This is a genomic window from Bradyrhizobium sp. SZCCHNRI20481 (assembly GCF_032485055.1).
Classification (GTDB): Bacteria; Pseudomonadota; Alphaproteobacteria; order Rhizobiales; family Xanthobacteraceae; genus Bradyrhizobium.
The window spans coordinates 343,996-401,666 of record NZ_JAUEUE010000002.1 but is presented as its reverse complement, the minus strand read 5'-3'; the positions used below and the strand labels follow the sequence as shown (position 1 = coordinate 401,666).

The window sequence follows — 57,671 nt, the reverse complement described above, 5'->3', positions numbered from 1 at the left end:
CACCGATCATGTCTCGCTGATCGAGGAGATTGCACGCTGGGACAGCGAAGGTCGACGGCACCCCGAGGTGATCCTGTGTCCCCACGAGGTGGTCGCGGTGCACATGGCAATGGGCTATGCGAGCGCGACCGGCCGCGGCCAGGCCGTGTTCGTCCATGTCGATGCCGGCACGGCGAATGCGTGCATGGCGATTCAGAACGCCTTTCGCTACCGGCTGCCGGTGCTGCTGTTTGCAGGGCGGGCTCCGTTCGCGCTGCATGGCGAGCTGCCGGGAGGACGTGACACCTACGTCCACTTCGTGCAGGAGAGTTTCGATCAGGGCAGCATCGTGCGTCCTTATGTCAAATGGGAATACACGCTGCCGTCGGGCGTCGTCGTCAAGGAGGCGGTCGCCCGCGCTGCCGCGTTCATGCACAGCGATCCGCCCGGCCCGGTCTACATGATGCTGCCGCGCGAGACCCTCGCCGAGACCTGGGACGAGGCGGCGATGCCGGCTTGCCCGCCCGCGCGCCATGGCAGCGTCAAGGCGGGAGGGATCGAGCCGGAGCGCGCGCGTGCCATCGCGGACGCGCTGATGAAGGCGGAGAATCCGATCGCGCTGACCGCTTATCTCGGACGCAGCGCCGAGGCCGTCTCTGTGCTGGAGCGGCTGGCGCTGGTCTGCGGAATCCGTGTCGCGGAGTTCAACCCCGTCACGATGAACATCTGCCAGGACTCCCCTTGCTTTGCCGGCTCCGACCCGGCCGCGCTGGTCGCCGGCGCCGATCTCGGGCTGCTCATCGACATCGACGTGCCATTCATTCCGCAGATGCTGAAGGCCGCCGATCGGCTGCACTGGATCCAGATCGATATCGACGCCCTGAAGGCGGACATCCCGATGTGGGGATTTGCCACCGACCTCCGTATTCAGGGCGATTCGGCCGTCATTCTTCGTCAGGTGCTGGAGATCATCGTTGCCCGTGGCGACGACGCCTATCTCACGAGAGTGCGCGACCGGATCGCGAGCTGGCAGCCGGCACGCGAGGCCGCGCAGGCGAAACGGATATCCGCGGCTGCACAGAAGGGCCGGATCGGAGCGATCAACCCGGCCTATTTGTTTGCGCGGTTGCAGGCGCTGCTGTCGGAGGACGACATCGTCCTCAACGAGGCGGTCCGCAACGCGCCAATCCTGCAACAGCAGCTTCGCCGCACCAAGCCGATGACCTATGTGGGCCTGGCCGGCGGCGGCCTCGGCTTCAGCGGCGGCATGGCGCTCGGACTCAAGCTCGCCAATCCCTCAGCGCGCGTGGTGCAGATCGTCGGCGACGGCGCCTATCATTTCGCCGCGCCGGACTCCGTCTACGCCTTATCGCAGCAGTGCCAGCTCCCGATCCTGACCGTGATCCTCGACAACAACGGATGGCAGGCGGTGAAGGCATCGGTGCAGCGCGTCTATCCGGACGGCGCCGCACAGCGCACGGGCTCCTTCCTCTCTAGGCTCAGCACCGGGCGCCAGGGCGAGCAGCGTCGTCTCGCCGACATCGCCTGCGCATTCGGCGCCCATGGCGAGCGGGTCGACGATCCCGACAAGCTCGATGCGGCGATCGAGCGCTGCCTCGCCGCCCTCGGTGACGGCCGAGCTGCCGTGCTGCACGTCGACATCACGCCCTTGTAGCCCGATGGATAGGCGCAGCGATGCATGTCATCCTGCACGAGAGGCAAACGACGTCGCGCGAGGCTCACGCCACGCGGGGCACGCCGTGATAGCGCTCGACCACGATGTCGCGCTTGGTGGCATCGACGCGCACGGTCATGTCGTAGTGGCCCTCGTGCAGCTCCTTGGCCAGCACTTCGGCGTTGCGATGCAGCCAGGAGATGCCGGCGCCGTCGGCCGCATCGATGGTGAGATCGAGCGTCGTCCGCGCCGCCGCGAGCCGGTCCTCGATCGTCTGCAGGAGCGCGTCGACGCCCTCCCCGGTCTGGGCCGAGACCAGCAGGCACGGGCGCTCCGGTGGCCGCCGTGCGGCGATGTTGGCGAGGTTCTCGCGCGCCGCCTCGTCGAGGCGATCGATCTTGTTCCAGACCTCGATGATGGTGTCGGTGGCCTCGGGATCGATGCCGAGCTGGCTGAGCACCAGCTCGACATCGTGCTGCTGCGCCTCGGCATCCTCGTGCGACATGTCGCGGACGTGCAGGATCACGTCGGCCTCCAGCACCTCCTCGAGCGTGGCGCGGAAGGCGGCGACGAGCTGCGTCGGCAGGTTGGAGATGAAGCCCACGGTGTCCGACAGCATCGCCTTGCCGCCATGCGGCAGCGTGATCGCGCGCAAGGTCGGATCGAGCGTCGCGAACAGCATGTCGGCGGCCTGGACGTCGGCGCGCGTCAGGCGATTGAACAGCGTCGACTTGCCGGCATTGGTGTAGCCGACCAGCGCCACGACGCGATACGGCACGCGTTGGCGGCCGGCGCGATGCAGCCGCCGCGTCGCCTGGACCTTCTTCAGCTCGTTCTCGAGCCGCGTGATGCGGTCGCCGATCAGCCGGCGGTCCGCCTCGATCTGGGTCTCGCCGGGACCGCCCATGAAGCCGAAACCGCCGCGCTGGCGCTCGAGATGGGTCCAGGACCGCACCAGACGGCTGCGCTGATAGTTGAGATGCGCGAGCTCGACCTGCAGCGCACCCTCCTTCGTCTTGGCGCGGCGGCCGAAGATCTCCAGGATCAAGCCGGTGCGGTCGAGCACCTTGGTGTTCCAGGCCTTCTCGAGGTTTCGCTGCTGGATCGGCGAGAGCGCGCAATCCATCACCACCAGCTCGACGCCATGGCCGGCGATCACGCCGGCAATCTCTTCGACCTTGCCCTTGCCAAGATAGGTCGCGGGGCGGATCTGCCCGATCGGCGCGAGAATGGCCTCGGCCACGGTCAGGTCGATAGCCCGCGCGAGGCCCGCCGCCTCGTCGATCCGCGCCTCGAAATCACGCATGTCGGATTGGCCTGCTTGCGCGCCATCGTCGCCGCGGCGCGCTCGCAAGTAGGGGCCGACCACGATGACGAGCCCGGTCCCCTTATTGTCATCCGGCCTCGACAGGCCGATGGTCCCTTCGCGATCGCGGGGTTCCAATCAGGTCACTCTCACGTCAGGTCACACTCACGCAGACGCGTCCTCGCCGCCTTCGAACAACTGGATCGGCGCGCCTGGCATGATGGTGGAGATCGCATGCTTGTAGACGAGCTGCGAGTGACCGTCGCGCCGGAGCAGCAGGCAGAAATTGTCGAACCATGTGACAATCCCCTGCAGCTTCACGCCATTGACCAGGAAGATCGTGAGCGGCGTCTTGGTTTTGCGGACATGGTTTAGAAAGGTGTCTTGTAGGTTTTGTGCGCGGTCTGCCGCCATTGTTATTGTCTCGCAGTCTTGTGCTTTTTCTTATTGAACCTTCGATGTCCCGATCGCAGGCCCCGGATTCATCGAGGTGGCCCATGGTCCATTGAGATCCCCCTCGAGGGACCACGGGATGCCGGATTAGAAGACAGGCGAGCATATTAGGCAAGCCGCTTGCAAGGAAGCCGGTTCCAAAAGAGCCGGATTCATCCGTAAAATTCCGGAAATGGACGAATTTTCCAATGTAAATTCGTCCAGTCGGCAGGTTTGGCCGAGCTGGAGCCTCAGCCGACGCCGAGCGCCTTCAGCTTGCGATGCAGGGCCGACCGCTCCATGCCCACGAACTCGGCCGTGCGCGAGATGTTGCCCGAGAAGCGGCTGATCTGGGCGATCAGATAGTCGCGCTCGAACACCTCGCGTGCCTCGCGCAGCGGCAGGCCCATGATGTGCTCGCCATTGTTGCTGGTCGGCATCGCCGGCACCATCGATCCCACATCCGGCGGCAGCATGTCGGCGGTGATGATCACCTCCGGTCCACCGGCGGCCAGAATCATGACACGCTCGACATTGTTGCGAAGCTGACGGACGTTGCCGGGCCACACATGCGACTGCAGCACTGCCATGGCGTCCTGGCCGATCTGGCGCTTTGGCAGGCCGGTCGTGGCCGAAATCTGCTCCATGAAATAGTCGATCAGCTCGGGAATGTCCTCGCGGCGCTCCGACAGCGGCGGAACCCGGATCGGCACCACCGACAGCCGGTGATAGAGGTCCTCGCGGAAACGCCCGGCGGCAATCTCCTCCTCGAGATTCCGTGCGGTCGAGGAGATGATGCGCACGTCGACGTGCACCTTGGTGGTCCCGCCCGCGCGCTGGAACGTCTGATCGACCAGCACGCGCAAGATCTTGTTCTGCGTCTCGCGCGGCATGTCGGCGATCTCGTCGACGAACAGCGTGCCGCCATGGGCCTCCTCGAGCGCGCCGGTCTTGCGCGACTGCTCGCCGTTCGACTGCTCGATGCCGAACAGCTCCTCCTCCATCCGCTCCGGCGTGATCGCGGCGGCGTTGATGACGACGAACGGGCCTTCGGAGCGCGGCGACTGAGCGTGCAGCGAACGCGCGGCAAGCTCCTTGCCCGAGCCCGGCGGGCCGACGATCAGGATGCGGCTGTTGGCCTTGGCGGCGCGCTCGATGGTCTGGCGCAACTGGTTCATCGATGGCGAGCGGCCGGTCATGCTGCTCGCGGTCGGCGCCAGCTGCTTGAGCTCACGAACCTCGCGCTTCAGCCGGGAATTCTCCAGCGCACGCGTGGCAACCAGAATCAGCCGGTCGGACTTGAACGGCTTCTCGATGAAGTCATAGGCGCCGCGCTTGATCGCGGCGACCGCCGTTTCGATGTTGCCGTGGCCGGAGATCATCACGACCGGAAGGTCGGGATGGTCCTTCTTGATCTGCTCGAGGAGCTGCAGACCGTCGAGCTTGGAGCCCTGCAGCCAGATGTCCAGGAACACCAGGTTGGGACGGCGGCTCGTGATCTCCGCGAGCGCCGAATCGCTGTCGCGCGCGGTTCGCGTCGTGAAGCCTTCGTCATCCAGGATGCCGGCGACCAGCTCCCGGATATCGGCTTCATCGTCGACAATCAGAATATCACTCGCCATGGGTCACGCCTGTCTCGTCAGCTGCCGGTTGCGGCTTGGATTTTTGGTTCATCATTGGTCGTTTGAACTGTGTCAGCGGTTTCGCCGCCGGCCTCGGTCTTCTGCGCATTGTCAGACGCCCCCGCCTGCTCCTTCGCGCCCGTCTTCGCGGCCTGGCCGGAGACGGCAAAGCGCAGTCGCATCCAGGCGCCGCGCTGGCCGGGACGAAAATCGGACGCGTCCTTCAGCTCGAGCTTGCCGCCATGGTCTTCCAGCACGCGGCCGACGATGGCGAGCCCGAGGCCGGTGCCCTTGGCGCGCGTCGTGACATAGGGCTCGAGCAGCCGCTGCCGCGCCACCTTCGGCAGACCGATGCCGTTGTCGATGACGTCGATCAGCACGTCCTCACCCTCGCGCGAGGCGACGACATCGATTCGGCCTTTGCCGAGCTCCGCCTCGGGCACCACCTCGATCGCCTCGGTGGCGTTCTTGATGATGTTGGTCAGCGCCTGCGAGATCAGGCGGCGGTCGAACTGCGCGCGCAACGGGTCCTGCTTGATCTCGGTCTCGATGTCGATCTCGGGATGCGCGACCTTCATCAGGAACACGGCCTGCCGCACGGTGTCGGCGACGTCCTCGCCTTCCATCACCGGCTTCGGCATCCGCGCGAATCGCGAGAACTCGTCGACCATTCGCCTGATGTCGTCGACCTGCCGCACGATCGTCTCGGTACATTGCTCAAATACCGCCTTGTCCTCGGTGATGACCTTGCCGAATTTGCGGCGGATGCGCTCAGCCGAGAGTTGAATCGGCGTCAGCGGATTCTTGATCTCGTGCGCGATGCGGCGCGCGACGTCGCCCCAGGCGGACGTGCGCTGCGCCGAGACCAGCTCGGTGATGTCGTCCAGCGTGATGATGTAGCTGTCGCGCGCCTGGTTGGTCTGCTCGGCGGTGACGCGAACCGACAGATTGCGCTCGTGGCCGTCGCGCTGGATCGTGATCTGCCCCTGCACCAGCCGCTGCTTGCCCTCGCGCGCCGTCTTCATCATGTCGTCGAGCTCGGGCAGCACGTCGGAGAGCGGATGATCCAGCACCTCCTGCTCGGCATGTCCGATCAGCTTCTCGGCCGAGCGGTTGAGGATGCCGACGCTGCCCGAGGCATCGACGCCGATGATGCCGGCGGAGGCCGACGACAGCACCGCCTCGATGAAGCGGCGGCGGCTGTCGATCAATTCGCTGGCGCTGACCAGCTCGTCGCGCTGCGTGCGCAGCTCCTGCGTCATCTTGTTGAAGGTCTGGCCGAGCTGGGCGAGATCGCCCTCCGAGCGATGCACCGGGACCTGGACGTTGAGATCGCCGGTCGAGACGGTGTTGGCGGCATTCATCAATTGCCGGATCGGCGCCACCAGCCAGTTGGCGAAGTTCAGCCCGATCAGCACCGAGGCCATCAGGATGGTCAGCGCGATCACCGCGAACATCAGCGCGAAGGCGATCTGGATGCCGAAGCGCCGCGCCTCGACCTGGGCGTATTCGGCGACCGACAGCTCGGTCTGCTTGAGCTGCTCGACGACCTGCGGATCGAGCGGACGCGCGACGTAGAGGAAGGTGTCGTTGAACGCGCGCAGCCGGATCACCGCGGCGACGTAGTTCGATTCCGGCAGGACCGCGATCTCGGGCTCCTCCTCCCGGACATTGTTGAGGAACTCGGGCGCTGGCGGCGAATAGGCCAGTTGCACCCCACCGGTCTCGGCCCAGACGATCGGATTGGTGTTCTTGTCGATGATCATCGCGCCCGGCAGGTTGCGTGAGGCGGCGCTGGTGGTGAGCAGCTCGCGGAAGCTGGCGCGGTCCTGGTCGAACAGCGGCCGCGCGCGTGCGATGTCGGTCGCCATGCCGATGATGTCACCGCGGATGAATTGCGCGTGCTCCTGCATGTAGGCGCGCGCGATGGTCAGCGAGTTCTGGATCGCGACCTTGGCCGGTCCGGAGAACAGCCGGTCGAGGCCGCGATCGATGGTGACGTTGGCCGCCACGGCGACCAGCACCGCCGGCAATACCGCGATCACCGAGAACAGGCTGACGATCTGCACGTGCAGCCGCGCCGCCGCCCGGCCGCGCCGGCGGGCCTGCACCACCTGCCAGACCTCGCGGATGATGATCCCGACCAGGACCAGGATCGTTCCGGCGTCGATCAGGTAGAAGGTCTTGACGACGTCGGTCGTCGGCTCGACCGGGGTCAACCCGACCAGCACGATGAAGGTGAGGAAGGCCGACAGCAGCGCGAGCGCCACCGCCACCGGCGCCAGCCAGGTGCGCCAGGTCCAGCGCCGGCCGTCGGTGGACGACGAATCGAAGGGGGTGGCCGAGGTCTCTGCGCTGGTCATTCCGGCAAGGTGGGTGATGCTGAACGCGGCATGTCCGGGAATCGGACTGATGCATTCCTACCACGCTGTTGCCAAATTGCGACAAATCCGCGGCGCCGGAGCGCGTCGCGGATTTGTCTACATTAATTCTCACCTGAGGCGGGCCTGAGCCCGTCGGAAAGGTATCAAATCACCATCAAGCGCCGCTGCGGTACACCTGAATGTCGAGGTCGCGAATCTTCTTCCGCAGCGTGTTGCGGTTGAGGCCGAGCAGATCGGCCGCGCGGATCTGGTTGCCGCGGGTCGCCGCCAGCGCTGCCGTCAGCAGCGGAATCTCGATCTCCTTGAGAATGCGGTGGTACAGCCCCGGCGGCGGCACGCCGTTGGGAAACCCCTGGAAGTGCGACGACAGATAGGCCTCCACGGCGCCACCGAGATTGTCGATCGAGGTCGGCGTGTTCGAGCCGGTGGTCACCGCCGGCGGCGCCAGCTCGCCATCGATCACCGAGGCAGTGATCACGTCCTGCGGATACAGCGCGGCCAAACGCCGGGCGAGATTCTCCAGCTCGCGGACGTTGCCCGGCCAGCGGTGCTGCTTGAGCCGCTCCAGCGCCGCAGCATCGAGCTTCTTCGGCGGCAGCCCGTCCTTCTCGGCCAGCGCGAAGAAGTGGCGGACGAGGTCCGGCAGGTCCTCGATGCGCTCGCGCAGCGGCGGCAGCCGCAGCGGCACGACGTTGAGGCGGAAGAACAGATCCTCGCGGAACAGCCCCTGCTGGATCAGGATGCGCAGGTCCTTGTTGGAGGCGGCGACGATGCGCACGTCGGTCTTGATCGGGGTGCGGCCGCCGACGGTGGTGTACTCGCCCTGCTGCAGCACGCGTAAGAGCCGCGTCTGCGCCTCCATCGGCATGTCGCCGATCTCGTCCAGGAACAGCGTGCCGCCCTCGGCCTGCTCGAAACGGCCGGACGCTCGGGTGTTGGCGCCAGTGAAGGCGCCGCGCTCGTGCCCGAACAGTTCCGACTCGATCAGGTCGCGTGGGATCGCCGCCATGTTGACCGCGACGAACGGGCCGTTCCGCCGTTTGCCGTAATCGTGCAGCGCGCGCGCCACCAGCTCCTTGCCGGTGCCGCTCTCGCCGGAGATCATCACCGTGAGGTCGGTCTGCATCAGTCGCGCCAGCACGCGGTAGATGTCCTGCATCGCCGGCGAGCGGCCGACCAGAGGGATCGATTCGAATTCGCCGTCGTCGGGCTGGCTCGCCGCACGCTCCTTCGGCTCGGCCAAGGCACGGCCGACGATCGCGATCAGCTCCTTCAGGTCGAACGGCTTCGGCAGATACTCATAGGCGCCGCGCTCCGACGCCTTGATGGCGGTCATGAAGGTGTTCTGCGCGCTCATCACGATGACCGGCAGGTTGGGCCGCATCTTCTTGATCCGCGGCAGCAGGTCGAACGCGTTCTCGTCCGGCATCACCACGTCGGTGATGACGAGATCGCCCTCGCCCTGGCTCACCCAGCGCCACAGCGTCGCGGCGTTGCCGGTCAGCCGCACCTCATAGCCGGCGCGTGACAGCGCCTGGTTCAGGACCGTGCGGATGGCCGTATCGTCGTCGGCAACGAGAATGCTACCTGCAGGCATAGGTGGTCCTCAATTTGATCCCTGTGAGGCATGCAACGGCGTCCCCGAAACGTCATCGCGATGGCCGTGGTCTGGTTGTCTGGTTGCGCTGTACATCGGCATCAGCACCCGGAAGGTCGTCTTGCGCGGCTGCGACTCGCACTCGATGATCCCGCCATGGTCGCCGACGATCTTCGCGACCAATGCAAGTCCGAGGCCGCTTCCGGTCGGCTTGGTGGTCACGAACGGATCGAACAGGTTGGGCATCAGGTCTTCCGGCACGCCCGGGCCGTTGTCCCTGACGCAGAACTCCAGCGGCAGCGACACCCGCGATTTCTTGCCGGGCACCGACAGGCGCACGCCCGGGCGGAAGGCCGTGGTGAGCTGGATCTCGGCATCCGAGCCGAGATCGACGACCGCTTCCGCGGCATTCTTGACCAGGTTCAGGAACACCTGGATCAGTTGATCCTGGTTGGCGAGCACCGGCGGCAGCGACGGATCGTAATCCTCGACGAAGCGGATGTTGCGGGCAAAGCCCGACTGCGCCAGCCGCTTCACGTGATCGAGCACGGAATGGATGTTCACGGGCCCGCGCGCCACCGGGCGGTCGTCGCCGAACACCTCCATGCGGTCGACCAAAGTGACGATGCGGTCGGCCTCGTCGCAGATCAGCCGGGTCAGCATGCGGTCCTCGGAGGAGGCCTGCTGCTCCAAAAGCTGCGCGGCGCCACGGATGCCCGACAGCGGGTTCTTGATCTCGTGCGCCAGCATCGCGGCCAGCGCGATCACCGAGCGCGCAGCGCTGCGATGCGTGAGCTGGCGGTCCATCTTGTCGGCGATGGTGCGCTCCTGCAGCATCACCACGATATGGCCGGGGCGCTCCGGCAGCGGCGCGACGTGCAGGTCGACGAGCCGATCGGCGCCGGTGCGCGGCGTGCCCAGATCGACCTTGTATTCATTGACCGGCGCGCTGGTGGTGCGGACCTGGTCGATCAGCGCCAGCAAGGGGCTGCCGAACGGCACCAGCTTCTTCAGCGACTGCCGCTGCAAAAACTGCGTCGAGGAATCGAAGAAGGATTCCGCCGCCATGTTGGCGTCCACGATCATGCCATCCGGGCCGATGACGAGGACCGGATTCGGCAAAGCGTTGAGGATGGCGTCGCCATCCGACGGAAGTCGCTTGCGCTGTTCTGCGGCTGAGCTCATGCGGCTGCACTCCAGGCAAAATCGTCGAAAGCCTCACGCAGCGCCCGATGCACCTGGGATGGCTGCTCGGACGTCAGGATCTTTTCGCGCCATGCCTTCCGTTTTTCGGCCGGCGCCTGGGCGTGCTGGGCGGCGACGTCGAGCCCCCAGCTGAGATGCTTGCGGGCGTGGCGCAGGCCGACACGCGCGCCATAGTGACGGCAGATCTCGTCATAGAGCGCTGTGAGAAGACTGAGCTGCTGCGCCAGCTCCGGCGCGCCCTCTTCCGCACCGCCGTCGAGTCGGCGGCCGATCTGGCCGGGCAGCCAGGGCTGGCCTTGCGCGCCGCGCCCGATCATCACGGCATCGGCGCCGGACGTATCGAGCGCCTCGCGCGCGGCTTCGTAGGTGGTGATGTCGCCGTTGACGACGACCGGCAGATCGACGGCGTCCTTCACCGCGCGCACCGCGCTCCAGTCGGCCTCGCCCTTGTAAAACTGCTGCCGCGTGCGGCCGTGCACGGTGATCAGCTGCACGCCCGCGGCTTCGGCGCGGCGCGCCAGCTCCGGTGCATTGAGGCTGCCCTCGTCCCAGCCGAGCCGCATCTTCAGCGTCACGGGCACATCGACCGCCTCGACCGTCGCCTCGATCAGGGTCAGCGCATGATCGAGATCACGCATCAGGGCCGAGCCGGACTGGCCGCCGGTCACGTGGCGCGCCGGGCAGCCCATGTTGATGTCGATGATATCAGCGCCGCCCTCCTCGGCGACCCTCGCGCCCTCGGCCATCCAATGCGCCTCGCAGCCGGCGAGCTGCACCACATGCGGCCCGACGCCGCTCGCCTCGCAGCGCAACCGGGATATCCACCGCCCGCGCACGAGATCGTCGCTCGCGGTCATCTCGGACACCACCAGCCCGGCGCCGAGCTCGGCCGCGAGTCGGCGGAACGGCGCGTCGGTGATGCCCGACATCGGCGCGAGAATGGCCCGGTTGGCGAGTGAAACGTCGCCTATCTTCAAGGCTTTGGCGTGTGTATTGGCCGGACCGGTCACGAACGACTCTTAAAGCTCTTCGGACGCATCATCGCGTCTGCGCTGTACTCTCAAGCACAAATCTTGGGCAGTCAAGCGTCATGCCTACACTTTAGCCAAGACAATCAGCATTTCAAGTGCAGTGCAGCAAAATATGCTTGTTCGGCAGTCATGGTAAACCCGTGAGCCGCCGGATTTTTGCATGGCTCAGCGAGGATGCCCACAGGCGGCAGGGCGATCGGCCCGATCGAGGCCACGGCGCCTCCCGGCACGTGCAGCGCGATCGCAGTTGCCGCTCAGGCAACGTGTGATCCTGCTCGCTTAACATGTTCTGCAGATGTAAGAAGCCGCGAACCCATCATCTCCCTTTGCATCGATACCCTGTTCCCATGACGACTTCTCAGCGGACTGCAGCCATTCTCGTCGCGGCCGGACGTGGCCTGCGCGCCGGCGCCGGCGGTCCGAAGCAATACCGCATGATCGGCGGCCGCACGGTCATCCATCGCGCGCTCGCCGCCTTCGCCGATCATCCCGAGGTGGCGGTGGTCCAGCCGGTGGTGAACCCCGACGACATCGACATCTTCAACGCAGCCGTCTTCGGCCTGCGCCACGAGGTCCCGGCGCATGGCGGTGCGACGCGCCAGGCCTCGGTGCTCGCAGGCCTGGAAGCGCTGGCGCCGCACAAGCCCGACATCGTGCTGATCCACGATGCCGCGCGTCCGTTCGTCACGCCCGCCGTGATCTCGCGCGCGATTCGAGCGGCCGGCAAGACTGGTGCGGCGATTCCCGTGGTGCCGGTCACCGACACCATCAAGGAAGTCGGCACGGGCGGCGACATCACCGCGACACCGGAGCGCGCGAAGCTGCGCATCGCCCAGACGCCGCAGACCTTCAAGTTCGACACGATCCTGGAGGCACACCGCCGCGCCGCGCGCGACGGCCTCACCGAGTTCACAGATGATGCGGCGATCGCCGAATGGGCGGGATTGACCGTCGCGACCTTTGAGGGCGATGTTGCCAACATGAAGCTCACCACACCGGAAGATTTCGTGCGCGAGGAAGCGCGCCTTGCCGCGCAGCTCGGCGACATCCGGACCGGCACCGGCTACGACGTCCACGCCTTCGGCGAAGGCGACCATGTCTGGCTGTGCGGCCTGCGTGTGCCGCATAGCAAGGGGTTCCTTGCCCACTCCGACGGTGACGTCGGTCTGCACGCTCTGGTTGATGCAATTTTGGGCGCCCTGGCCGATGGCGACATCGGCTCGCACTTCCCGCCCTCCGACATGAAGTGGAAAGGCGCCGCCTCCGACCAGTTCTTGAAATACGCCATCGAGCGCGTGACCGCGCGCGGCGGCCGGGTCGCCAATCTCGAGGTCACGATGATCTGCGAGCGCCCGAAGATCGGCCCCCTGCGCGACCAGATGCGCGCCCGCATCGCCGAGATCACCGGCGTCGACATCTCGCGCATCGCGGTGAAGGCCACCACCAGCGAGCGGCTCGGCTTCACCGGCCGCGAGGAAGGCATCGCAGCGACCGCGAGCGCGACGATTCGTCTGCCGTGGAGCGCCTAGAGGCGCACCACCACCCTGTCACCGCTCGTGGAGCTTTCGATCTGACGGTCGGATGAGGACAACGCAGCCATGGCCAGCGAACGTCAAATCGGCTCTACCAGCGCGCTGGCCCGCTCGCTGCTCGACCTCTGCCGGTCGCGCAAGCTGATGATCGCGACCGCCGAGTCCTGCACCGGCGGCCTGGTCGCCGCAGCGCTGACCGACATCCCCGGCTCGTCCGACGTCATCGACCGCGGCTTCGTCACTTACTCCAACGAGGCCAAGCGCGCGATGCTCGGCGTCGAGGCCTCCACCTTGCAGACCTTCGGCGCCGTCTCCAAGGAGACCGCGATTCAGATGGCGGTCGGCGCGTTGGAACGCGCCGATGTCGATCTCGCGGTGGCCATCACCGGCATTGCCGGCCCCGGCGGCGCCACGCCCGGCAAGCCGGTCGGCCTGGTCCATTTCGCCGTCGCCGCCCGCGACGGCCGCATCACCCACCGCGAGCACCGCTTCGGCGCCATCGGCCGCAGCACTGTGCGCACGCGCTCGGTGCTGGAAGCCCTGCGCCTGCTGATGGAGCTGGCCCGGCCACAGGTCGCTGCCAAGCCCAAGCGCGCCGCCGCCACCCGCCTCCGTCCGCGCGTCGCCCGCGCGCCGCGGCTGCATCCGGTCAAGCGGCCGAGGCGGCCGCGGACGTAGTCGCTCGTGACGCGCGCAGCTCTCGCCCCATCGTCATCGCGAGCGCAGCGACGCGATCCAGGACTTTTCTCGCTTCAAGACTCTGGATTGCTTCGGCGCAAGGGCGCCTCGCAATGACGTGGATGGAGTCGTGAATTTCAATCAGATGAACGTACCGGCATATCAGCAATGAAACAGCGCCAGACATCCGTCTCCAACCTGGCGGTCAACGATCTCTTCCATGCAGCGTTTTCGAACGACGCCGTCCGCATTTGCATCGTGACGGCGCTGGATGACGGCACCCTAACGGCACGGGCGCTGACGACCCAGGAAATATTCCGCTTCGACCGAAGGAGCGGCACGAGCATCCCTTTGGAAGCCGACGGCGCCGTCTGCACGATCGACTCGGTCGCACCGCTTTCAGACAGCATCGGCGATACTTTGCTCGGCTACGATCGACGCTGCCGCACGTCCAAAGACCCCGACGCGGGTCGATCGACGGTGGACGAGCGGCGGGCCCTGCTCGACGCCCGACAATTCTACGCGGCAAATCAAATCGATCGACAGACGATGTCTGTACGAGCGCCGGGACACGATCCAAGACTTTCGCGCTTCAAGACACTGGATTGCTTCGGCGCGATAGCGCCTCGCAATGACCAGATGTTCAATCTTCATTCCGCCCCTGACCGATCTCATCCGGATTGCGCGCCGTGTGACGCACACTGTGAATGACCACCTCGTCGGCAGTAACTTCGTAGTAGATGAGGTAAGGATAAGGATTGATAATCAATCTGCGCAGGCGCGGATGGGTCGATTGAGCACCTGCCTTAGGATAATAAACCAACATGTCAAAGACGGACTTGATCCGCATGTGAACGCGCCTTGCGCCGCCTGGCGAATGCGACGCGACATAATCGAGTACGCTCTCAAGCTCGTTCGCTGCGCGAGTCGTGAAGCGAAGCTTCAGAGACCGTGCTTAGCCCATATGGCCTTGATTTCGTCTTCGGTCGCGAACCGCCCTTGATCTGCTTGGCGCAGCGATTCTTCCAGCGAAGCAAGGTCGGCAGGAGTCAGCTCAACGCAAGCTTCGTCGTATCCGGTCAACCGTAACAGTACCCGCGCCAGCTCATCCTGCTCTTCGGCCGGAAGCTGGCGTGCGACGTCAAAAGCCCTGTCAAGCAATGTTGTCATGCAGGCAATATATACTGACGAGCCTCCGCCGGGAAGTGTTCACGCAATAGGCTGCGGACACCTAGGCAAAGAGCCGCCCGTAAGGCGCCCGGACTGCCGCCATGTCAGCCGCGCATTCGGAATGGTGGGCACGGCGCGCCCGCACTGGCCGGGACTGAGGCTAACGTTTGGGAGTTACCGCAGAACCTCGACGGCTTGATCAAATCATCTTGTCATCGGAGGCACGAGCTGGTGGTGAACGCAAAGATGGTCGGCACGACAGACCCTATGGCACCCGAGGTGATCTGCCGATGGATTGTCCACTCCGGTTCGACGGCCGGTCATTGGGCGGAACGGGCGGTCCAGTTGGCACAACTTTCGCGGGTACACGCTATTTCGTAGTTCAACGTGAGGAGACCGTCTTGCTTCATCGGACCTTCGCCACTCTCGCGCTGCCGCTCCTCCTCCTGACCTCCTCCGCCCACGCCGCTGGCTTGCAGCTCTTAGAGGTCGATCATGGATTTCACGGCATCATCTGGACGCCCTGCGCCGCAGACGCCGGTAGCGTGCCGGTTGGAAGCCTCGCGATCCCAGGGCTGGAGACACTGCCCGGGGTAAAGAATTGTCCAATCAAGGGCACGAAGCTGCCATTGGTCGTGATGTCCCACGGGCGCGGCGGCTGGATCGGTGGAAACCACGATGTTGCGGAAGCGCTGGCGGACGCGGGATTCATCGTCGCGGCGATCAACCATCCCGGCGACAGTGTCGGTGACCTGGCGCAGCGCGACAGCCTGTCGGTCTGGCTCTCACGGCCGCAGGACATCATGCATCTGATCGATTTCATGTTGAACGATTGGACAAGCAGAGCCGCGATTGATCCGGACCGGATCGGCTTCTTCGGCTTTTCGCGCGGTGGCTACACCGGAACCGTTCTCGCCGGCGTCGACCCGGACTTTCAAAGGGTGGCGCACTACTGCACGCAACAGAACCCGTTCTGCGAGCAGGTCCGCAATGGCGAGTTTCCCAGAAGCTGGCCGCACGACGAGAGGATCAAGGCGGCCGTGCTGGCCGACGCCGCCCACACGGTCGGATTCACGCGAGCAAATCTCGCGAGCATCAAGATTCCCCTCCAGGTCTGGCGCTCGGAGCTCGGCGGCAACGGGGTCGATCCGGAAGGGACCGCCCGCGTAACCGCGAGCCTTCCCGGCACGCCCGAGGTCCACACCGTGCCCGCCGCGCATTTTGCTTTCCTCGCGCCGTGCTCCGCGGAGCTCGCGGCCGCCGTTCCGCGCATCTGTGCTGATACGCCTGCGGATTTCGACCGCGCGGCGTTTCACCGAGAGTTTGACGCCCAGGTCGTCAGGTTCTTCTCCGAGAAGCTGGGCAAGTAGGATCCGTGGCAGAACCTGCGTTCCGCCGCGTCGCTCTCATGCGCGCCAGAACGGGCGCCGGCACAGCCGCCGCGCCTCGTCGCGTGTCAGGCCGTAGTCCTGCAGCACCTCGTCGGCGATCCACGGCAACTCCCGGGCGAAGCGACCGCGCTCGCGCCAGCGCTTCCACCAGAGCCGCAGCAATGACACTGGCTGCAGCTCGGCGCAGCTTTGATCAGGCGCCGGTCGCGCCAAGTAGTAGATCTCGGCGCCGGGCTTGGGCGAGATGGGATGGCTCGCCGAGGGACCACGGCGCCGCTCGTCGAGTTCCTGGAAACGCAGCACATGATGGAGCGGAGTTCGCTCCTCGATGGCGCTGCCCCTCGGATCGTCGGTCGTGCTCGGCATGGCGGGCTCCCCCTTCAAATGAAGAACCTGCCGGCAACAAAAAAACCGCCAGGTTCTGGCGGCTGTTCGGATCAAATGCTGCAATTCGTCAGATTGAGCGCGATCCTCCCGCCGCCAGCGAGCTACGGTGCGTGATGCGACCAAAACGATGGGAGGCGACGGTGATCATGGCCGGCTCTATAGCGGATCGCCCTGAGGTTGTCATCATCGAATCCGGTGCGAGGCGGGCAAGCGCATTGCCCGATCTGGTCAGGACGGAAAAGCACCGACGGTCCGCGCAAGCTGCCGCGCCAACGGTCCAGGCAGAGCCTCATCGAAAATCCGGCTCAGCGTGCGGTAATACCAGATCGTCCCATCCCTTCCACCGGTGAAGCGTTGCCACACGACGTCGCCCACCTCATCAAGGTCGCTCGCGATCGCTTCCGCGTTGTCAACCTTGTCAGCGAGCGAGACCAGCAGCGATGACGCCGGCTTGAGCGGCAGCCGGGCGAGATAGGCTTCCTTCCGCGGGCGCCAGGCCGGCCTCGGATCGACCCAGGAATCCGTGCAGTCCGCAACGATCACGGCGACGCTATCGCCAAAACGCCGGCGGATCTCATCCAGCGTGGCCTGCCCGCCCTGGTCCTCGGCGGCGTCATGCAACAGTCCCGCGATAGCCTGCACCTCGCTGCCGCCCGCCGACAGCACGCGGCTGGAGACGCTCAGCAGATGCGCGATGTAGGGCACGTTGCTGCCCTTTCTCAATTGGGTCCGGTGCAGCCTTGTCGCATAGACGAGCGCTTCGTCGTAGAGATGGGAGAGTGACATTGCTTGCTTTCTTCCCTGGCTGACGCAAGGGCAGACCGATGGTTCGTCATTGGGGATTATCGGCATTGTTCCAATCATTGGGCACCACGTCGAGCATCATCCTAGCCAACCCGTCGGGCGAATCAGCTGGCGTGCGGAATAGCGGAGAGCCTGCCTCCGGTGCCTTGCTGCGATCGAAGCGCATCGCGAGGGCGTGCGCCAAGACACTGATTTCCTCAATCCGTTCAATGTCCGACTCACTGTCCAGTCCTACCGACGAAAATATTCTCGTTTCTATTTTTCAGAATTCATGCTTCCCTCCCGTCATCCCGCCTCGACACGAGGGGCGTATCGCGATCGTCACGACACGCGAGGTGGGGAGGCGATGGCCGCCGATGGGCCGCAGCACGTCTGATGACGTGCGGACGAACGGCTCTTGGCGGACGTGAAGTCGCAGCGTCCTGGCACCCCGATGCTGGTGTCACGCCGGTGGAGATGATGATCCGCCGGTCACGGGGGCAAGACAGCCCGGTCCCCGGGGAGACTGCGTATAAACGTGAAGACCATCGCGCAGGGAATGCCGGATGTCGGCTGGACCTGTGGTGACTGCCGCCTGCTTTTTTTGTTGCAGGCGGGCCATGGGTTGCGGCCAGCACCCGGCATTCCCTGCGCCCTCGTGATTTCAGAGGGTCGATCGAGATGCACAGCCCGGGCGTGATTGCGCCGCGGAGGATGCGGCTGCGTGCCCACTGGATGCCGTCCCTCACCGTCCGGACCGCGATCGCCGACGATTATCGCTAGCCCCTCCACGGCCTAAAGGTTTTGGTTAATTTTGTCCTGCTACGTCTCGTGCGTTCTTCTCTGACAGTGGATTCGGGACCCCATGGCTTTCTTCTCCGGCAAGTCGGCTGATCGCACGCATAACCTCCTGATGACGGAGCTGTTCGAACGCCATCGCGACGCCATCCTGGTGATGTCCGACGGCAAGATCATCGCCTGCAACGAGACCGCGGTTCGCTTCGGCGGCTTCCGCAGCAAGCAGGACTTGCTGTCGCGTTCGCCGGCGACCATGGCGCCGGAGTTTCAGCCCAGTGGCAAGCGCTCCGCCGACGTGGTGAAGGAGATGGATGCCAAGGCCAGGCGCGAGGGCCACGCGACGTTCGAGTGGACCACCAAGCGCGCCGACGGCAGCCCGGCGCTGGTGCAGATCACGCTGGTGCCGACCCAGGTCGAGGGCCAGACCTACGTCATGAGCTTCCGCCGCGATCTTTCCGACCTCGTCGCCGCACGCGAGGAGAAGAAGCGCGCGCTGGACCAGATCGCCAAGGATTTCGAGACCAGCGTCGGCGCCATCGCCAATGCGATCTCTGGCGCCTCGCGCGAAGTCGAGACGACGGCCGCCTCGCTGACGACGACCGCGGATCAGGCCGCGCAACGCGTGGCGCTGGTCGCGTCGGCGTCCAACTCCGCCTCCTCCAACGTGCAGTCGGTGGCCGGCGCCACCGAGGAGCTCTCGACCTCGGTCAGCGAGATCAACCGCCAGGTTGCGACCTCCTCGACCATCGCAGCCGAGGCGGTCGAGGCGTCCTCGCGCACCAACGACCTCGTCAACAGCCTGGCGGACGCCGCCGCCAAGATCGGCGCCGTCACCGACATGATCAATGCGATCGCGAGCCAGACCAACCTGCTGGCGCTGAACGCGACCATCGAGGCGGCGCGCGCCGGCGATGCGGGCCGCGGCTTCGCCGTCGTGGCCTCGGAGGTGAAGAGCCTGTCGAGCCAGACCGCAAAGGCGACCGACGAGATATCAGCCCACATCAGCGCGATGCAGCGCGCCACCAGCGACACGGTGGCCGCGATCCAGGGCATCGGCGGCACCATCGGCCAGATCAGCGAGATCGCCAAGACCATTGCGACCGCGGTCGACCAGCAGGGCCACGCGACGCAGGAGATCGCCCGCTCGGTCAGCCAGGCCGCCAGCGGCACCCGCGAGGTCGCCACCAACATCGGCTCGGTCAGCCAGACCGTGGAATCAGCTGGCGGCGCCGCGCGGCAGATGCTGGGCGCGGCCGGCCAGCTCGCCAAGCACGCGGACGAGCTGCGCGGCAAGGTGAAGGACTTTTTGAGCGCCGTGCAGGCGGCGTAGTTTCGATCGCCGGCGCGACGTGTCCGCGATCAGAACGACTCCGCGACGATGTCGCGGAGCAGCTGTTTGAAGACGTGGATAGGAAGGAAAGCGCTCGGGCTTCGCACTCGGAACGCGCGGGGTGAGATGACGAGGAGCGTCCTCACCCTTCGCTGTCGTCCCGGGCAAGCCAGAGCGGCGCGCAGCGTCGCGGAGGCGCCGACCCGGGACCCATACTCCGCGGCGGCTATGGTGAGACGAGGTCGGAACTACGCGGGTGCCGCCACACCGCATCCTGTGGCTATGGATCCCCGCGTTCGCGGGGATGAGAGCTGAAGGTTGGGGCGCCGGCCGTGGTCTACCATCGGCAGGGATTGGCAAGGACTTACGTCGACGACACCGCCGGCTTGCGGCCGTAGATCGCATCCGCGCGCTTCTCGAACGCCGCCGACATGCGCGCGAAGATGGTGTCGAACATCGAGCCCATCAGCATCGCCAGCATGCGGCTCTTGAACTCATAGGCGATGAAGAACGTCACCTCGCAGGCGCCCTGCTCGCGCGGCTCAAAGCTCCAGCGGTTCTCCAGGCTGGAGAACGGCCCGCTGACATATTCGACCAGGATCTTGCGCCCGGCGCGGTCGAGCGTGACGCGGCTGGTGAAGGTCTCCTTCACGAGCTTGAACGACACCGTCATGTCGGCGACGACGACCTCGGTGCCATCGGGCTTCTGGCTACGCTGGCGCACCACCAGCTTCTCGCACAGCGGCACGAATTCGGGATAGCGCTCGACATCGGCGACGAGGTCGAACATCTGCTCGGCCGTATGCGCGACGCGGCGCTTGTTGGAAAATCTCGGCATCTGGTCTCGATCAGCGCGCGATCGCGGCGCGCGCGGCCTTCAGCTTGGCGAAGTCCTCGCCGGCATGGTGCGAGGAGCGCGTGAGCGGGCTCGCCGACACCATCAGGAAGCCCTTGGTGTAGGCGACGGTCTCGTAGCCGGAGAATTCCTCCGGCGTGACGAAGCGCATCACGGCGTGGTGCTTCCTGGTCGGCTGCAGATACTGGCCGATGGTGAGGAAATCGACCTCCGCCGAGCGCAGGTCGTCCATCACCTGCAGCACCTCGTGGCGCTCCTCGCCCAGGCCGACCATGATGCCGGACTTGGTGAAGATGGTCGGATCGATCTCCTTGACCCGCTGCAGCAGCCGGATCGAGTGAAAGTAGCGCGCGCCGGGACGGACCGAGAGGTAGCGCGACGGCACGGTCTCGAGATTGTGGTTGAAGACGTCGGGCTTGGCCGCGACGACCTGCTCCAGCGCGCCGTCCTTGCGCAGGAAGTCCGGGGTCAGCACCTCGATCGTGGTGGTCGGACATTTCGCGCGGATGGCACGGATGGTCGCGGCGATATGGCCGGCTCCGCCGTCGGCGAGATCGTCGCGGTCGACGGAGGTGACGACGACATGGGCCAGGCCGAGCTTGAAGGTCGCTTCCGCGACATGCTCGGGCTCGCCGGCGTCGAGCGCGGCGGGAAGGCCGGTCTTGACGTTGCAGAAGGCGCAGGCCCGCGTGCAGGTGTCGCCCATGATCATGAAGGTGGCGTGCTTCTTGTCCCAGCACTCGCCGATGTTCGGGCAGCCGGCCTCCTCGCAGACGGTGACGAGGCCGTTCTCGCGCACGATGTTGCGGGTGTCGGCATAGCCGCGGGTGGTCGGCGCCTTGACGCGGATCCAGGCAGGCTTGGCCGGCGAGATCGAGTCCGGCCGGTTCGCTTTTTCGGGGTGGCGCGGGCGCAGCGGCGTGTTCGAGAGCGTGTCGACGATGGTGACCATGGGATTCGCACAAACCTCTGTTGCGCCCTAGCTATTCCGTGCCGCGGCGCGCCGCAACCGGCTGGCCGAGGATACCAGGGCATGGCAGATATGGGCAGCGCGGAACAGCGCTGATCGAGGCGGATTTTCTCCAGAATGGCGCAAAAACCGGCAAAAGCCCCCGGGGTTTCACGGCCCCGGCGGCATGGCGCGGCCAGACGGCTGACGCGGGCGTTCTTCGCCCGCGAGGTGCTGGAGGTGGCGCCGGAGCTGATCGGGGCGACCTTTCTGGTCGACGGCGTCGGCGGAACCATCGTCGAGGTCGAGGCCTATCATCACACCGACCCGGCGGCGCATTCGTTCCGCGGCCCGACGCCGCGCAACCAGGTGATGTTTGGTCCGCCCGGCTTCGCCTATGTCTACCGCTCCTACGGCATTCACTGGTGCGTGAATTTCGTCTGCGAGGCGGAGGGCTCGGCGAGCGCGGTCCTGATCCGCGCGATCGAGCCGACGTTCGGGATCGACGAGATGCGGCAGCGGCGCGGGCTGGAGGATGTCAGGACACTGTGCTCGGGGCCGGGCAAGCTGACCGAGGCGATGGGGATCACGATCGCGCATAATGGCCTGGCGCTGGATGCTCTACCGATCGAGCTGTTCGCACGAGCGGGTGATGTCGACGTCGTCACCGGCGTGCGCATCGGCATCACCAAGGCCGTCGAGCTGCCCTGGCGGTTCGGACTGAAGGGCTCGCGGTTTTTGAGCAAGCCGTTCGCGCGCTAAGCCCATGGCAGTCATTCCGGGATGGTCCGAAGCACCAGACCCGGAATCTCGAGATTCCGGGTTCGATGCTTCGCATCGCCCCGGAATGACGAAGGAGAGAGGACTACGTCACGCGCCCTGAAGCCGCGACAACGCGTCTTGGAGCTTGGCCTTGCGGGCCAGTGCCGCCTCGCGCTTCTCCTTCTCCTCCTCGACGAGTTCCTCGGGCGCGTTGGCGACGAACTTCTCGTTGCCGAGCTTCTTGTCGACGCGCTCGATGTCGGCCTCGGCCTTGGCGATCTCCTTGCCCAGGCGGGTGCGCTCGGCGGCGAGATCGACCACGCCCTTGAGCGGCAGCGCCGCGACCTCGCCGCGCACGACGAGCTGGGCGGAGCCTTCGGGCGCCGTATCGGCGAAGGAGATGTCGGAGAGACGCGCAAGGCGCTTGATCACCTCGCTCCAGCGCGGCGCGCGCTCCCTCGTCTCGGCGGAGGCTGCGACGAGCGCGAGCGGCATCAGAGTCGCCGGCGGGATGTTCATCTCGGCGCGGACCGAGCGGATCGCGGTAACGAGATCGACCACCCAGCCGATCTCGGCCTCGGCGGCCTCGTCCTTGAAGCTGGCGGCGTCGAACGACACCAGCATCGGCGGCACCAGGGGATCGCCGAAGCTGGCGGCCGACAGCGCGGCGATCTCGGCGACCGTCGGCCGGTCGGTGCGGTGCGGCCAGGGCGACAGGGTCAGCAGACTGTCGCGCTTGGCGGTCGACTCCCACAGCGCCTCGGTGATGAAGGGCATGAAGGGATGCAGGAGCTTGAGGATCTCGTCGCGCGCCCAGGCGACCATGGCACGGGTCTCGGCTTTGGCCGGGCCGTCCTCGCCGAGCAACGTCGGCTTGGAGAGCTCGACATACCAGTCGCAATAGACATCCCAGACGAAGCGGTAGATCGCATTGGCCGCGTCGTTGAAGCGATACGCCTCCAGCGCCTCGGTGACCTCGCGCGTCGCGGCGGCGGCCTCGTGGGCGATCCAGCGGTTCAGCGTCTCCTTCGCAGCGGCCGGATCGAAGCCGTCCGGCACGGTGCAGCCGTTCATCTCGGCGAAGCGGCTGGCGTTCCAGAGCTTGTTGGCGAACTTGCGGTAGCCGTCGACGCGCTGGGTCGACAGCTTGATGTCGCGGCCCTGCGCCGCCATCGCGGCCAGCGTGAAGCGCAGCGCATCGGCGCCGTGCTCGTCGATCAGCGCGAGCGGATCGATGACGTTGCCTTTCGACTTCGACATCTTGGCGCCCTTCTCGTCGCGGACGAGCGCATGGATGTAGACGGTCGAGAACGGCACCTCCTTCATGAAATGGATGCCCATCATCATCATGCGGGCGACCCAGAAGAAGATGATGTCGAAGCCAGTGACCAGCACGTTGGTCGGGTAGTAGCGCTTCACCTCCGGCGTGGCGTCGGGCCAGCCGAGCGTCGAGAACGGCCACAGCGCCGAGGAGAACCAGGTGTCGAGCACGTCCTCGTCACGTGTGATGAAGCCGTCGCGCTTGTTGCGGTCGAGCGCCATCTCGCGGCCCTGCTCCGCCGTGATGACCTCCTGCTCGACGTAGTAGCCGAGTGCGTTGGACACCGCCTCTTCCTCGGTCTCGGCGACGAACACCTTGCCGTCGGGCCCGTACCAGGCCGGGATCTGGTGGCCCCACCACAGCTGGCGCGAGATGCACCACGGCTGGATGTTCTCCATCCAGTCGAAATAGGTCTTCTCCCAGTTGCGTGGCACGAACGTCGTCGCGCCCGACCTGACGGCTGCGATCGCCGGCTGCGCCAGGGTCTTTGCGTCGACGTACCACTGGTCCGTGAGGTACGGCTCGATGACGACACCGGAGCGGTCGCCATGCGGCACCATGTGCGTGTTCGGCTCGACGCGCTCGAGGAAGCCGAAGGACTCCAGCCGCTCCAGGATCTTCTTGCGCGCAGCAAAACGCTCGATGCCGTGGAACTCCCTGGCAAACTCCTCGGAGCCCTCAGGCAAACCGCGCAGATAGTCCTCGTTGTCGACCAGGGCGATGCAGCCTTCACGATCGAGAATGCTGATCTGCGGCAGGCCGTGGCGGCGGCCGACCTCGAAGTCGTTGAAGTCGTGCGCCGGCGTGATCTTGACCGCGCCGGTGCCCTTCTCAGGATCGGAATAGGTATCGGCGACGATCGGGATCTCACGCCCGACCAGCGGCAGGATCACGCGCTTGCCGACGAGATGCTGATAGCGTTCGTCGTCCGGATGCACCGCGACCGCGCTGTCGCCGAGCATGGTCTCGGGACGCGTGGTGGCGACCACGATGAAGCTCGTGGGATCCTCGGGGCTGAACGTCGTGCCCTCGATCGGATAGCGCAGGTACCAGAGATTGCCCTTGACCTCGATCTGCTGCACCTCGAGGTCGGAGATCGCGGTCAGGAGCTTCGGGTCCCAGTTGACCAGCCGTTTGTCCTTGTAGATCAGGCCGGCGCGGTGCAGCTCGACGAACACCTTCACGACGGCCTTGGACAGGCCCTCGTCCATGGTGAAGCGCTCGCGGCCCCAGTCGCAGGAGGCGCCGAGGCGCTTGAGCTGGTTGATGATGGTGCCGCCGCTCTCGTCCTTCCACTGCCAGACGCGCGCGAGAAACTTTTCGCGGCCCATCTCGCGGCGGCCGGGCTGCTGGCGCTCCATCAGCTGACGCTCGACCACCATCTGGGTCGCGATGCCCGCATGGTCGGTGCCCGGCTGCCACAGCACGTCGCGGCCGCGCATGCGCTCGAAACGGCACAGGATGTCCTGCAGCGTGTTGTTGAGCGCGTGCCCCATGTGCAGCGAGCCGGTCACGTTCGGCGGCGGGATCACGATGGTGAAGGGATCCGCATTGCGCCGATCGGGGCGACCTGCGGAGAACGCGCGGGCATCCTCCCAGACCAGGGACATGCGACCTTCGAGATCGGTGGGCTGATAATTCTTATCGATCATGGCATTTCCAGCGGCGCGGGGCCGGCTGTCCAATTCGGGATGTCGCGGAACTCGTCCGGGCCTTTTGTGACACGACCTGAAAAAGCTCGCGCAAGCTGTTGGTGCTTGGGCTGTTTTCGGACTGATGTCCGACCGCGGACCGCGCTCCCGGAAGAGCCCTCTCGATCCGTCCGGCAGGGATCAGCTTGACAGGGGTAGAAAGCCGCCGCGGCGCGCCAAGTCAACAGCAGCGGCGAACATTGACGGATAGCGTCTACCGCCCGCCGCGGCTCACTCCAGAACGGAACGGGAGATCGTGCCGTCTTGGCGTCAGCGGCCGCGCGAGACGCGCTCGATCTCCGCCTTGACGATGCGCTCCACCAGGGCCGGAAGATTGTCATCCAGCCACGATTTCAGCATCGGACGCAGCATCTCCTTGACGAGGTCCTCGAGCGTCCGGGCGTTGTTGCTCAGCACTGTATTGGCCAGCGCGTTGAACGCCGATTCGACGGCGTTCACCGTCGATGGGGCCAGGATCGGCTGCTTCGGCGTGACTTGCTCGAACGCGGACTCGAAGCTGGCAGCCTTCTGATTGAGCCGCCCGGCCTCGATGAACTCGATATCGTCCCGCGGATCCACCTTTCGGAAGGATGCCGCGGCGGGGGCTGGCGCTGGAGCGGGAGTCGGTGGGGCCACTGCCATGTCGTCCGTCAACTCGAGTACTTCAGGTTCGGGATCGGGCTCGGGTGCTACCGGCCGAACCTCTGCGACCGGAGTCGTTTCATCCAAACCCGCCAGCAATGCGTCAATGTCGTCCTGGTTGTTGCTCGCGGCGGCCGCAGGCGCTGGCGGCGGTGCGGGAGGTGGAGGTGCGGGCTTGGCGGGAGCCGCAGCGGCGATCTTCGAAGGTGGGATGTCGTTCATCGCCGACTTCGCTGCCGGGGCCGCCGGCTTCTCGGCCTTGACCGGCTCCGGCGCGGCGGCCTTGTCTGTCGCCGGCGGCTTACCCTCGTCGTCGGCAATGATACGCCGGATCGACGCCAGAATCTCCTCCATGGAGGGTTCTTGGACCTTCGCAGGCTGCGTCATTTCCGACTCCAAATCAGCAACGCTGCCGTACGAACCGGCTCAGCGCAAAAGTCCCGGGCGCCGGCCCCAAGTGGCTTGGACTTCTCAACGGACATGCCAACTTGTCTCCGGACAAGGCCTGATCGATGCAAAACAACAGAACGATACTGCCCATGTCGGAGTCTATTCTTGGAAGAACTTCCGACGCAGTCCGAATCGTTCGGCGGCCATTTTGAGGCTATGTCATGGCAACAAATGAATGCAAGCAACGCCGGCCGCGAACCCGGTGGAGCACGGAGGTCGCCTGTCAAGCGTCGCCCATTCGTCACAACCACAGCATGTGCCACAAAAAAATCCCCCGGCCAAGGACCGAGGGATCAGGGTCGATATTAAGAATGTACTAATGACCATCCGGCGTCCGTACACCCGCCCAGTTATCCCGGACCTGCTGGTAGTGCACGCTGGGATCGTAGGTGGTGGTCGGCAGGTTCAGCACCTGCGGTGACAGCCGCCCCACGGTCTGAAGCACCGTATAGGATGCCACCACGCGGTCATGCTGGGCGTTCACCAGCGAATTCCGCGCGTTGACCAGCGCCTGCTGAGCGTTGAGCACGTCGAGGGTGGTGCGCTGCCCGGCCTTGGCCTCTTCGCGGACACCATTGAGGGCGATCTCGGAGGCTGAGACCTGGGCCTGTGCCGACTGCACCTGTGCCTTGCCCGCGAGCAGCTTGCCCCAGGCAGATACCACGTCGGAGCGAGCCTGATCGCGGGTCTGCTCCAGGACCAGACGCTGCTGCGCCAGCGACTCCTTGGACTGACGAATCAGCGAATATTCCGCCCCTCCGTTGTAGATTGGGACGGTCAGCGATGCGACAGCCGACGCGTTGAATCCACGATAGGACTGCAGGCTCGACTCGTAGCTTTGCTGAGCTTGAGCCTGGAGGTTTACGGTCGGCAGCAGCGCACCTTCTTTGATTTTCGTCTCAAGATACTGGACGTCGATGCCATACATCGCCGAGGTCACGCTCGGGTTTTCCGTCAGGGCCGTTTCGACCGACTGCTGGAGGGTCGGCGGCAAGTAACGGTCGACAGGAGAGCCCGGCGCCAAGTTCTGGGGATCGTTGCCGATGATGCGGCGGAAGTTCGAGCGGGTCGCCGTTAGTTGGGCCTCTGCTGTGAGCTGCTGCGTGCGGCCGGCGGCGAGCTGAGCCTCGGATTGTGCGACGTCGGTGCGGGTGACCTCGCCGACGTTGAACCGATCGCGGGTCTGCTTGAGCGTCTGCTCCAGCACCCGCGTGTTGCTGCGCTGGACCTCGACGATCGCCGCATCGCGCAGATAGTCCATATAGATCGTGGCCGCCGCTAGCAGCACCTGCTGCTCAAGAATGCGGAGAGCCTCGCGCTGCGCCGACACGCTCGCTTCAGCCTTGCGTACGCCGTTTGCCGTCTGCTGACCGTTGTAGAGCGTCTGGTTGACCGTCAGCCCGACGCTCCGCGGCCTCTGCACGCCGTGGCCGGCTGGAGTTGCGGGTGCGGTCTGGACGTCCTGATATTGAATGCCCGCCGTCGCGTTCAGACTGACCTTCGGCCGATATCCCGAGAGCGCCTGCGGGACGCCTTCGTCGACCGCACGAGCCTGGGCCCGCGACGCGTTCAGTTGCGGGTTGTTCTGATAGGCACGCACCAGCGCAGCCTCGATCGTGTCGGCCAGCGCAGGCGTCGGGCCTGCACAAGCCATCACGAGGACCGCAGCCGCCGCTGCGGTGACGAGCTTCACCCCAAACATCCCTGTTCCATTCATTTGTTACCGGCTCGAACGCCAGAGCCGGGCCGTAACCTGTTGAAGAGACTCCCGCGCACCTCGCACCTTATTCCCCATGCATGCGCAACGGAACTACCCAAGCCTGGAACCTGTGCCGAAAACTGTCAACGTGCAGCATCCGGGCCACACTTCTGATTTAAAACAGAATTTCGCCCGCCAGAGGGCGCGAAAACGACGCAGCAAACCCTGCTCGCCACGGGATGGCCCGCCAGTTCAGAGAAGCCGCGAAGAACTTCGTTGGGCGATTTAAAACACGAATTCCGGGAGCTGTTCGAGACCGGGAATGACCGGTGCCGCGGCATCGAACAGGACCCTGCTGCCGATATCACCATGCGATCGCGTAAAGATCATGGCGCGGGCGGGACGTACGGTGGCGAAGACACCGACCAGGCGGCCGCCCTCCTTCAATTGACGGCAAAGACCGTCGACAGGGACCTCGGTGGCCCCATTGAGGAGAATCACGTCGAAGCGGCCGTCCGCCGGATCACCCTGCGCGGCCGGCGCGACCCGAATCGTGACCGGGCAGCCATCGACGGCGGCAAGCAGCTGCTTGGCGCGCCCTTCGACCGCAGAATCGACCTCGGTCGCCGTCACGCTGCCCGCGAGTCGGGCGGTCAGCGCGGCGAGATAGCCCGTCGCACATCCAACCACCAGCACGTTGTCGGTCGGCTTGATCTCGGCAGCCTGTAGCAGCTTTCCGGTCAGCATCGGCTTGATCAGATACCGCTTGGCAGAGGCGGATTCGGAGACGTCGAGATCCAAGTCGAGATAGGCCAGCGCCTGCCGATCTGCGGGAACGTAGGCTTCCCGCGGCACGGTCAACAACGCATCCAGCACGCGGTGATCGGTGACGTCGCTGGTCCGAACCTGACCATCGACCATTTTCTGGCGCGCCGTCGCGAATGAAGACATGAGCAGACCTGCAAGCAAAGTGGATGGACCGCGGACGATCTGCGCAATCTTTTGGTACAAGGTCCCCGAAAAGGCAACATGCGGGTTTGAACGGATCCGCTGGGAAGCCGCGTCTGCGAGGGCGGTCGCCAGCTACTCGATCACCACGGCGAGTCGTCCGAGCAACTGCACGATCTCGTCAATGTGTTCGGAATCACCGCGCGTCACCATGTCGGCCAGCCGCGTGAGGCATTCGTCGTCGCTGAGACGCTCGACCTGGTCGGGAATCAAGGAGGGCGCGGAGGCGGCTTCGGCGAATTGGATCACGGTGTTTGGCATCTGCGACACTCCATGAGCGCGGGCACTGGCCGGTTCCAGCAAACTATCGGGGCCGGTTTGCTCCCCTCCAAGTGAATTTCCTGTCATCGAACTGTGGGCGACCGCTGCCCAGCAAGCGTTCAAAATGAATCTAACCATCTGAAATTTCGGTATTTTATTCCTGAACCCGCAATCGTCGCAAAGATGCGATTTCGTTCTATGCAAGGCGAAACGGCTTTGTTATACGCAGCCGCATTCGCGAACATTGTTTCGCCTGTTCCTCGGTAGCTCAGCGGTAGAGCATTCGACTGTTAATCGAATGGTCGCTGGTTCGAATCCAGCCCGGGGAGCCATTCTGGCCAAGCCGAATGGTTCTTTATCCTCACATTCCCTCTTTGCTTGTGACGCTGGGCACCCGCCGATTCGCGGCGAACGCGCGCCTCCTGACCGTCATCTGGCTGGGCGGCGTGGCTGTTCGCCTTGACGGCGCATGGGGCGTCGGGCAAGCGGGACGGATCTCTTGCAAGTGGCGACCAGCGATGCCGATTTCCGATCATCTGAGAGCCGTCCGCAGCAAGATCGGCCATGATCTGTTGGCGACCACGGCAGTTTCCATCTCCGTGTTCGACGACCAAGGACGCATTCTACTCGGACGCGACGCGGAGACGGGCCTCTGGACGTTGCCTGGCGGCGCCATCGATCCGAATGAGCACCCTGCCGACGCGGCCACCCGCGAATGCTTCGAGGAGACCGGACTGGTGGTCCGGCCAAAACGTCTGCTCGGGGTGTTCGGCGGCCCGGAGTTCCTCATCCGCTATCCCAACGGTGATCTGACCTACTATACGGTCATCGCGTTCGAGGCCGTCATCGAAGGCGGCGCGCTTGCGCCCGACGGCGAGGAGATGGCGAGCCTGCGATTTGTCGATCGCGCGGAATGGGAACAGCTTGCGGTGTCGCCATCGAGCCGAATCATCTCGCGGCAGGCGCTCCAGCACGACCCCGTCCCCTACTTCGCTGCCGCGAGCTGGCGGCCCGAGAGCTGATCCGGACACAAGACGTTGGATCCTGTCGCCGCAAGCCTCATGCTGATGGCCGGTCTGCTTCACGCGACTTGGCATGCCATCGTCAAGACCGGCAGCAGCCTCTCTCTCCTGGCTGGCATGGGGCTGGTGAGCAGCGTCCTGATCCTGCCCTTCATGTTTCTCGTTCCCGTTCCGGCCCCCACGACCTGGCCGCTCATCGTCGCTTCGCTCGTCTTGCACGCAGGCTACAAGGCGAGCCTCGCAACGGCCTACCGCTCGGCCGAGCTTGGACGCTCCTACCCGATCGCGCGCGGCGCCGTTCCGCTGTTCGCAACGCTGTTTGCCTCGCTGGGTCTACAGCAACCGCCACGGAGCGGGCAGTTGATCGGGATTGCCGTCATCGTCCTCGGCATCACCGGCCTGGCGCGCGACCGCATCCACGGTCCCGTCGATCGCCGTGCGTTCTGGGCTGCGATCTGCGCCGCCGCACTGGTCGCGGGCTATTCGGTCGTCGATGCGGCAGGCACCCGGCAGACCGAAGGCTGGGCTTCGTTCACGGTCTGGATGATCGTGCTCGACAGTGTCGCGTTCTTCCTCGTCGCGATCATGCTGCGAGGGCCTGCGCTGGTGTGGGAAATCCGCGACGCCTGGATTCCGGTGCTGATCGCAGGAACCCTGGGGCTGGCGTCATTCGTGGTATTCCTTTGGGCCTTGAGCCGCAATCCGATCGCCAATGTGGTGGCCTTCCGCGAATGCAGCGTCTTGTTTGCGACGCTGATCGGCGTGCTGTTCTTGAAGGAGCGTGCGACGCCGCGGCGGCTCTGCTGCGCCGCGCTGATCGCAGCCGGGCTGGTCGCCATCGCCTTGCTCAAGCCGGGCTGAGCTTCTCCAAACTGCCGAAGCGATTGGTCCGGAAAGCATGGTTCCATCTTCGTCGCTTAGTGCACAACATACGCCGGCCCGCGGCCGGGAAGTTCCGTAAAACTCCTCGTTGCAGAATCGTAACAACTAATTCAGTGTTAACCACTTTGTCATTTTCGAGCTTCAACCCATTGTCCTTGTAGCGTGAGAGTCCTTCAGTCCCGCTGATACTGAGGTGGCCCATGCCTACTGTCCTCATTATTGACGATGACTATGCTACGCGCGCTGCGCTGGAAGCATCATTGAAGAAGAAGCGGTTCTGCGTGTTTCTCGCGCCGGACGGTCCGACCGGCATTCGATTGATCGGCAGCGTGTCCTTCGATGCCGTCGTGATCGACATGTTCATGCCGGGTATGGATGGGATCGCAACCATTCGTGAGCTCATCAAGATCGATCCCACGGTGCCGTTCATCGCGATCTCCGGCTACGCATTCACCGACAAGAAACAGGGCGCTCCGGACTTCCTCGGTATGGCAATCAAGCTCGGAGCGACGGCTGCGTTGCAGAAGCCGTTCGACATCCGCGATCTGCTCGAAGCGGTCGATCGTTCGATCGAGGTGCGTCAACGACTTCTGACCGAGGCGCGGCACGTGGCTCCTCGCTCACATCCGTCAGGAAGGCCTCATGATGAACATCCTGGTCGTTGATGACGAAGTCGGCGTTTGCTGTGTCATCCAGCACCTTCTGGTTCGCGAGGGCTACGCGGTCACTGCCGTCACCGACGGTCGGCTGGCGATGGATGCGGTGACCCGCGGTGACTTCGCCGCGGCTCTGATCGATCTCAACTTGGCCGACATGGACGGCAACGACGTGATCCGGGCTGCACGCGCGGCTCGGCCCACGATGCCGATCGTGATGATGTCGGGCATGGTGCTGGAATCAGGACGCGGCACGGCTGATTTGCTCGGCCCCTCGGCCAGAGTGGTCGGCCTTCATTGTTTGGCGAAGCCGTTCAAGCCGAAAGACCTGTCGCAGCTGATGCGTGACATTCTGGCGCAGGACACCGAACCTCTCGCCGTCGCGGTCTGACCGCCAGCGATTCGGTCGCACGCGTCGAGCCGGGAGCCGATCGCCTCTGTGACCTTTGCCGGGGAAGCAGCCTGCGACTCGCGGCAGGCGCGTCCGATCTCTTGGTCACGGTCGGCTGCAGGCCGCTCGTCGTCGCTGTACGGCATCACCTGCCGCACAGGGAGACGGGTCAAGGGAAGACGAGAAGTCTCGAGGGGTGTGAGCCTGTTCACACCGGAACAGCGCGGACCGCGGTACCTTTTGGAACGACGGGCACCGGTAACGATTAGGTCCTTTGCGCCCGATCGTTAGAATTTGAGCGATCCGCTCAATTTGAACAAAGTGGAATTTTGCCATCGTGGCTCGCAGTTTGCGCGAGGGCAAGATGAGCGAAGCCGAATACGAGTTGTTGATGGACGTTGTGAGAACGGCTATTGCGCCCGAGACCGAGACCGATTCCATGGCCCGCTTGTTTTCGATCCTGCATTTCCCCACGGCAGCCAACGACAACCAGGGCGCCTGGCCGCTGATCCCGTTTCCAGACGGCTGGTTCGCGGCCTGCTGACGCGCGATCTTCTGTCGCCATGCAGGCCAGGCGATCGGCACGTCTTGGCCGGTCTTCGTTTCCTGGAATGGCGACGGCCGAGGCCGCCGCCATTCAGATCACCGGCGCTACTTCCTGACTGCGAACACCCAGACGACGACGCCTTGCGGGACGTTGTCTTCGAGACCGATGTTGCCTTTCGAGAGCGCATCCTGGATGCGCTGCGCGTCGACGCCCCAGCCGGACTGCACGGCGATGTACTGGGTGCCATCGACCTCATAGGCGACCGGCACATGCCCATGATGCCCGAATTCGTCTTCTGCTCCCACAGCAGCTCGCCGGTGTTGGCATGGAAAGCCCGGAACATCCGGTCATTGGTGCCGCCGACCAGGACGAGATCGCCCGCCGTCGCGGTCACCGACCCGAACAGCTGGGATTTCGGGAAATTGTGCGACCAGACCTTCTTGCCTGTCGCTGGATCCCAGGCCTGCAGCTCCCCGAAATGGTCGGCACCGGGCCGCACCGTGAGCCCGATGTCCTCGGCCTTGGTGCCGAGCCAGAGCTGGCCGGGAACGAACGACAGCTTTTCCCTGGTGAAGCCGCCACAGAAATTCTCGTTCGCCGGCACGTACGCCGGTCATCCCGATGCGGCGGCCGCCGCGGTGATCTGCTTCGAGTAGCTGCAGCGGACGGAAAACGTGCTGGCCGGCTACTTGACCTGGAACGACTACCGCGGCCCGCGCGCGCCGACGCAGATCCGCATCGAGCACCACAAGACCGGCGAGATGGTGCTACATCCGCTCGAGGAGACGACGGCCGACGGCCACACGCTGTTCTACGAGGAGGCCGAGGCCGTCTTGGCCAAGGTGCCGCGCCTCGGCCTGGGCATCGTCATGCGCGACCGCCCGACGCCGAGCGGCCCGCGCAAATGGGACAACATGAGCATGGCCCGCCTGGTGCGGGCGCTGCGCGAGCGGCTTGGCCTGCCCGCGACCTTCACCATCGACGCCTGCCGCCACGGCGACATGACCGAGCTCGAAGAGGCAGAGCTCACCGACGGCCCGGGCCGCTCGGCCTTTGTTCTTAGCAGCAAGCTTGGCGGGGAGGACTGGCGGTGTGCAGCCCAGCTGGAGCAGTTCTGGCAGCCTTTGCTGTCGCCTTCTTCTTGTGGTCTTCCAACTAGGAAATGGAGTGAGCCGCTACTCCGGGGGATGCTCCGTGTCTCTAGTCCTATGGGGCACAATTATTTTGCTGGCGTTGGCGTACAGCAATCGTTGATTTGAAGCCAAGACACTAACCGTTGTTCATTCGCAAGCAACTTTGTCCGAGGTACTAATCGGCACCCACAGGGTCACTGTTCTCTGCGGGCAGAGCCAAGCTCCCTAGACCCAAGAACTCTCTACCCGCCAGACTTACATTGTCTAAAACACCAACACCAAATACATCCTCGTAGATGCCCTCCAAGACCTTCCGAGCCGTATGGCGAAGCTCGCTGTTGAGAATCATAAAATCGTCCGTGCCCCGGTACGCAGATAAGCAAGAACTTATCGCTATTGATAGTTCGGTATTTGCTTGCTGGAAATTGACTTTCTGCTTCCGAAGCGTGTCAAAGTTGAATTCATTCTCAAGTCGCGCCCGGATTTTTGCGATTAGCTTGCGTCCGACTTTCTTCACATAGCCGCCACGAGAACCTGAATACGCCAGCTGCAGTCCTAAGAAGCTCACGGGCTGTTCGGAGGCGACAATCTGGGTCTTGGAGGATTCGTCACCTAGTTCAGGAATGGTTAGTCCCTGAGCACCGAGCTGCGCCTTAATAAACTCGAATCCTTCGCGAGCTGCCCTCTTCGAATTGAAGAACACCAAGAGATCATCCGCATATCGAACCATATCGATACGCTCTCTCCGAAATGCAGCGTCGAACTCTGAAAGAACCAAATTCGCGAGTATAGGCGACAAAGGCATACCCTGCCGCAGTCCGCGTCCGGCAACTATGCCCTGCTTGAGCAGCTTGGATCGTGTAGTTATGTTCGACTTGATTTCGCAATCTATAAATTGATGAACTAACGGAGTTAAGCTGCTGTTTTTGAGTGACTTGCTCACTCTGAGCTTCGCGTCGGACCGAGAAATGCGGTCGAAAAAAGCTTCAATATCGGTCTTTAAACACCAAGCGTATCTATTTCGAAGTTCTAGAGCTCGTTCGATGGCGTGAAGTGTGCCCCGTCCTCTGACGAAACCAAAGGAGAACTCGTTTTCTATGGGGAATTTTTCGGTGGTCACCAGATAGGAGACGATAGCCTTTTGAACGACCCGGTCCCGCACAGCAGGAATGCAGATTAGTCTTTCCTTGGAGGAGTCCGGCTTCGGGATAAATACCGGACGTAGTCGGTAAGGACGGTAAGTTCCGGTCCGAAGCTCAGAAGAGAGCGCAGAGATCTGTTCCTCAATTCGAGCGCCGAATCGCTCAGCCGTCAGACCGTCGATACCCGGCCGACCGGGGTTGGAAGTAGCGTCACGCGAACTCTTCCAGGCAAGATAAAGATTGGACCTTGAAAGGATCTTCGCCGGCTTTGGGTAGCTAGTCGCTTCAGTTCTAGCAGGCGTAGGGTCGAGCACGGGGTGCACCTAAGCCTGATTGAACGGGCGCCTTCCGATGGTCACAGACCGATCTTCTGGCATCTGGAGCTTTGCGTCTGGCGCGCTCCCGCGCGTCGCGCTCGGCAACGTATGAATCGCCACCCGGAGATCAAGTCCTACTCCGAAGGCGACGTTCGCGGCAAGCCACGCAACAAGAACAAACCGCGAACACAACCCGCTGGCGCCCCGTCCCCGGCCTCGGCGGCCTCCCTCATTAAGGTCCTTAGCCTGGCTCTGTCTCTTATGCACCGCAGGCATTGGCCCCTCCGTCGATTTGCGGCGCCTTCCGATGGTCACAGACGGATCTTCTGGCATCTGGAGCTTTGCGTCTGGCGCGCTCCCGCGCGTCGCGCTCGGCAACAAATCAGCGTTTTAGGAGGTCGTTCGAACAAAAAACGGCTACCAACGGCCCGAAACTATCCCCGGGTCTGTCCAAAAACAACCGTAGGAGGTTCCAAATCGAAAGTTATCCCAACTATTGTGAGAACGAACCGGGCTCACGAGTTTCTGAATTCACGCGGTCTAGCAGTTTCAGAAGCGGTGCACAGAACGAAATAGGACGGTTGCCTATCCCATTGATGTCCTGTATCGATCCGCTTCTATGGGGCCACGTGGCGGAGTGGTTACGCAGCGGTCTGCAAAACCGTTTACACCAGTTCAATTCTGGTCGTGGCCTCCACTCAATCAAAATCAAGCGGTTGGACTACCCATTGGGGCCGCGAACCGGCCCTCTAGATGGGCAGATCGTCGATGCCGCCGGGATAGCTGACCTGCGTGCGCGGCCAAGTCAGAATGCCCCCCCGTTCACCGGCCGAGACACCGCCCCGATCCGAGCCAGACCTGCCGGCCAGCCGGGGCGCGTAATCCCGGAACTGCACCACATTGGACTTTTCTGCTTCCTGCATGGCTCTCATCCTCGTTCCATGCTGCAATGCAAGAAGCGTACCCTCGGTTCCTAAACCCGCCGTTTGCGGCTGCGCCAATCCGGCTTGCGGGCCTTTGGGCGGGGCGTGAGCTCCGGATGCACTTTCTCCACCTCCCGATACCGCGCAAGCATGCGCTCGAAGCTCGCGTCGAGGGCCGTGGCGATCTCAGGCCGCCGTTCCAGCGCGGCCATCAGCATCCCGGCCGCCTCGATGGTCGACAGCCCGTCGCGGCGCGGTTCGCGGCGCAGCCGACCGTAGCGCGACGGCTGCCGCGGCCCGAGGATCACACGCTGGCACTTCAGCATCCACGGATTGCGCCACCACAGCGCCTTGGCCTGGCTCCAGGTGCCGTCGAGCAGGATCACGCCCTCGATCGACTTGAGGATGGCGCGCTGGTTGTCGGCCACCTCACCCTTGCGGGTCACCGCGACCACCTCGCTCTCGGGATCGAGCTCGGCCGCCTTCGCCGAGCCGAGATAGAGAATGGCCCAGCGCGCGGGATCGGCGACCGGCCGTCCCAGTGCCTTGGCGAGGCTCGGCCAGGATAACCCGACCTTGACCACCGCGTTCTTGAAATGCAGCGCGGCGAGCCGCGCGGTGCCGAGGGCGCGATCCTGCTCCTGCGGGTGCTGCAGGATCAGGAGCCCCAGCCGGCTTTCCAGCGGTGTGACGCTGTCGCAGATGCACAGCGGCAGCGGCTTCTGGCAACGCGGGCAATCGGGCGGCGCCTCGGTGGCGAGCGGCGGATGGTCGTGTGGTTCTGGCATGCGGCGGCTATACGCGCCCGCGGACAGCGCCACAACGGCTCATTCGGCGGGCGCGGCAAGCGGCTCCGGCGCAGGCCGGCGGCGTAGCCGGTCGATCAGCAGGTAGATCACCGGCGTGGTGTAGAGGGTGAGGATCTGCGACACCAGGAGGCCGCCAATGATGGTGATGCCGAGGGGGCGGCGCAGCTCGGTGCCGGGACCGGTCGCGATCACCAGCGGCAGGCCGGCGAACAGCGCCGCGAGGGTCGTCATCAGGATCGGGCGAAAGCGCACCCGGCAGGCCTCGAAGATCGCGTCGGCCGAGGACATGCCGCGCTGGCGCTCGGCCTCGAGCGCGAAATCGACCAGCATGATGCCGTTCTTCTTGACGATGCCGATCAGCAGGATGATGCCGACGAAGGCGATCACGGTCAGCGGCGTATTGGTGATCTGCAGCGCGAGCAGCGCGCCGAGCCCCGCCGACGGTAGCGTCGAGATGATGGTCAGCGGATGCGCCAGGCTCTCATAGAGCACGCCCAGCACGATATACATCGCGGCCAGGGCGAACAGGATCAAGAGCGGCTGGCGGCCGCTGCTCTTGTTGAAGTCTCCGGCATTGCCGTCGAAGCTGCCGCGGATGCCCTCCGGCATGTGCAGCTCATCGACGGCGCGCTGAATGTTGGCCGTCGCGGTCTGCAAGGGCACGTCCGGCAGCAGGTTGAACGACACGGTGGTCGAAGGGAACGATTGTGAGTGATACACCGCCAGCGGTGACAGGCCGCGCTCGGCCTTGACCAGCGCCGACAGCGGCACCTGCGCGTCCCCTGCCCCGGCCACATAGATGCGGTCGAGATTGGAGGGATCGGTCTGGAATTTCGGGTCGATCTCCAGCACGACCATGTACTGGTTGCGCTGGCTGTAGACGATCGAGATCTGGCGTTGCGCGAAGGCGTTGTTGAGCGCGTTGTCGATGTCCTGGACGCGGACGCCGAGGCTCGCCGCCTTCTGTCGGTCGATCCGCAGCGCGAGCTGCAGGCCACCGGGATCGCGGTCGCTGGAAATGTCGGTGATGCCGTCGACCGTCTCCAGGCGCTTGGCGACGATCGGCGCCCATTTCTGCAGAAGGTCGAGATCGGGGCTGCTCAACGTGTACTGGTAGTCGGAATCGCTCTGACGACCGCCGGTGCGCACGTCCTGCGCGGCGAACATGAAGAGCCGAATGCCGGGGACCATCGCGAGGCTCCGCCTGAGGCGGTTGATCACGAGCTCAGTCGAGACGCCCTCGCGCTCCGCCGGAGGCTTGAGGTTGATGAACATGGTGCCGCGGTTGGAGGTCGCGCCGCCCGGCCCGCCGCCGCCCCCGATCGTCGAGCCGATCCCGGCCACGGCGGGATCGGCCATCACGATGTCGGCGAGCCGCTGCTGCAGACCCAGCATGGACTGGAACGAAATGTCGGCCGAGGCGCGCGTCGCACCGATGACGAAGCCGGAATCGTCGGTCGGGAAATAGCCCTTGGGCACCTTGATGTAGAGCGTCACCGTGAGCGCGATGGTGGCGAAGAACACGATCAAGGTGAGGAACGGATAAACCAGCACGCCGCGCAGCGTCCAGGCATAGAAGCGGACCATGCCGGACAGCGCGCCTTCGACGATACGGTCGAACCAGGTGGCACGATCGGACAGCGTCTCCTTGATGTAATGCGCGCAGATCATCGGCGTCACCGTCAGCGACACCAATGTCGACACGACGATCGCGAAGGTCAGCGTCAGCGAGAACTCACGCAGGAGACGGCCGACGACGCCGTCCATGAAGATCAAGGGCACGAAGGCTGCAATCAAAGAAAGGCTGATCGACAACACGGTAAAGCCGATCTGGCGGGCGCCATCGAGCGCGGCGCGCATCGGCGACAGGCCATGCTCGAGATTGCGGTACATGTTCTCGATCATGACGATGGCGTCGTCGACGACGAAGCCGACGGAGATCGCGAGCGCCATCAGCGAGAGATTGTCGATCGAGAAGCCTGCGAGCCACATCGCCGCGCAGGTGCCGGCCAGCGCCAGCGGAACCGAGACGCCGGCCGCCACCGTCGGCACCAGGCGGCGCAGAAACAGGAACACGACGACCATCACCAGCACGGCGGTCGCGAGCAAGGTCCACTGCATGTCCTCGACCGAGGCGCGAATGGTCCCGGTGCGGTCGACCAGAGTGGAGATCTCGATGCCGGCCGGCAGCCATTGCTTGAGCTCGGGGATCAGCGCCTTCACGCGGTCGACGGTCTCGATCACGTTGGCGTCGCCCTGTTTCGCGATCTGGATCAGCACCGCCGGCTGCTTGTTGAACCAGGCGATCGAACGCACGTTGCGTACGGAATCCTCGACGTCGGCGACATCCGACAGCCGCACGAAGCTGCCATTGCTGCTCTTGATCAGGATGTCGCGGAATTCGGCCGCGCTGCGCATCTGCGTGTTGATGGCAATGGTCTCGCTCTGCCGCGCGCCCTCGAAGATGCCGACCGGCCCGATCGGATTGGCATTGATGATCGCCGTCCGGACATCGTCGGTCGAAATCCCGGCATTGGCGAGCGAGACCGGATTGAGTGCGATGCGCACGGCAGGCTGATCGGCGCCGCTGACCGTGACATTGCCGACGCCGGGCACCTGGAACAGACGCTGCGCCAGAACGGTGTCGGCGACGTCGTACATCGCGCTCGGCGTCATCGTCTTCGAGGTCAGGGCCAGAACGAATACGGGAGCCGCGGCCGTGTTCGCCTTGCGGAAGCGCGGCAGCGCCGGCAGGTCGCTCGGAAGGTCCGACAGCGAGGCGTTGATGGCCGCCTGGACGTCACGCGCGGCCTTGTCGATGTCGCGGCCGATCGAGAACTGGATCTGGATGTTGGTGGTGCCGAGCGAGCTCGTCGATGTGATCTGGTCGACACCTGCGATTTCGCCGAGCCGCCGCTCCAACGGCGCCGCGACCGTCCCCGCCATGACGGACGGGTCCGCACCCGGGCGCGACGCGCTGACGAAGATCGCGGGGAAATCGACGTTCGGCACGGGCGCGACGGGAAGGAAGATATAGGCGACGATCCCGACCAGGAACAAGCCGATCGAGAGCAGCGTGGTGCCGACCGGCCGGCGAATGAACGGCTCGGAGATCGAGGTCATCACTGGATGCCTTCGGTCGCACCTGCGATCGGCGGCGACGGCAGGTCCGGCGCCGGCGGCAGCACGCGCTCGAAGCGACGATTGATGCGGTCGAGCGCCAGATAGATGACCGGCGTCGTGTACAGCGTCAGCAATTGGCTGAGCAGCAGGCCGCCAATGATGGAGATGCCGAGCGGAAAGCGCAGCTCCGAGCCGGTGCCGCTCTCGATCGCCAGCGGCAGCGCGCCGAACAGCGCGGCCAGGGTCGTCATCATGATCGGGCGAAAGCGCAGGAGACACGCCTGCACGATCGCGTCGTAGGGGGTGCGGTTTTCGTGACGCTCCGCTTCGAGCGCGAAGTCGATCATCATGATCGCGTTCTTCTTGACGATGCCCATCAGCAGAATGATGCCGATCAAGCCGATGACCGAGAGATCCTGGCCGAACAACATCAGGGCCAGGATGGCGCCGACACCCGCCGACGGCAAGGTCGACAGGATCGTGATCGGATGGATGTAGCTCTCATAGAGCACGCCGAGCACGATGTAGATCGTGACCACGGCCGCCAGCAGCAACCAGGGCTGGCCGGCCAGCGACTTGGCGAACTCGGCGGCATCGCCCGAATAGACACCGATGATGCTGCCGGGCATGCCGATGCGGTTCTCAGTCGCATGGAGTGCCTCGACCGCCTCGCTCAGCGCAGCGCCGGGCGCGAGATTGAAGCTCAGCGACACCGCCGGAAACTGCGCCTGGTGCGAGATGGCGAGCGGCGCGGTGGTGCGCTTCAGGCTCGCCACCGCCGAGAGCGGCACTTGGCCGCCGGCGCCAGGCAGATAGAGCTTCGACAGGACCGACGGGTCGCGCTGATACATCGGCAGCGCCTCCAGCACCACGCGGTACTGGTTGGCCTGGCCGTAGATCGTCGAGATCTGCCGCTGCGCGAAGGCGTCATTGAGCGTGTCGGTGACGCCCTGCAGACTGACGCCGAGCTGGCCGGCGCGCTGGCGGTCGATGGTCAGCTCCGCACGCAGGCCGCCCTCCTGTGCTTCGGAGGAGACGTCGCGGAATAGAGGGTCGCGGCGCATTTCTCCGACAAGCTGCCTCGCCCATTTCGACACCTCGGTGGCATCGGCGCCGGTCAGCGTGTACTGATATTGCGAGCGGCTCGCCTGGGTCGAGATCTGCACGTCCTGGACGGGCTGGAAGTACACGGTCATGCCGGGCACGCCCGAGATTTTCTGCTTCAGCCGGTCGATCACCTCGCCGACGCCGTCCTGCCGCTCGCCGAGTGGCTTCAAGGTCATGACGAGACGGCCGACATTGGTGGTCGGGTTGACCGATCCGGCGCCGATCACCGAGACGACGCCGACGACGTCGGGGTCAGCCTGGATCGCGGCGGCGACGTCCGCCTGGCGTTTCGTCATTTCGGCGAACGACACGTCGGGGCCGGCCTCGGTCACCGCAGTGATCGAGCCGGTATCCTGCAGCGGCAGAAAGCCCTTGGGCGCGACGACGTAGAGCGCCAAGGTCGCCGCCAAGGTCGCGAAGGTCACGACCAGCGTCTCGGTCTGGCGATCCAGCACCCACAGCAGGCTGCGATGATAGACGGCCACGGTGCGGTCGATGAAGCGGCTGACGGCGTTCAGCCCCGGCAGCACCCACTCCTCGCTGGCGTGCTTCAACAGCCGCGAGCACATCATCGGCGTCAAGGTCAACGACACCACCGCCGATGTCACCACTGCAATCGTCAGCGTCAGCGCAAATTCCCGAAACATGCGGCCGACCAGACCGGACATGAACAAGAGCGGAATGAACACTGCGATCAGCGAGACCGTCAGCGAGATGACGGTGAAGCCGATCTCGCGCGCGCCGCGCAGCGAGGCGTTCATCGCGCTCTCGCCATTCTCCATGTGGCGCACGATGTTCTCGATCATCACGATGGCGTCGTCGACGACGAAGCCGGTGCCGATCGTGAGTGCCATCAGCGAGAGATTGTCGAGACTGAAACCGGCGAAGTACATCACGCCGAAGCTCGTGATCAGCGACAGCGGCAGCGCGACGCCGGCGATGATCGTGGCCCGCAACGAGCGCAGGAACAGCAGCACGACCAGCGTCACCAGCACCACGCTGAGCAGCAGCGTGAACTGCACGTCGTGCACCGAGGCGCGGATGGTCACGGTACGATCGCTGACGATAGCGAGCTTCACCCCGGCCGGAATCATGCGCTGCAGCTTCGGGATCTCGGCACGGATCTGCTTGACGACCTCGATGACGTTGGCACCCGGCTGGCGCTGGATGTCGAGGATGACCGCAGGGACACCCTGATACCAGCCGCCGGTCCGATCGTTCTCCAGACCATCGAGAATCGTTGCGACATCGCCGATCGTGACCGGCGAGCCGTTGCGGTAGGCGATGATGATCGGCTTGTAAGCGTCTGCGGCGCCGATCTGGTCGTTGGCCGTGATCAGATAGGCCTGCTGCGCCCCGTCCAGCGATCCCTTGGGTCCGGAGACGTTGGCGCCTGCGATGGCGGCGCGCAGGTCCTCTATCGAGATGCCATAGGCCGCGAGCCGCGCCAGGTCGGCCTGCACGCGCACCGCGGGCTTCAGTCCGCCGAGCACCGAGACGCGGCCGACGCCGGAGACCTGGCTCAGCCGCTGCGCCAGGATCGTGTCGGCCATGTCGCTCATCGCGCGCAAAGAGATCGTGTCCGAGGTCAGCGCGAGCGTCATGACCGGCGCGTCGGCCGGATTGACCTTGGCGTAGGTCGGCGGATAGGGCAGCGACTTTGGCAAGACGCCGGCGGCGGCATTGATTGCCGCCTGGACGTCCTGGGTTGCGCCGTCGATGTCGCGGCCGAGATCGAACTGCAGCGAGATCTGGCTGACGCCGAACGAGCTTATCGAGTTCATCGCGGACAAGGACGGGATCTGGCCGAGCTGGCGTTCCAGCGGGGCCGTGATCAGCGAGGCGATCACATCAGGGCTGGCGCCCGGCAGTTGCGTCGTCACCTGGACAGTCGGGAAGTCGACCTGCGGCAGCGCCGAGACCGGCAGCGCGAGATAGCCGAGCAGGCCGCCGATCAGCAGGGCGACGCCGAGCAGCGAGGTCGCGATGGGACGGCGGATGAAGGGTTCGGAGACGCTCATCGCGACTGCTCGTCACTCTTGCGGTTGCGTCATGGCTGTGCCTTCGCGCCGCGACCTGCCTCACTCCCTCCCTGGGGTGCTGCACCGCCGGCGTCGGTCTGCCCCCCAGCCTCAGGCCTGCGGCGCCGCTCGCCGTCCTTCGGCGCGCCTTCGGGTGGCGCTCCGCCCTCCTTCGCCTGCTCTTTTCCTTGCGGATTGCGGCTGCGCTTGCGCGGCGCCAGATCGGCCTGCGGCGTCTGCTCGGCGCGTCCGACCACGACTTTGACACCGTCGGCCAGATTGGCAAAGCCGGTCGTCACCACGCGGTCCGACGGGCTCAAGCCGCTGGCGATCACGGCCTCGCTCTCGTTCTGCTGCACGACCGTCACCGGATGCGCCGAGGCGATGTCGCCCTCGCCGATCACGTAGCTGAACGTGCCTGCCGGCCCGCGCTGCACGGCCGAGGTCGGCACCGTGATCGCCTGCGACAAGGTCTCGACCTTGAGGCGGACATTGACGAACTGTCCGGGCCAGAGCTGGAATTTGCCGTTGGGGAATTCTGCTTTCAGTTTCAGCGTGCCCGTCGTCTGATCGACCTGGTTGTCGATACCCCGCAACGTGCCGGTGTCGATGACGGTGACGCCGTCATTGCCGAACACGTCGACAGCGAGCGGCCCCTTGGCAGCGGCCGCATTGACGCGCATGATCTGCTGCTGCGGCAGGCTGAACTGCACCGCAATCGGCTGAAGCTGCGTGATGACGACGAGACCGGTCGCGTCGGATGCATGGACGATGTTGCCCTGGTCGACCTGGCGCAGGCCGGCGCGGCCGGAGAGCGGCGCCACGATCTTGGTGTAGCTCAAGGTCGTCGCCGCATTATCGATCGCGGCCTGATCCGCCTTGATCAGCGCCTGCTGCTGCGCCACCACCGCGCGCTGCGTGTCGGCCTGCTGCTTGGAGCCGGCATTGCTGGCGGCCAGCTGCTCGTAGCGGGCGAGGTCGAGCTTCTGGTTGGCGAGCTGCGCCTCGTCCTGCGCCTTCTTGGCGACGGCCTGGTCGTACTGCGCCTGGTAGATCGCCGGATCGATCTCGGCGAGCACGTCGCCCTTCTTGACGTCCTGCCCCTCGACGAAATTGACGGCGATCAGCTTGCCGTCGACCTGGGAGCGCACCGTGACGGTGTTGAGCGCGCGCACCGCGCCGACGCCGTCGAGATAGACCGGCACGTCCTTGATGACAGGCGAGGCGGCCAGGACCGGAACCGGAAGGTCGGGCCGCGCGAAGCGGTTGTTGGCCTGCTGCTTCTGCTGCATCGCCGACCAGCCGATATAGCCGAGGCCGCCCAGGATCAGCAGCGTGATCGTGATCGACACCAGCCGCCGTGCCACGCTGGACCGCGCGCGCTTCACTGCCGCTGCTCCCTTCTCGTCCGGTTTAAAGAGCATCGGCCGACTTCTCCATGCGCGGCTCCCAGCCGCCGCCGAGCGCCTGATAGAGGCTCACGAACGCCTGCAGGCGCGCCAGTTGCGCCTGCCATAGCGCGTCCTCGGCCTGGAACAGCGTCAATTGCGTATTCAAGACTGTCACGATGTCGGCAGTTCCCGCGCGCAGTTGCTGCTCGGAGAGCTGGAAGGCGCGGCGGGAGGCGGCAACGACTTCTCGCTGCAATTGCAACTTGATCGTGGTCTGCTTGATCGAGAACAGCGCATTGTTGACGTCGGTGAAAGACTGGATGACCGTCTTGCGGTAGGTTTGCAGCAGCTCGTCCTGCCGCGCCTTGGCGTTCTCGAAATTGCCCAGGATTCTGCCACCATCGAAGATCGGCTGGGTCAGGCTGCCGGCGAGGCTGAAGAACGCCGCATGCGGCTGAAACAGCGACACCAGTGCTGCGCTCTGGTAGCCGCCATTGCCGGTCAGCTGGATGCTGGGAAAGAACTGGGCCCGCGCGCTGCCGACATTGGCGGTGGCCGACGCCAGCTGCGCTTCCTGACGGCGGATGTCCGGCCGTTGCGTCAAGAGTTCGGACGGCAGCCCGGGCGTGACCCGCGGCGTCCTGATCCGGTCGAGCGAGCCGCCGGCAATGCGAATGCCCTCGGGCGATCGCGCGACCAGCACGGCCAGCGCGTTGACGTTCTGATCGAGCGTCTGGCGCAGCGGCGGCACCGCCGCCTTCTGGTTGGCGAGCACGCTCTCCTGCTGCGCGACGTCGAGATCATTGCCGGTGCCTGCCTTCTGCCGTTCGCGGATGGCATCGAGCACACGCGTGGCGCTGGCGATGTTGCGCTCGGCGGTCCTAATCCGATCCTGCGCGGCCAGCACCTGGAAATAGGCATTGGCGACGGTGGCGAGCGTCGTCAACTGCGTGACGTCGCGGTCGAAGCGGTTGGCCACCGCGGTTTCCTCGGCCGCCTGCAGCGCGTCGCGATTCTGGCCGAAGAAGTCGAGCTGGTAGCTCGCAGAGAGCGAGGCTTGGTAATTGACGACCTCGCGGCCGCCATTGGTGAGCCCGCTGGAGCTCGACCCGGACGTGCGCGAATAGGTCTCCTGCCCCGTGCTCGACAGGCTTGGCAGCAGCGCCGCGCCGGCCTGCCGCGCCAGCGCATCGGCCTGCCGGAACCTTGCCACAGCAGCGGCAATATCAAGGTTGACGCTCTGCGCCTCCTCCATCAGCTGGGTCAGCTCGCGTGATCCGAAGCCGCGCCACCAATCCAGCGGCGGCGGCGCCGCCATATCGGAACCGGACGCCGCCTTGTAGCGCTGGGGCAAGTCGAGGGCCGGATCGGGAATATCCTGGGTCAGCAGGCAGCCGGCCGAGTTCGCCGCCAATCCGATCGCCGCCAGCCAGTGGACAAATCGCCGCAGGGCAGCCGGCACACGGCGCTCCCGCATCCCGGCGACGATCCGCGGGTCAGCGGACGCGCGGCAAGGCTCGTCGACGGCGATCGGCACGATGGACACTGGCGTGATGCTTCCCTGTAGTCTTGGGAATCATTCTAGCCGCAGCCCACGGCGCCGGACAGCCCTGCAGCCCCCCGTCCCCCCAGCAGCGATGGTGCCGATAAAGTCCACCGAATCGACGAATCTCCCGTAAATCAGCGGAGTTTCGTGCAGGCACGGCCACGGGCCACGGGCTGCCGCCTTACCAAGATTTCATCTGTCGAATGCCGTTTTGGACGGGGTGTGACGCGGGGAGCGCGCCCGTGAAACCCTTTGGCGGCGACTCCGTAACTTGCACGTGAACTTCAGGGGGGCATTCATGCGAGTTGCGGTGGTCGGAACGGGTATTGCGGGTAACGCCGCGGCCTGGTCCCTGGCGAAGCGTTATCCGATCACCGTCTACGAGCGCGATCTCCGTCCGGGCGGCCACAGCCACACCGTGACGATCGACTATGACGGCGCTCCGGTCTCTGTCGACATCGGCTTCATCGTCTACAACGAGCTGAACTATCCTGAGCTCACCGCCTTGTTCGACCATCTGGGGGTCGAGACGGTCGACAGCAGCATGAGCTTTGCCGTCACCGCGGATGCCGGCCGCTTCGAATGGAAGGGGGGCGGCAACACCTGGCTCGACACCGCCAAGGGGCTGTTCGCGCAGCCGAGCAATCTGCTGTCGACATCCTATCTCTGGATGCTCAGGGACATCCTGACCTTCAACGAGCAGAGTACAGCCGACTTCAAGGCCGGGCGCCTGCATGGCCTTACGCTCCGGGATTATTTCCGGCGCAACCATTTCGCCCCGCGACTGCTCACCGACTATCTGGCGCCAATGGGTGCCGCGATCTGGTCAGCCCCGGCGTCCGAGATGCTGGACTTTCCGGCCGAGAACTTCGTCGCGTTCTTCAGCAATCACAGGTTGCTGCAATATGACCGTCCGGTCTGGCGCACCGTCAAGGGCGGCAGCCGCCGCTATGTGGAGAAGCTGACGTCGAGCTTCCGCAAGCATATCCAGCTCGGCAGCGCCGTGACCAGCATCGAACGCACTGCCCACGGCGTCGTCGTTCAGGACAGCAGCGGCCGTCGCGACACCTACGATCATGTCGTGATCGCCGCACACAGCGACCAGGCGTTGTCGATGCTCACCGATGCGGACGAGCGGGAGCGCAGCATCCTCGGGGCGATCAAATATTCGCCCAACACGATCTATCTGCACCGTGACAGCAGGCTGATGCCGAAGCGTCGCCGCGCCTGGGCTTCGTGGAATTTCCTGCGCTGGCAGCGTGAGGGCGTTCCCGTGAACGACGTCGCCGTCACCTATTGGATGAACAACCTCCAGGACATCGACAATGCCAAGCCGCTGTTCGTCAGCCTCAACCCACCCTTCGCTCCGGCTCCGGAGCTAACCTTTGGCAAGTATATCTGTGAGCACCCGCAATACACGGCTGCCGCCTTTGCGGCGCAGAAGCGTCTGGCAGCGATTCAGGGGCAGCGCCATACCTGGTTCTGTGGCGCCTGGACCGGCTATGGCTTTCATGAGGACGGGCTACGCTCGGGTCTCGCCGTGGCAGAGGCGCTCGGCGCGAACGTGCCGTGGCGCGGGCTTCCCACCGAGCTCGCCGAGGCTGCGGAATAGGCGCGATATGGACATGGATCACTCGGGACCAGATGACAGAACGGAAGCGGCCGCGCTCTATGTCGGACAGGTCATGCATGCCCGCATGCGCCCGACCACGCATCGCTTCCGCTATCGCGTGATGAGCCTGCTGATCGATCTCGGTCGGCTCGACCAGGCGGACCGGCAGGCTTCGCTGTTCGGGGTCAATCGGCGCGCGCTCTACAGCTTCCACGAGGCCGACCACGGTCCGGGCGACGGCTCGTCGCTACTGGCCTATGCGCAGACCTGTGCGGCGGATCAGGGGATCGATCTCAGCGGTGGGCGCGTGCTGCTGCTGTGCTATCCGCGGCTGCTCGGCTACGTGTTCAATCCGCTGTCGGTCTATTTCTGCTATCGCAGCGACGGCACCCTGGCGCTGATGATCTACGAGGTCCGCAACACCTTCGGCGAGATCAAGCCCTATGTGCTGCCGGTCAGGCCGGATGAGCTATCGGCAGCAGGGCTCCGCCAGGTGCAGGACAAGACCTTCTACGTCTCGCCCTTCATCGACATGGCGATGCGTTACCATTTCCGGGTCATGCCGCCGGGCGACAATGTCAAGCTGCGGATTCTCGAAACTGGGGCCGACGGCCCCCTGCTCGCCGCAACCTTCTCCGGCCGCCGTCGCACGCTGACCTCTGGCTCCCTGCTCGCCACCTTCGTCTCGCTCCCGCTGGTGACTGTCAAAATCTTTGCCGCGATCCATTGGGAGGCGCTGCGGCTGTGGGCCAAAGGCGTCCGCCTCGTCCCGCGCGGCGAAATCAGCGCAAGCCCTGGAACCAATACCGGCTTGGCGGGGAACGGCAGCCACGCTTATATTTCACGACGCTGACCGGAAACGGCCGGCGCGCTCTGCGTCCGTGATTCCCTGCCCGCACAGGTGCCACACCGGCCAGCCGACGGGGGACGTGGGCTCGAGCCGTTTGTGTGAATGGACCTGCCATGCCGAACGTCATCCCAGTCACCCCTGACACCATCGACAAGGTGCTTGCCGATCTTCCCCGCCTGCCCCGCCTTGCCCTCGGCTTCGGCTCGCGCTTGCGGAAAGGCACGCTCGACGTGACCCTGCCGGACGGACGGGTGATCCGGCTCGGCGGCGTTGAGCCCGGACCGGCCGCCGCAATGATCCTGGCCAATTACAGCTTCGCATCGCGCCTTCTCAATGGCGGCGACATCGGCATCGCCGAGGCCTATCTGAATGGCGACTGGGACACGCCGGACCTGACGCAGTTTCTCTATCTGTTCTGCGTCAACCAGCACCTGCTGCAGTCGATGCTGGAAGACAAGCCGCTGATCCGGTTTGCCCAGCTGGTCCGGCACTGGTTCAACCGCAACACCAAGCGTCAGGCAAAGCGCAACATCTACGCCCATTATGACATTGGGAATTCGTTCTACTCGGCGTGGCTCGATCCGAGCATGACCTACTCCTCGGCCCTGTTCGAGGAGGACACCACCGACCTCACCGCCGCGCAGACCAACAAGTACAAGCGGCTGGCCGAGGCGATCGATCTCAAGCCCGGGCAGAAGCTGCTCGAGATCGGCTGCGGCTGGGGCGGCTTTGCCGAATATGCCGCCAAGACGTTCGACGCCCAGGTCGTTGGGCTGACGATCAGCCAACAGCAGCGCGACTTCGCGCAGCGCCGCATCCACGAGGCCGGGCTCGCCGAGAAAGTCGAAATCCGCCTGCAGGATTACCGCGACGAGCGTGACCGCTACGATCGCATCGCCTCGATCGAGATGATCGAGGCGGTCGGCGAACAGTTCTGGCCGAAATATTTCTCGCAACTGCGAGACCGTCTGCTGCCGGGCGGATTGGCCGGTGTCCAGGCAATTACCATCCAGGACAGCCTGTTCCAGCACTACCGCCGCGAGGTCGACTTCATCCAACGCTACGTCTTCCCGGGAGGCATGTTGCCGACGCCGCAGATCCTGAAGTCGCTCGGCGACCGCTTTGGCATACCCGTCATCCGCGAGCGCATCTTCGGGGAAGATTATGCCAGGACGCTCGCGATCTGGCGAAAGAACTTCCGGGAGGCCTGGCCGGACCTCACGCCCGCAGGATTCGATGAGCGCTTCAGGCGGCTCTGGGAATATTATCTGTCCTACTGCGAAGCAGGTTTCCTCTCTGGGAACATCGATGTTCGCCAGGTCGTCTTTGCGAAATCAGGGGGCTGATCCGGCCGGCTTACGCTGCCCTGGATATCAGGCTAGGGTCCTCTTAAGTGTGCTCGAGGAAACTCCTACGGTATCTGCAAAATGACCATTCACAACGACGTCGTCGCGGCGATCGGCAACACGCCCCTGATCAAGCTCAATCGCGCCTCGGAGGCGACGGGCTGCACCATTCTCGGCAAGGCCGAGTTCATGAACCCGGGCCAGTCGGTCAAGGACCGTGCCGGCAAGTGGATGATCCTGGAGGCCGAGAGGCGCGGCGATCTCAAGCCCGGCGGCCTCGTGGTGGAGGCCACAGCCGGCAACACCGGCATCGGTCTGGCCGTGGTCGCCAGCGCGCGCGGCTATCGCACGCTGATCGTGATCCCGGAGACGCAGAGCCAGGAAAAGAAGGACATGCTGCGGCTGTGCGGTGCGGAGCTGGTCGAGGTGCCGGCGTTGCCGTTCAGCAATCCCAACAACTATCAGCATGTCGGGCGCAGGCTCGCCGACGAACTGCGCAAGACCGAGCCGAACGGCGTGCTGTTCGCCGATCAGTGGAACAACCTCGACAACGCCAAGGCGCATTATGAGTCCACGGGACCCGAGATCTGGGAGCAGACCGGCGGCAAGGTCGACGGCTTCATCTGCGCGGTCGGCACCGGCGGCACGATCGCCGGCACGAGCCGCTATTTGAAGGACAGAAACAAGAATATCGTCACCGCCTGCGCCGACCCGCACGGCTTCGCGATGTACGAATGGTTCAAGAACGGCGTCGTCAAATCGACGCCCGGCGATTCCATCACCGAAGGCATCGGCATCGGTCGTATGACGCCCGTGATCGAGACCGCCAAGGTCGACGACGCGTTCCTGGTGTCCGACGAGGACGCCGTCAACACGATCTACGACCTCGTACAGCATGAAGGCTTATGCCTGGGCGGCTCGACCGGCGTCAACGTCGCTGGCGCGGTGCAACTCGCGCGGAAGCTCGGCCGCGGCCACACCATCGTGACCATCCTGTGCGACTCGGGCACGCGCTATCAGTCGAAGCTGTACAATCCCGAATTCATGCGTTCGAAGAACCTGCCGGTGCCGGCCTGGCTGGAGCGGCGCAGCGGCATCAAGCCGCCTTTCGTTTGAGGGCGAGTAGCGAGTAGCGAGTAGAACTTTTCGCCCTATTCGCTATTCGCAAGTCCCTATTCGCTTCCTCATCAATGCCGCAAAATCTGGCTCAGGAACAGCTTGCTGCGCGCATGCTGCGGGTTGGCGAAGAATTCCTGCGGCGTGTTCGATTCGATGATCTGGCCGGCGTCCATGAACACGACGCGGTTGGCGACCTCGCGCGCGAAGCCCATCTCGTGGGTCACGACCAGCATGGTCATGCCCTCCTTGGCGAGATCGACCATGGTGTCGAGCACCTCCTTCACCATCTCCGGATCGAGCGCCGATGTCGGCTCGTCGAACAGCATGACCTTCGGGTTCATCGCCAGCGCGCGCGCGATGGCGACGCGCTGCTGCTGACCGCCCGACATCTGGCCCGGGTATTTCTGCGCCTGATGCGGGATCTTGACCCGCTCCAGGAACTTCATCGCAGTCGCCTCGGCTTCCTTCTGGGGGATGTTGCGCACCCAGATCGGCGCCAGGGTACAGTTCTCCAGCACGGTCAGGTGCGGAAACAGGTTGAAGCTCTGGAACACCATGCCGACCTCGCGGCGGACCTCGTCGACGCGCTTGAGGTTGGGCCCGAGATCGATGCCGTCGACATTGATCTCGCCCTCCTGGAATTCCTCGAGCGCGTTGATGCAGCGGATCAGGGTCGACTTGCCCGAGCCCGAGGGCCCGCAGATCACGATGCGCTCACCCTTCCCGACGGAGAGGTTGATGTCGCGCAGGACGTGGAATTCGCCGTACCATTTGTTGAGGGCGGAAATGCTGACGATCGAATTTGCAGTCATGGGTCTCTCGATGATCTCTGGCTCAATGGCGCCGGTGCGCGTTGACGCGGCGCTCGACCAGCATGGAGTAGCGTGACATGCCGAAGCAGAAGGCGAAGTAGATCAGCCCGGTGAAGGCAAAGCCGGTGAAGGCCGTGGTCGGCGTCGCCCATACCGGATCGGCAAACGAGGCCTTGAGGCTGCCGAGCAGGTCGAACAGCGCCACGATCGATACCAGCGAGGTGTCCTTGAACAGCGAGATGAAGCTGTTGACGATGCCGGGGATGACGTGGCGCAATGCCTGCGGCAGCACGATGAAGCTGGTCGTCTTCCACCAGGACAGCCCGAGCGCGCTCGATGCCTCCGCCTGACCACGCGGTATGGCCTGCAGGCCGCCACGGATGACCTCGGCCATGTAGGCGCCCGAGAACAGCGCGACGCCGATCAGCGCCCGAACCAGGCCGTCGACCCTGACATTGCCGGGCAGGAACAGCGGCAGCATGTAGGTGGCGAAGAACAGCACCGTGATCAGCGGCACGCCGCGAACCAGTTCGATGAAGGCAATCGAAAAGATGCGGATCAATGGAACGGTCGAACGGCGGCCGAGCGCAAGCGCAATGCCGATCGGCATCGACGCGACGATGCCGATCACCGAGACGACCAGCGTCACCAGCATTCCGCCCCACAGCCTTGTATCGACGATGGGAAGGCCGCCGCGATCGAGGCCCATGATCGCAATGACGATGGCGATGCCGGCGAAGGCCGCGGCCGTGGCGATCACGCTGCGCAGCGCCCTGCTCCCGCCACCGACGATGAAGACCAGCGCGGTGACAATGATCGCGGAGAGCACGAGATCATTCCACACGGGCTGGTGAGATTGCTGCAGCTCATTGCGGATCCAGACCAGCGGCCAGATCACGAGCGATGCAAGCGTACCGATCAGCACGACCAGCTTGCCGAGCAGCCACAGCAGCATGCCGACCACCGGCAAATTGTCGCCGGCGCGAACCAGCGCGTTACCGGCCGTATCGATGCTCTCGACGAACAGCTGGAGCGCGCCTGTGGTCCAGCTCACGCCGAAGCTCTCCAGCCCACCGCCATAGAGCAGGAAGAATGCGACCACCGGAAGCGCGAAGAAGAACAGGCCCGCGTTCAATCCTTTGGCCGGCAGGCGCGGGATCAGCAGCGGCGCCAGCAGCACCACCGCGAGCCCGTAGGTCAGATTGACCCGCCACCGGTCGGCCTCCGGATAGAAGCCGTACATGAACTGGCCGAACTTCGCCGAAATGTAGGGCCAACAGGCGCCGACCGGATGGCCCGCGTTCTGCGCCAGACAAGCTTCGCGGTCCTTGCCGACCCACACCGCGTCGACCAGCAGGAACTTGACCGCCGGGATCACGGTGAACCAGATCAACAGCGCGCTCACCAGGGTGAGCAGGATATTGGTCGGCGAGTTCAACAGCCTCGTGCGGACGAAGCCGACGAACCCCGTCGTCTTGATGGGCGCCGGACGTTCTCCGGCCATGTCCTGACGGATGAAGGTTGAGGCCGTGATGTCGGTCATGCGCCAAGTCTCTTCCCAAGCCGCCAGCTGTAGAAGCTCATCATCGCGCTGGTGATCAGCGACAGCGCCAGATAGACGCCCATCGTGATTCCGATGATCTCGATGGCCTGACCCGTCTGGCTCATCGTCGTGCCCGCGAACACCGAAACGAGATCGGGATAACCGATGGCGACCGCGAGCGAGGAGTTCTTGGTCAGGTTCAAATACTGGTTCGTCAGCGGCGGCAGGATGACGCGGAGCGCCTGCGGCACGACGATCAGGCGCAGCACGGTGCCGCGGCTCAGTCCGAGCGAGAGCCCCGCTTCCATCTGCCCCTTGTGGACGGAGAGGATGCCGGCACGCACCACCTCGGCGATGAACGACGCCGTGTACATGGTCAGCGCCAGGGTCAGCGCGACGAGCTCGGGAATGATGCGCGAACCGCCGGCGAAGTTGAATCCCTTGAGCGCCGGCACCTCGAACGAAATCGGCACGCCGAACACGAGCGTTGCAATCAGCGGCAGGCCGATCAGCAGCCCCAGCACGTAGGGCCAGATCCGCATCGCATGGCCGCGTACGAACAGCTCTCGCCGCGCGTAATAGTGCAGACCGGCCGAGCCGACGATCGCGGCACCGAGCGCGACCAGGAACGGCATCAGGCCGGGCTCCTCGATCGGTCGCGGAACGATGAAGCCACGATTGTTGAGAAAGAACGTCGAGAAAAGAGAGATGCTCTGTCGCGGTCCGGGCAGAGCCGCCAACACCGCAAGATACCAGAACAGGATCTGGAACAGGAGCGGCAGGTTGCGGATCAGCTCGACATAGGCGCCGGAGACACGCGACAGCAGCACATTCGGTGATAGCCGGCCTAGAGCGACCAGGAAGCCCAGGATGGTCGCCAGCACGATGCCGATGACCGAGACCAGCAGGGTGTTCAGCACGCCGACGATCAGCACGCGGCTGTAGCTGTCGGAGCCGGAGTAGCTGATCAGGGTCTGGTTGACGTCGAAGCCGGCCGTGTTGTTGAGAAAGCCGAATCCCGACGTGATACGTTGGGCTGCGAGGTTGCTGCGTGCGTTGGCCACGATCTCGTAGCCAACCCACACCAGGACTGCGACGAACAGGATCTGCAGGATGATGCCGTTCCATCCTGCCTTTCCTCCGAGCATGCGCTTCAGCCGAAGCCCATATTGCGGAGGCGGTAGCCTCGCTTCGATGCTCATTCGCCGCAGCCCCGATCTCGTGCAGCGATCAGCGGATCGGCGGCGCGTACTGCAGACCGCCCTTGTTCCAGAGCTGGTTCAGACCGCGCGCAATCTGCAGCTTGGACCCTGCGCCGACGTTGCGGTCATACATCTCGCCGTAATTCCCGACCGCTTTCACGATGCGCGAGAACCAGTCCTTGGTGAGGCCGAGCTGCTCGCCGAGATTGCCATCGGTGCCGAAGGCGCGCTTGAACTCGGGCTTGTCCGACTTGGCCATCTCGTCGACGTTCGCCTGCGTCACGCCGAGCTCCTCGGCGGTGACCAGCCCGAACAACGTCCACTTGACGATGTCGAACCACTGATCGTCACCGTGACGCACCATCGGGCCCAGCGGCTCCTTCGAGATCACTTCCGGCAGCACGACGTGATCGGCCGGATTGGACAGCTTCAGCCTCTCGGCGTAGAGGCCCGAGACGTCGGTGGTAAACACGTCGCAGCGGCCGGATTCATAGGCCTTCACAGTCTCGTCGGCGCCGGCGAACGCGATCACCTCGTACTTCATCTTGTTGGCCTTGAAGTAGTCGGCGAGGTTCTGCTCGGTGGTCGTGCCGGTCTGCACGCATACCGAAGCGCTGTTGAGCTCGAGCGCCGAATTGACCTTGAGGGCCTTCTTCACCATGAAGCCCTGGCCGTCATAATAGGTCACGCCGGCGAAATTGGCGCCCAGCGAGGTGTCCCGCGACAGGGTCCAGGTGGTGTTACGCGACAGCACGTCCACTTCGCCCGACTGCAGTGCGGTAAAGCGGTCCTTGGCGGACAGCGGGACGAACTTCACCTTGGTCGGATCATTGAAGATTGCGGCGGCGATGGCGCGGCAGACGTCGACGTCGATCCCGGTCCAGTTGCCCTTGTCGTCGGGCGACGAGAAACCAGGGAGGCCCTGGCTGACGCCGCAGGCGAGCATGCCACGATCCTTGACGGTCTTGAGCGTTTCGGCCTGGGCGCCGACGCTCGCCAGCACCGGGGCGAGAGCAAGAGTGAGAGCCAGAGTGACGCGTTTCATAAATACAGCCTTTCGCGGTCGTCCTTGGGGAGCGATGAAGTCTCAGCGCGCAGGGGGGCCCGACCTGAATCCGCGTTGCAAACGCCATACCAAGAATATGGCGTACACCATGCACGACGAAGCCGTGCAGGCGAGATGAAGCGGAAATCGCGGCAAGCCCCTCAACGTGCAGCGATCGAATTGCGCCGGCATCACAGAACGACTGGCGGTCCGGGTCAAGGGGTTGACGGGCCTGTTCTGCATTCTGTTATTAACGACCGCAGTGCTGCCCGATTTCGAGCTATCCCGGCAGGTTAAGAGAGAAAAGACACGCGAATGGCATCATCGAATGACCCCGCTGCGGCGGTGCGACAAAACGTCGAAACACGGCTGATCACGGCGGGGCGGGATACGAAGGCGCAGCACGGATTCGTGAATCCCCCCGTCGTTCATGGTTCGACGGTTCTGTATCCAACCGCCGAGGACCTGCACGCACACCGCGGCGAATTCCAGTATGGCCGCCACGGCACGCCGACGACGAAGGCCCTGCAGCAGGTCCTGATGGCGCTGGAGGGACCGCAATGCGCCGGCGTCGGCATCGCACCATCCGGCCTTGGGGCAATCTCGACCACGCTGCTGTCGGTGCTCAAGGCCGGCGACCACGTGCTGGTGTGCGACAGCATCTATCGTCCGACCCGCAATTTCTGCAACGGCATGCTGGCACGCTACGGCGTCGAGACGACCTATTTCGACCCATTGATCGGCCCAGGAATTGAGCAACTGCTCAAACCAAATACACGCGCGGTGGTTGTCGAGGCGCCCGGCTCGCAGTCGTTCGAAATGCCGGACATCCCCGCCATTGCCGCGGTCGCACATGCGCAGGGCGCACTGGTCATCGACGACAACACCTGGGCGACGCCGCTCTACCACCGCTCCCTCGACCAGGGCGTCGACATCAGCATGCAGGCGGCCACCAAATATATCGGCGGCCACTCCGACATCATGTTCGGCACGATTTCGGCCAATGCGAAGGCGTGGCCGCTGATCGCCGAGGGCATTCGCCTGCTCGGCGTCTGCGCCGGCCCGGACGACGTGTTCCTCGCCCTGCGCGGGGTGCGGACGCTGGGCGTGCGCCTGGCGCAGCACCATCGCTCGGGGCTGGAAATGGCCCGCTGGCTCGCCGCGCGTCCCGAGGTGATCGAGGTGCTGCATCCCGCGCTGGAGAGCCATCCGGGGCATGCGATCTGGAAGCGGGACTTCACCGGCGCCTCCGGCCTGTTCAGCATCGTGCTGCAACCAAAGCCACAAGCCGCGGTCGATGCGATGCTCGACACGCTGACGCTGTTCGGAATGGGCTATTCCTGGGGCGGCTTCGAGAGCCTTGCGATTCCGTTCGACTGCGCGAGCTACCGCACGGCCACCACCTGGGCGCCGGGGGGGCCCACGCTGCGTCTGCATATCGGCCTGGAGAACGTGGAGGATCTCAAGGAGGATCTCGACCGAGGCTTTGCGGCCTTCAACGGGGCTTAAGCACGCTCGCAGCCAGCGGAGCGCCGCGCGATCGGGCAGCCGGGGCCGACAAATTGGCGTTGATGTCCCGCCGATTGGGGGTAGCCTGCGCGGCAAGGAAAGCTCGAACGAACGGAAATCATGGTTCTGCTCGATCTGATGGGCGGCGTGGCGTTGCTGCTGTGGGGCCTTCACATGGTCCACAGCGGCATTCTCCGCGCCTTCGGCCCGGATCTCCGGCTGCTACTGTCGCGGGCGCTGCGCAACCGCTTCAGCGCCCTCGCTGCCGGCCTCGGTCTGACCGCTCTGCTCCAGAGCAGCACGGCGACCGCGCTGATCACGACCTCCTTCGCAGCGGAAGGCCTGGTCGGCCTGATCCCGGCGCTCGCGATCATGCTCGGCGCCAATATCGGCACCACGCTGATCGTCCAGGTGCTCTCGTTCAACGTGGCTGCGGTCGCCCCCATCCTGTTCGTGCTCGGCCTGGTGGCGTTCCGCAGTGGGCCGCGATCGCGCATCAAGGATCTCGGCCGGGTAGCAATCGGCCTCGGCCTGATGCTGCTGTCGCTGCATATTCTGATCGATACGTTGGCACCCGCCGAAGAAGCGCCGGCGATGCGCGTGTTCATGCAGGCGATCACGGCCGATGTCACGCTGTGCATCATCTTCGGTGCGCTCGTCACCTGGGTCGTGCACTCCAGCGT

General features: G+C 64.6%; 48 protein-coding genes, 2 tRNA genes and 1 pseudogene (2 of these 51 only partly in view). 21 read left to right on the top strand and 30 right to left on the bottom strand.

The window, feature by feature from the left end; genetic code table 11:
- Nucleotides 1-1,654, top strand: the 3' portion of a protein-coding gene (locus tag QX132_RS04300) for a thiamine pyrophosphate-requiring protein (RefSeq protein WP_316160181.1). Its footprint begins 80 nt before the window's first position; only the last 1,654 of its 1,734 coding nucleotides appear in the window; its start codon lies off the left edge, out of view; it ends in the stop codon at nt 1,652-1,654.
- Between the two features lie 64 nt (nt 1,655-1,718).
- Here the strand turns inward: QX132_RS04300 and hflX are convergent, their stop codons facing one another.
- From hflX to dusB, 7 genes are all read right to left on the bottom strand, one after another.
- A complete protein-coding gene (gene hflX, locus QX132_RS04295; RefSeq protein WP_316160179.1) occupies nt 1,719-3,098 on the bottom strand; it encodes a GTPase HflX in 1,380 nt (459 codons plus the stop codon).
- 27 nt (nt 3,099-3,125) lie between these two features.
- Nucleotides 3,126-3,374, bottom strand: a complete 249-nt coding sequence (gene hfq, locus QX132_RS04290) for an RNA chaperone Hfq (RefSeq protein ID WP_006613906.1) — start codon at nt 3,372-3,374, stop codon at nt 3,126-3,128.
- Nucleotides 3,375-3,643: 269 nt separating this feature from the next.
- A complete protein-coding gene (locus tag QX132_RS04285; RefSeq protein WP_315738011.1) occupies nt 3,644-5,014 on the bottom strand; it encodes a sigma-54 dependent transcriptional regulator in 1,371 nt (456 codons plus the stop codon).
- 17 nt (nt 5,015-5,031) lie between these two features.
- The gene (locus tag QX132_RS04280; RefSeq protein WP_315738012.1) at nt 5,032-7,377 is read right to left on the bottom strand and encodes a PAS domain-containing sensor histidine kinase; all 2,346 of its coding nucleotides are present in this window, start codon (nt 7,375-7,377) and stop codon (nt 5,032-5,034) included.
- A 175-nt stretch (nt 7,378-7,552) separates the two neighbouring features.
- Complete coding sequence (ntrC, locus tag QX132_RS04275) at nt 7,553-8,995, bottom strand: nitrogen regulation protein NR(I) (protein WP_315711890.1); 1,443 nt, start codon at nt 8,993-8,995, stop codon at nt 7,553-7,555.
- 9 nt (nt 8,996-9,004) lie between these two features.
- The gene (locus QX132_RS04270; protein ID WP_315774795.1) at nt 9,005-10,180 is read right to left on the bottom strand and encodes a nitrogen regulation protein NR(II); all 1,176 of its coding nucleotides are present in this window, start codon (nt 10,178-10,180) and stop codon (nt 9,005-9,007) included.
- Nucleotides 10,177-11,130: a tRNA dihydrouridine synthase DusB gene (gene dusB / locus QX132_RS04265; RefSeq protein WP_315775299.1), complete on the bottom strand. Its 954-nt coding sequence runs from the start codon at nt 11,128-11,130 to the stop codon at nt 10,177-10,179. Before dusB ends, QX132_RS04270 begins: the two co-directional genes overlap by 4 nt.
- Before the next feature lie 449 nt (nt 11,131-11,579).
- On the opposite strand from dusB, the gene QX132_RS04260 reads away from it, so the two are divergent.
- From QX132_RS04260 to QX132_RS04250, 3 genes are all read left to right on the top strand, one after another.
- Entirely contained in the window at nt 11,580-12,761 is a 1,182-nt protein-coding gene (locus QX132_RS04260; RefSeq protein ID WP_315738014.1) for a bifunctional 2-C-methyl-D-erythritol 4-phosphate cytidylyltransferase/2-C-methyl-D-erythritol 2,4-cyclodiphosphate synthase, read from the top strand.
- A gap of 69 nt (nt 12,762-12,830) precedes the next feature.
- Complete coding sequence (locus tag QX132_RS04255) at nt 12,831-13,442, top strand: CinA family protein (protein ID WP_315774796.1); 612 nt, start codon at nt 12,831-12,833, stop codon at nt 13,440-13,442.
- A gap of 168 nt (nt 13,443-13,610) precedes the next feature.
- On the top strand, nt 13,611-14,153 hold the full coding sequence (locus tag QX132_RS04250; RefSeq protein ID WP_315774797.1) for a hypothetical protein: 543 nt from the start codon (nt 13,611-13,613) through the stop codon (nt 14,151-14,153).
- On the opposite strand, the gene QX132_RS04245 is transcribed toward QX132_RS04250, so the two are convergent.
- Complete coding sequence (locus QX132_RS04245) at nt 14,086-14,388, bottom strand: type II toxin-antitoxin system RelE/ParE family toxin (protein WP_315775300.1); 303 nt, start codon at nt 14,386-14,388, stop codon at nt 14,086-14,088. The genes QX132_RS04250 and QX132_RS04245 overlap by 68 nt on opposite strands.
- Entirely contained in the window at nt 14,385-14,612 is a 228-nt protein-coding gene (locus tag QX132_RS04240; RefSeq protein ID WP_315770741.1) for a hypothetical protein, read from the bottom strand. The genes QX132_RS04245 and QX132_RS04240 overlap by 4 nt, the downstream gene beginning before the upstream one ends.
- Nucleotides 14,613-15,013: 401 nt before the next feature.
- On the opposite strand from QX132_RS04240, the gene QX132_RS04235 reads away from it, so the two are divergent.
- Nucleotides 15,014-15,982 carry an alpha/beta hydrolase family protein gene (locus QX132_RS04235; RefSeq protein ID WP_315774798.1) on the top strand — a complete coding sequence of 323 codons (969 nt, stop codon included), beginning with the start codon at nt 15,014-15,016 and terminating at the stop codon, nt 15,980-15,982.
- A gap of 36 nt (nt 15,983-16,018) precedes the next feature.
- Here the strand turns inward: QX132_RS04235 and QX132_RS04230 are convergent, their stop codons facing one another.
- Together QX132_RS04230 and QX132_RS04225 are read right to left on the bottom strand one after the other, a co-directional pair.
- Nucleotides 16,019-16,369 (bottom strand): DUF1127 domain-containing protein, encoded by a 351-nt coding sequence (locus QX132_RS04230; RefSeq protein WP_315738019.1) that lies wholly within the window; start codon nt 16,367-16,369, stop codon nt 16,019-16,021.
- A gap of 249 nt (nt 16,370-16,618) precedes the next feature.
- A complete protein-coding gene (locus QX132_RS04225) occupies nt 16,619-17,242 on the bottom strand; it encodes an HD domain-containing protein (protein WP_316160176.1) in 624 nt (207 codons plus the stop codon).
- A gap of 796 nt (nt 17,243-18,038) precedes the next feature.
- Between QX132_RS04225 and QX132_RS04220 the strand changes: the two genes are divergently transcribed.
- Complete coding sequence (locus QX132_RS04220) at nt 18,039-19,301, top strand: methyl-accepting chemotaxis protein (RefSeq protein ID WP_315738023.1); 1,263 nt, start codon at nt 18,039-18,041, stop codon at nt 19,299-19,301.
- Nucleotides 19,302-19,665: 364 nt separating this feature from the next.
- On the opposite strand, the gene QX132_RS04215 is transcribed toward QX132_RS04220, so the two are convergent.
- Together QX132_RS04215 and lipA are read right to left on the bottom strand one after the other, a co-directional pair.
- Nucleotides 19,666-20,139, bottom strand: coding sequence for a type II toxin-antitoxin system RatA family toxin (locus QX132_RS04215; protein ID WP_315757514.1), 474 nt, complete (start codon nt 20,137-20,139; stop codon nt 19,666-19,668).
- Between the two features lie 10 nt (nt 20,140-20,149).
- Nucleotides 20,150-21,109 carry a lipoyl synthase gene (lipA, locus tag QX132_RS04210; protein WP_316160174.1) on the bottom strand — a complete coding sequence of 320 codons (960 nt, stop codon included), beginning with the start codon at nt 21,107-21,109 and terminating at the stop codon, nt 20,150-20,152.
- A gap of 135 nt (nt 21,110-21,244) precedes the next feature.
- Here lipA and QX132_RS04205 point away from each other — a divergent pair, with 135 nt between their 5' ends.
- The gene (locus tag QX132_RS04205; RefSeq protein WP_316160173.1) at nt 21,245-21,868 is read left to right on the top strand and encodes a DNA-3-methyladenine glycosylase; all 624 of its coding nucleotides are present in this window, start codon (nt 21,245-21,247) and stop codon (nt 21,866-21,868) included.
- Nucleotides 21,869-21,976: 108 nt separating this feature from the next.
- On the opposite strand, the gene QX132_RS04200 is transcribed toward QX132_RS04205, so the two are convergent.
- The 5 genes from QX132_RS04200 to QX132_RS04180 all read right to left on the bottom strand — a co-directional run bounded on the left by QX132_RS04200 (nt 21,977) and on the right by QX132_RS04180 (nt 28,940).
- Nucleotides 21,977-24,841, bottom strand: a complete 2,865-nt coding sequence (locus QX132_RS04200) for a valine--tRNA ligase (protein WP_315797439.1) — start codon at nt 24,839-24,841, stop codon at nt 21,977-21,979.
- A gap of 309 nt (nt 24,842-25,150) precedes the next feature.
- A complete protein-coding gene (locus QX132_RS04195) occupies nt 25,151-25,909 on the bottom strand; it encodes a DUF2497 domain-containing protein (protein ID WP_316160172.1) in 759 nt (252 codons plus the stop codon).
- 379 nt (nt 25,910-26,288) lie between these two features.
- Entirely contained in the window at nt 26,289-27,674 is a 1,386-nt protein-coding gene (locus tag QX132_RS04190) for a TolC family outer membrane protein (protein ID WP_315774804.1), read from the bottom strand.
- Nucleotides 27,675-27,956: 282 nt separating this feature from the next.
- A complete protein-coding gene (locus QX132_RS04185; RefSeq protein WP_315738030.1) occupies nt 27,957-28,622 on the bottom strand; it encodes a protein-L-isoaspartate O-methyltransferase in 666 nt (221 codons plus the stop codon).
- A gap of 132 nt (nt 28,623-28,754) precedes the next feature.
- Nucleotides 28,755-28,940, bottom strand: a complete 186-nt coding sequence (locus QX132_RS04180) for a hypothetical protein (RefSeq protein WP_315738031.1) — start codon at nt 28,938-28,940, stop codon at nt 28,755-28,757.
- 257 nt (nt 28,941-29,197) lie between these two features.
- Between QX132_RS04180 and QX132_RS04175 the strand changes: the two genes are divergently transcribed.
- From QX132_RS04175 to QX132_RS04150, 6 genes are all read left to right on the top strand, one after another.
- Nucleotides 29,198-29,272, top strand: a tRNA-Asn gene (locus tag QX132_RS04175).
- A 15-nt stretch (nt 29,273-29,287) separates the two neighbouring features.
- Nucleotides 29,288-29,962, top strand: coding sequence for an NUDIX domain-containing protein (locus QX132_RS04170; RefSeq protein WP_316160170.1), 675 nt, complete (start codon nt 29,288-29,290; stop codon nt 29,960-29,962).
- 15 nt (nt 29,963-29,977) lie between these two features.
- Nucleotides 29,978-30,823, top strand: coding sequence for an EamA family transporter (locus QX132_RS04165; protein ID WP_316160169.1), 846 nt, complete (start codon nt 29,978-29,980; stop codon nt 30,821-30,823).
- A gap of 221 nt (nt 30,824-31,044) precedes the next feature.
- On the top strand, nt 31,045-31,509 hold the full coding sequence (locus QX132_RS04160; RefSeq protein ID WP_316160168.1) for a response regulator: 465 nt from the start codon (nt 31,045-31,047) through the stop codon (nt 31,507-31,509).
- Nucleotides 31,487-31,891: a response regulator gene (locus QX132_RS04155; protein WP_316160167.1), complete on the top strand. Its 405-nt coding sequence runs from the start codon at nt 31,487-31,489 to the stop codon at nt 31,889-31,891. Before QX132_RS04160 ends, QX132_RS04155 begins: the two co-directional genes overlap by 23 nt.
- Before the next feature lie 364 nt (nt 31,892-32,255).
- Nucleotides 32,256-32,435 (top strand): hypothetical protein, encoded by a 180-nt coding sequence (locus QX132_RS04150; protein WP_315711867.1) that lies wholly within the window; start codon nt 32,256-32,258, stop codon nt 32,433-32,435.
- A gap of 107 nt (nt 32,436-32,542) precedes the next feature.
- Here QX132_RS04150 and QX132_RS04145 read toward each other — a convergent pair.
- Nucleotides 32,543-33,045: pseudogene (locus QX132_RS04145) on the bottom strand (PQQ-binding-like beta-propeller repeat protein); the annotation flags it as partial.
- Nucleotides 33,046-33,112: 67 nt separating this feature from the next.
- Between QX132_RS04145 and QX132_RS04140 the strand changes: the two are divergent.
- The gene (locus QX132_RS04140) at nt 33,113-33,697 is read left to right on the top strand and encodes a hypothetical protein (protein ID WP_316160166.1); all 585 of its coding nucleotides are present in this window, start codon (nt 33,113-33,115) and stop codon (nt 33,695-33,697) included.
- Between the two features lie 49 nt (nt 33,698-33,746).
- On the opposite strand, the gene QX132_RS04135 is transcribed toward QX132_RS04140, so the two are convergent.
- On the bottom strand, nt 33,747-35,027 hold the full coding sequence (locus QX132_RS04135; protein WP_316160165.1) for a reverse transcriptase domain-containing protein: 1,281 nt from the start codon (nt 35,025-35,027) through the stop codon (nt 33,747-33,749).
- Between the two features lie 626 nt (nt 35,028-35,653).
- Here QX132_RS04135 and QX132_RS04130 point away from each other — a divergent pair.
- Nucleotides 35,654-35,727: transfer RNA gene (locus tag QX132_RS04130), tRNA-Cys, on the top strand.
- Nucleotides 35,728-35,779: 52 nt separating this feature from the next.
- Here the strand turns inward: QX132_RS04130 and QX132_RS04125 are convergent.
- The 6 genes from QX132_RS04125 to QX132_RS04100 are packed head-to-tail and all read right to left on the bottom strand — an operon-like array spanning nt 35,780 to nt 45,881.
- Nucleotides 35,780-35,953 (bottom strand): hypothetical protein, encoded by a 174-nt coding sequence (locus QX132_RS04125; RefSeq protein ID WP_316160164.1) that lies wholly within the window; start codon nt 35,951-35,953, stop codon nt 35,780-35,782.
- Between the two features lie 50 nt (nt 35,954-36,003).
- On the bottom strand, nt 36,004-36,741 hold the full coding sequence (locus QX132_RS04120; protein ID WP_316160163.1) for a tRNA-uridine aminocarboxypropyltransferase: 738 nt from the start codon (nt 36,739-36,741) through the stop codon (nt 36,004-36,006).
- Nucleotides 36,742-36,780: 39 nt separating this feature from the next.
- Entirely contained in the window at nt 36,781-39,885 is a 3,105-nt protein-coding gene (locus QX132_RS04115; protein WP_316160162.1) for an efflux RND transporter permease subunit, read from the bottom strand.
- Nucleotides 39,885-43,013, bottom strand: coding sequence for an efflux RND transporter permease subunit (locus tag QX132_RS04110; protein WP_316160161.1), 3,129 nt, complete (start codon nt 43,011-43,013; stop codon nt 39,885-39,887). Before QX132_RS04110 ends, QX132_RS04115 begins: the two co-directional genes overlap by 1 nt.
- A gap of 29 nt (nt 43,014-43,042) precedes the next feature.
- On the bottom strand, nt 43,043-44,437 hold the full coding sequence (locus QX132_RS04105; protein WP_315797451.1) for an efflux RND transporter periplasmic adaptor subunit: 1,395 nt from the start codon (nt 44,435-44,437) through the stop codon (nt 43,043-43,045).
- Nucleotides 44,427-45,881: an efflux transporter outer membrane subunit gene (locus QX132_RS04100; protein WP_315757532.1), complete on the bottom strand. Its 1,455-nt coding sequence runs from the start codon at nt 45,879-45,881 to the stop codon at nt 44,427-44,429. Before QX132_RS04100 ends, QX132_RS04105 begins: the two co-directional genes overlap by 11 nt.
- 367 nt (nt 45,882-46,248) lie before the next feature.
- On the opposite strand from QX132_RS04100, the gene QX132_RS04095 reads away from it, so the two are divergent.
- From QX132_RS04095 to QX132_RS04080, 4 genes are all read left to right on the top strand, one after another.
- The gene (locus QX132_RS04095; RefSeq protein ID WP_316160160.1) at nt 46,249-47,562 is read left to right on the top strand and encodes an NAD(P)/FAD-dependent oxidoreductase; all 1,314 of its coding nucleotides are present in this window, start codon (nt 46,249-46,251) and stop codon (nt 47,560-47,562) included.
- Between the two features lie 7 nt (nt 47,563-47,569).
- On the top strand, nt 47,570-48,415 hold the full coding sequence (locus QX132_RS04090; RefSeq protein ID WP_316160158.1) for a DUF1365 domain-containing protein: 846 nt from the start codon (nt 47,570-47,572) through the stop codon (nt 48,413-48,415).
- 110 nt (nt 48,416-48,525) lie between these two features.
- Complete coding sequence (locus tag QX132_RS04085; RefSeq protein ID WP_316160156.1) at nt 48,526-49,758, top strand: cyclopropane-fatty-acyl-phospholipid synthase family protein; 1,233 nt, start codon at nt 48,526-48,528, stop codon at nt 49,756-49,758.
- 81 nt (nt 49,759-49,839) lie between these two features.
- Nucleotides 49,840-50,874 (top strand): cysteine synthase A, encoded by a 1,035-nt coding sequence (locus QX132_RS04080; RefSeq protein WP_316160155.1) that lies wholly within the window; start codon nt 49,840-49,842, stop codon nt 50,872-50,874.
- A 71-nt stretch (nt 50,875-50,945) separates the two neighbouring features.
- On the opposite strand, the gene QX132_RS04075 is transcribed toward QX132_RS04080, so the two are convergent.
- Genes QX132_RS04075 through QX132_RS04060 form a run of 4 tightly spaced genes read right to left on the bottom strand, consistent with a single transcriptional unit; the run spans nt 50,946 to nt 55,479 of the window.
- Complete coding sequence (locus QX132_RS04075) at nt 50,946-51,689, bottom strand: amino acid ABC transporter ATP-binding protein (protein WP_315711850.1); 744 nt, start codon at nt 51,687-51,689, stop codon at nt 50,946-50,948.
- A gap of 22 nt (nt 51,690-51,711) precedes the next feature.
- Nucleotides 51,712-53,232 carry an amino acid ABC transporter permease gene (locus QX132_RS04070; protein WP_316160154.1) on the bottom strand — a complete coding sequence of 507 codons (1,521 nt, stop codon included), beginning with the start codon at nt 53,230-53,232 and terminating at the stop codon, nt 51,712-51,714.
- Nucleotides 53,229-54,434, bottom strand: coding sequence for an amino acid ABC transporter permease (locus tag QX132_RS04065; RefSeq protein ID WP_315738049.1), 1,206 nt, complete (start codon nt 54,432-54,434; stop codon nt 53,229-53,231). Before QX132_RS04065 ends, QX132_RS04070 begins: the two co-directional genes overlap by 4 nt.
- Before the next feature lie 28 nt (nt 54,435-54,462).
- Nucleotides 54,463-55,479: an amino acid ABC transporter substrate-binding protein gene (locus QX132_RS04060; protein ID WP_315738050.1), complete on the bottom strand. Its 1,017-nt coding sequence runs from the start codon at nt 55,477-55,479 to the stop codon at nt 54,463-54,465.
- 315 nt (nt 55,480-55,794) lie between these two features.
- Between QX132_RS04060 and metC the strand changes: the two genes are divergently transcribed.
- Complete coding sequence (gene metC, locus QX132_RS04055) at nt 55,795-56,988, top strand: cystathionine beta-lyase (RefSeq protein ID WP_316160152.1); 1,194 nt, start codon at nt 55,795-55,797, stop codon at nt 56,986-56,988.
- Between the two features lie 120 nt (nt 56,989-57,108).
- A protein-coding gene (locus QX132_RS04050; protein WP_315774832.1) for a Na/Pi cotransporter family protein crosses the window boundary here: on the top strand, nt 57,109-57,671 show its 5' portion. The gene runs 1,132 nt beyond the window's last position; only the first 563 of its 1,695 coding nucleotides appear in the window; its start codon is at nt 57,109-57,111; its stop codon lies off the right edge, out of view.

Bases quoted from the DNA above. Each gene is read 5' to 3' on its own strand.
- hfq (WP_006613906.1), bottom strand. From the start codon at position 3,374: ATGGCGGCAGACCGCGCACAAAACCTACAAGACACCTTTCTAAACCAT.
- QX132_RS04285 (WP_315738011.1), bottom strand. From the start codon at position 5,014: ATGGCGAGTGATATTCTGATTGTCGACGATGAAGCCGATATCCGGGAG.
- QX132_RS04280 (WP_315738012.1), bottom strand. From the start codon at position 7,377: ATGACCAGCGCAGAGACCTCGGCCACCCCCTTCGATTCGTCGTCCACC.
- ntrC (WP_315711890.1), bottom strand. From the start codon at position 8,995: ATGCCTGCAGGTAGCATTCTCGTTGCCGACGACGATACGGCCATCCGC.
- QX132_RS04270 (WP_315774795.1), bottom strand. From the start codon at position 10,180: ATGAGCTCAGCCGCAGAACAGCGCAAGCGACTTCCGTCGGATGGCGAC.
- dusB (WP_315775299.1), bottom strand. From the start codon at position 11,130: ATGTCGGGCATCACCGACGCGCCGTTCCGCCGACTCGCGGCCGAGCTC.
- QX132_RS04260 (WP_315738014.1), top strand. From the start codon at position 11,580: ATGACGACTTCTCAGCGGACTGCAGCCATTCTCGTCGCGGCCGGACGT.
- QX132_RS04255 (WP_315774796.1), top strand. From the start codon at position 12,831: ATGGCCAGCGAACGTCAAATCGGCTCTACCAGCGCGCTGGCCCGCTCG.
- QX132_RS04250 (WP_315774797.1), top strand. From the start codon at position 13,611: ATGAAACAGCGCCAGACATCCGTCTCCAACCTGGCGGTCAACGATCTC.
- QX132_RS04240 (WP_315770741.1), bottom strand. From the start codon at position 14,612: ATGACAACATTGCTTGACAGGGCTTTTGACGTCGCACGCCAGCTTCCG.
- QX132_RS04230 (WP_315738019.1), bottom strand. From the start codon at position 16,369: ATGCCGAGCACGACCGACGATCCGAGGGGCAGCGCCATCGAGGAGCGA.
- QX132_RS04225 (WP_316160176.1), bottom strand. From the start codon at position 17,242: ATGCCGATAATCCCCAATGACGAACCATCGGTCTGCCCTTGCGTCAGC.
- QX132_RS04220 (WP_315738023.1), top strand. From the start codon at position 18,039: ATGGCTTTCTTCTCCGGCAAGTCGGCTGATCGCACGCATAACCTCCTG.
- QX132_RS04215 (WP_315757514.1), bottom strand. From the start codon at position 20,139: ATGCCGAGATTTTCCAACAAGCGCCGCGTCGCGCATACGGCCGAGCAG.
- lipA (WP_316160174.1), bottom strand. From the start codon at position 21,109: ATGGTCACCATCGTCGACACGCTCTCGAACACGCCGCTGCGCCCGCGC.
- QX132_RS04205 (WP_316160173.1), top strand. From the start codon at position 21,245: ATGGCGCAAAAACCGGCAAAAGCCCCCGGGGTTTCACGGCCCCGGCGG.
- QX132_RS04200 (WP_315797439.1), bottom strand. From the start codon at position 24,841: ATGATCGATAAGAATTATCAGCCCACCGATCTCGAAGGTCGCATGTCC.
- QX132_RS04195 (WP_316160172.1), bottom strand. From the start codon at position 25,909: ATGACGCAGCCTGCGAAGGTCCAAGAACCCTCCATGGAGGAGATTCTG.
- QX132_RS04190 (WP_315774804.1), bottom strand. From the start codon at position 27,674: ATGTTTGGGGTGAAGCTCGTCACCGCAGCGGCGGCTGCGGTCCTCGTG.
- QX132_RS04185 (WP_315738030.1), bottom strand. From the start codon at position 28,622: ATGTCTTCATTCGCGACGGCGCGCCAGAAAATGGTCGATGGTCAGGTT.
- QX132_RS04180 (WP_315738031.1), bottom strand. From the start codon at position 28,940: ATGCCAAACACCGTGATCCAATTCGCCGAAGCCGCCTCCGCGCCCTCC.
- QX132_RS04170 (WP_316160170.1), top strand. From the start codon at position 29,288: ATGGTTCTTTATCCTCACATTCCCTCTTTGCTTGTGACGCTGGGCACC.
- QX132_RS04160 (WP_316160168.1), top strand. From the start codon at position 31,045: ATGCCTACTGTCCTCATTATTGACGATGACTATGCTACGCGCGCTGCG.
- QX132_RS04155 (WP_316160167.1), top strand. From the start codon at position 31,487: ATGATGAACATCCTGGTCGTTGATGACGAAGTCGGCGTTTGCTGTGTC.
- QX132_RS04150 (WP_315711867.1), top strand. From the start codon at position 32,256: ATGAGCGAAGCCGAATACGAGTTGTTGATGGACGTTGTGAGAACGGCT.
- QX132_RS04125 (WP_316160164.1), bottom strand. From the start codon at position 35,953: ATGCAGGAAGCAGAAAAGTCCAATGTGGTGCAGTTCCGGGATTACGCG.
- QX132_RS04120 (WP_316160163.1), bottom strand. From the start codon at position 36,741: ATGCCAGAACCACACGACCATCCGCCGCTCGCCACCGAGGCGCCGCCC.
- QX132_RS04115 (WP_316160162.1), bottom strand. From the start codon at position 39,885: ATGACCTCGATCTCCGAGCCGTTCATTCGCCGGCCGGTCGGCACCACG.
- QX132_RS04110 (WP_316160161.1), bottom strand. From the start codon at position 43,013: ATGAGCGTCTCCGAACCCTTCATCCGCCGTCCCATCGCGACCTCGCTG.
- QX132_RS04105 (WP_315797451.1), bottom strand. From the start codon at position 44,437: ATGCTCTTTAAACCGGACGAGAAGGGAGCAGCGGCAGTGAAGCGCGCG.
- QX132_RS04100 (WP_315757532.1), bottom strand. From the start codon at position 45,881: ATGCGGGAGCGCCGTGTGCCGGCTGCCCTGCGGCGATTTGTCCACTGG.
- QX132_RS04095 (WP_316160160.1), top strand. From the start codon at position 46,249: ATGCGAGTTGCGGTGGTCGGAACGGGTATTGCGGGTAACGCCGCGGCC.
- QX132_RS04090 (WP_316160158.1), top strand. From the start codon at position 47,570: ATGGACATGGATCACTCGGGACCAGATGACAGAACGGAAGCGGCCGCG.
- QX132_RS04085 (WP_316160156.1), top strand. From the start codon at position 48,526: ATGCCGAACGTCATCCCAGTCACCCCTGACACCATCGACAAGGTGCTT.
- QX132_RS04080 (WP_316160155.1), top strand. From the start codon at position 49,840: ATGACCATTCACAACGACGTCGTCGCGGCGATCGGCAACACGCCCCTG.
- QX132_RS04075 (WP_315711850.1), bottom strand. From the start codon at position 51,689: ATGACTGCAAATTCGATCGTCAGCATTTCCGCCCTCAACAAATGGTAC.
- QX132_RS04070 (WP_316160154.1), bottom strand. From the start codon at position 53,232: ATGACCGACATCACGGCCTCAACCTTCATCCGTCAGGACATGGCCGGA.
- QX132_RS04065 (WP_315738049.1), bottom strand. From the start codon at position 54,434: ATGAGCATCGAAGCGAGGCTACCGCCTCCGCAATATGGGCTTCGGCTG.
- QX132_RS04060 (WP_315738050.1), bottom strand. From the start codon at position 55,479: ATGAAACGCGTCACTCTGGCTCTCACTCTTGCTCTCGCCCCGGTGCTG.
- metC (WP_316160152.1), top strand. From the start codon at position 55,795: ATGGCATCATCGAATGACCCCGCTGCGGCGGTGCGACAAAACGTCGAA.